The sequence below is a fragment of the Rathayibacter sp. PhB151 genome (assembly GCF_004366415.1).
GTDB lineage: Bacteria > Actinomycetota > Actinomycetes > Actinomycetales > Microbacteriaceae > Rathayibacter > Rathayibacter festucae.
The window spans coordinates 729,731-785,562 of sequence record NZ_SOEN01000006.1 but is presented as its reverse complement, the minus strand read 5'-3'; the positions used below and the strand labels follow the sequence as shown (position 1 = coordinate 785,562).

Sequence of the window (55,832 nt, the reverse complement as noted above, 5' to 3'; positions counted from 1 at the left end):
CGGGTAGCCCACGCGCCAGTCGGCCCGGCGCTGCCAGACCTCGGTCCACGCGCGGCGCTTGCGGCGGGTCGCGGTCTCGAGCACCGTGCGCACGAGCGCCCCGGCCTGGAGCAGCGCGATGCCGATCCGCGCGGGCAGCGGCTTCCACGAAAGGCGGATCATCGTGGCCTTGCCGGCCATCACCATGCACATCTTGCGGCCGGAGTTCCCGGCGGTCGCCGCGTCGCGGGTGGAGGCGCCGACGTCGTGCACGATCACGGCGGTCGGCACGATCACCGGGCGCAGACCCGCGCGGCGGGCGCGGATCGAGAACTCGGCGTCCTCGCCGTAGAGGAAGAAGCGCTCGTCGAGCCGGCCGACCCGCTCGTACTCCTCGCGCGGCATCAGCAGCAGGCAGCCGGTGATGATCGGCACCTCGCGCACGCTGTCGCGCTGCCAGCCGCCGAGCGACTCCGGGTCGAGCAGCGGGTTGCCGCGGAAGGCGGTGGAGAGCATGGTCGCGTAGGTCAGCAGCGACCACAGGCTGGGCGCGCCCCAGCAGGACGAGGGGTCGACCGAGCCGTCGGGCCGGAGGGTGCGCCCGCCGTAGACGCCGTAGCGCGGGTTCGCGACGGCGAACTCGAGCAGCGCGCGGAAGGAGCCCTCGAGCACCAGGGTGTCGGGGTTCAGCAGCAGCACGAAGCGCTCGGTCGCCGCGGCGACGCCGCGGTTCACGCCGCGGGCGAAGCCGAGGTTGTCGCCCGCCTCGATGACGGTCGCCTCGGGGTGCGCGGCGCGGATCGCCTCCGCGCTGCCGTCCTCGGAGCCGTTGTCGACCACGATCACGTGCGGGGGAGTCGGCGCATCGCCGAGCGGGATCGACGCGAGGCAGGCCAGCGTCTTCTCGCGGGTGTTGTAGCTGACGACGACGATCGCCAGGCTGGTGTCCACGGCCTCAGGCACGGTCGGCCTCCGGTCGCTGCCCGATCACCTTGGCGGGCACGCCGCCGGCGATGCAGTTCGCGGGCAGGTCCTTGGTGACCACGGCCCCCGCACCGACGATCGCGCCGTCGCCGATGGTGACGCCGGCGACGACGACCACGTTCGCGCCGAGCCAGACGTCCCGGCCGATCACGATGTCCTTCTCGATCTTCGGCTGGTCCATCACCGGCGTGCCCTGGACGATGCCGTAGTTGGAGGCGGTGATCGTGACGTTCGGCGCCAGCAGGCACTTCGCGCCGAGGGTGATCCGGCCGGTGCTGTTGCCGGCCCAGAGCAGCGAGTTCTCGCCGATGTGGGTGCCGGCGCCGAGGGTGATCCGCTCGGCGTTCCGGAACGACACGTTCGGCGCGAACGAGACGTCGGCCCCGCGGGCGAGCCGCGGCACCTGGTCCGCGTGGCTGTACGCGTGGAAGTGCAGCAGGCGCACGGCCTGCAGGTAGGTGCGCACCTTCGTGAGGGTGCGCAGCGGTCCGCCGCCCTGGCTCATCGGCCGGCTCCGTTCGGTTCGTGGTCGTCCGGCGATCCGGCGGGGGTCTGCTCGGCGAGCGGGTCGATCACCGGCGCGCCGATCTCGGTCAGCGAGGCGGCGATGGAGCCGATGAAGCGGTCGGCGTCGAGGTCCGAGCGCACCGAGATCGCGATGTCGAGCCGCTTGGTGAAGGAGCTCGCGAAGACCGCGGCCTCGTCGTCCGGCTCGGTCACCGGCCAGAGGGTCATCGAGGCCAGCTCGGCCCCGCCGAACCAGCGCGGGCGAAGGAAGACGGGGAGGTAGGACGCGTAGCCCTGCCAGTCCTTCCGGCCGCGGGTGATCCCGCTCTCGCCGGTCTCGACGGCGAGCTGCACCTGCTCGCGGACGCTCGCCACCGTCTCCGCGAGGCCGAGCGACACCGGGACGGCGACGCGCACCATCGACACGTGGTTGCGCTTGACCTCGTTCTTGTCGCGGCGCGGCGACACGGGCACGAGCGTCGCGATCTCCGCGCGCTCGGGGTGCAGCGCGGCGAAGGCGTGCAGCGCGAGCGCGACGGTCAGGTCGGCGACCGAGCCGCCGGCCGCGCGGGCCGCCGCCTTCGCGGTCTTGAGGTCCACGGTGAGGATCGCGGCGTCGCGCGGCTTGATGCTGCGCTCGAGCAGTCCCGAGCGGCGGATCCACCAGTCGCGGGCGGAGCGGATGTTGCGGCCGCCGACGCGGGTGATCCGCTTCTTCAGCGGCTTGCGCTTCCACTCGGTCCACTCGTCCGCGAGCGACGCGTGGGTCGACGCGATCTGGCGGCGGGCGGCGAGGGTCAGCGAGAACGGTCCGCGGGGCGGCCGCGGGTCGTCCGGGAAACGCATCGGCGCGCGGCTGTACGCCGGGAACTCGACCGGCTCGCCCGAGGTGAACGCCTGGATCAGCACCAGCCCGAACATCCCGTCGCCGAGCGCGTGGTGGATGCGCACCGCGAAGCCGAGCTGCCCGGTCGAGAGCTCGATGACGAGGATGTCCCAGAGCGGGCCCTTCGGGTCCATCGGCCCGTTGAAGGCGCCGGTGAGCAGCTCGACGTGCCGCGGGTCCCACTCGACGACGCCCGGGTGGAAGCGCACGTGGTCGCGGACGTCGATCTCGTCGACCGACACCCAGGACGGCGTGAACAGCCCGAGCGGCGCGCGGGCGAGCCGCTGCCGCACCGAGGGGGAGGTGCGGATGAACGCCTCCCAGGCCGAGTAGACCAGGTCGCGGTCGAGCGAGCCGTCCGCGCGGCGGAACGGGGCGCCGTCGACGATCATCGAGCCGGTCGGCCGGGCGACCTCGTAGACGACGGCGTTCGAGACGAACTTCTCGTCGAGCGTGCGCAGCGGCTCGGCGTGCGGTCGCCCGGTGCGGCGAGGGGGTCGGGTCATGGCGGTGCTCCCTGGTCGGAGGCGGAGGAGGGGAGCGGTCAGCTCGGGGTGCCGGCGGGGGCCGGGTCCGCCTGCGCCGTGCCGGACGGCGCGGAGGTCGCAGGCAGGCGGATCGGCGTCGGCGGGTACTCGTCGACGAAGGTCGAGCCGGAGAGGCGGAGGTGGCGCGAGCGCAGGTAGCCGCGGAGGATCCCCTCGACCATCGCGAGCTCGTCCTTCGCGCCGCGGCCGCGTCGCTTGGCCGAGCGCACCAGGCGCCGGCCGCTGCGGACGGCGAGGGTCGCGGTGAGCCGCGCGCCGACCTTGGGCGACAGGCGCCACCACTTGCCGACGAGCGCGCCGAGCCCGAGCCCGTAGCCGCGCATCAGGCGGCGGTAGGCGACGGGGTTGCGGGTGTTGACGTGCAGCACGACGCTGTCGGGCACGAAGACGGCGGTACCGCCCGCGGCGAGGGCGCGGCAGAAGATGTCGAGGTCCTCGGCGCCGGCGAGGTAGCGGCCCGCCCCGAGGGTGTCGTCGAAGGCGCCGAGCGTCTGCAGCACGTCGCGGCGGAAGGCCATCACGGCGCCGTGGCCCGCGTCGAGGCCGCGGACGGCGCTGCGGTAGACGATGCGGTCGGTCGGCGGCACGTCGGTGTCGACGAGGGTGTGGTCGAGCATCCGCCCGGTCGCCACGGTGACCCGCTCCTCCTCGAACGCGCGCAGCAGCGCCTCGATCCAGCCGGGCGTCGGCGAGCAGTCGTCGTCCGTGTAGACCACGATCGGCCGGTCGCTCGAGTCGAGCCCGAGGTTCCGCGCGATCGAGAGGCCCTTGGTGTCGGTGCGCACGTAGCGCACGCCCGCGGCGAGGGCGACCTCGCGGGTGCGGGAGTCGGTCGACGCGGAGTCGACGACGATCACCTCGACCGCAGGGTCGGTCCCGGCGGCGATCGCCGCGAGGGCCTCCCGCAGCATGTCGGGCCGCTCGCGGGTGCACAGGATGATCGAGACGTCACCCGGGGTGAGGACGGAGGGATTCACGGCGTGTCTGTCCTCGGCTGGTCGGAGCGATCGTCGGAGTCGGCGGCGGAGCCCGTGCCCGCTGGGCCCGCGGCGGCTGAGCCCGCGGCGGCTGAGCCCGTGCCCGCGGAGCCCGTGCCGGCCAGGTCCTCGCGGACGAGCACCATCGCGGCGCGGTAGGCGGCGACGAGGTCGATGCTCGCGCGCTCCCAGGTCAGGTTGCCGCGGTTGTCGAGTGCGGCCCGGCGCATCCGCGCGAGCAGGGCGCGGTCGGAGGAGAGCAGGTCGATCTGCGCGGTGAGCGTCTCGACGTCGCGCGGCTCGTGCACGAGCCCCTGCACGCCGTCCTCGAGGTTGGCGCCGGCGGCGGAGGAGACCAGCGGCACGCAGCCGGCGGCCTGCGCCTCCGAGGTGACCAGGGCGCTGCCCTCCTCGATGGTCGGCAGGATCAGCACGTCGGCGCTCGCGAAGACCCCGGCGACGTCGCCCGTGAAGCCGCGCAGCTCGACGCTCGGCTGCTCGAGCAGTCCGGCGAGGCGCTCCTGGTAGCCCGGGGTGAAGTCGCCGTAGATCAGGAAGCGGCCGGTGCTGCTCGCCTTCGACTGCTGCCAGGCCTGCAGCGCGTAGAGCAGGCCCTTGCGCGGCTCGATCCGGCCGACGAAGACCGCGGTGAAGACGTGGTCCGGCTCGTCGCGCGGGTCGGGATCGAAGCTGCGGGTCGTGTCGACCAGGGCGCCGTAGCGGTGGCGGAGGAGCTTGCGCGGCGAGAAGCCCTTCTCGAGGAAGGTCTGCTCCACCGAGGCGGACGGCACGAGGATCGCGGTCGCGGATGCCCACTCGCGCTCCTCGCGGCGCAGGCGCACCGCGTTGTAGGTGTGCGGCGAGCCGACCGGGGGCGTGATGCCCAGGCGCTCGTACTCCTCGGCGACGACCTCGAAGGCGTGCGCGGTGTGCGTGTTCGGGGCCTCGCGGACCGCGGGCACGCCCTGGCGGGCGGCCTCGTCGAAGGTGCGGGCCGAGCCCCACGGCCAGCCGTGCACGACGTCGTAGTCGCCCTCGGCGAGGATCCGCGCGGTGACGCGGTCGTGGTGGGCGATCGAGCGGCTGCGGCCGAAGAGACGGTGCGGCAGGCGGACGCCGCCGACCGTGAGGGTCGTCACGGCGCGGGCGACCGGGCCGAGCGACTCGGTGATCGAGGCGGCGACGACGGTGACGCGGTGCCCCGCGGCGACGAGCGAGCGGACCTGCTGCAGCGCGGTCCAGCCGATTCCCGGCGAGCCGATGCCGTGCGGGAACGAGTACAGGATCGACAGCGGAGCCCCGGCGGGCACGCCGGAGGCGACGCTCGTCAGCGGACGGGCGTCGCGGTCGGTGCGGTCGTGCTCGGGGTCGTCTCGATGGTCGGGTGGGCCTGCGGCAGTGGTGGAGCACTGGTGCTCATCATCCATGCGTCTCCTGTCGTGAGGGCGGCGCGCTCAGGAATGAACGATAGCCACCATCCTCGACCACCTGAGAGGAACGCAAGTCCACTCCCGGCTCGGCGAGTCGTCGCTCCCGCAGACTTAACACAGCCGCAATACTTCCGGCATCCGCATGCCGTGGGTTATGGTCACAATGAGTGTGTCGGGGCACCGCACTCGTGGGGTCCCGGTTCTGTGCTCGTTCCGGCCCCATCGAGGCATGCCCGAAGGCCGGTGCGAAAGCAGCACCGCACCGCTCCGAAACCGCCCTTCGCACCAGGCTCCGTCGTCACCTCGACAGCCGCAAAACCCGTTCCGCCATCACCGCCGTGATGGACGGAGGCGTTGCTCCAACGATTGCAGCAGCAATGCGACCTCCGAGCACGCGGCGCGTCGCCCCGAGGTCCCACACCTCGCCGTCTGGAAGTCGAGACCGAGATGTCCGTCCCCCTTTACCTTCGAGTGCTCTGGAGCTACAAATGGCTCCTCGCGGTCGGCCTCGTGGTCGCCGTCCTGGCCGCCATGGTCGCCGGTTACACCGTGAAGGACGGTGAGATCGTCTCGCGCGCCGAGTCGGCCTACCGCTCCGACACCACGATCCTGCTCGGCGGTGGCTCGCGGAACCCGCTCCAGGCCGTCGAGCCCGGTCAGGCGCTGCAGGAGGGCACCTCCGAGGCCCAGCAGAACGACCTGACGAACACCGCGGTCATCTACGCGTACATCGTCAGCGGCTCCGAGATCCGCACCCAGGTCGAGCAGGCCATCGGCGGCTTCGCGCCGACCGAGGCCCTCAGCGCCGTGCGCCGCACCACGCAGCCGGCCGGCTCCGAGCAGAACCCGGGCCGCTTCAGCCTCCCGATCCTCTCGATCGTCGGCGAGTCGACGGACCCGGCCCGCGCCGTCCTCATCTCGCAGACCGCGACCCAGATCTTCCAGAACTACATCACCGCGCAGCAGGACGCCCAGGGCGTCGCCCCCGAGCTCCGCGTCACGCTGCAGACCACCGACCAGGGTGCGGCCGTCGAGCAGGAGGGGTCGAACCCGATCATCCCGATCGCGATCACCGGTCTCGGCGTCTTCCTCGCGTTCATCGCGCTCGCCTTCATCCTCTACAACATCCGCATCTCGCGGGAGCGGGTCACCGCCAACCGCGGCAACCAGCGCCGCGGCGAGTCCTTCCGGCGCGGCCCGGCCCTGACCGGCACCGCGTCCGAGAACGGCCAGCGCCCCGCCGCACTCGGCACCGCCCCCGAGAACACCGCCGGGCCGGGTGAGCTGGCCTCCTCCGGGAAGCGCAGCGCCACCTGAGGCGGTCGCAGCAGATGAGCACGCCGACGCTGAAGGGGACCCCGCTCGGGGTCCCCGGGAACGACGACCCCTACGCGGGTGAGATCCTCGTCCGCCGGACCTTCACGGTCCGCGCCGTCCTGTCGACCGTCCTGCTGGCGGCCGTGGCCGTCGCAGCGGTCTACTACCTCAATCCGCTGTACGCGGGGGCGATCCTCTTCGGGATCTCGTTCCTGTACCTGACGCGCAAGCTGGTCTTCAACTGGACCGGCGCGTTCATCGTCCTGCTCGGCGTGATCATGTTCATCCCGGTGCGCTACTACGCGCTGCCGATCCCGCTCGGCTTCGCTCTGGAGCCGTACCGGCTGGTCATCGTGCTGATGGTCGTCGCGGCGATCGTCGCGCTGATGATCGACCCGACCTTCGTCTGGCGCCCGGCCGCGTTCGGCTGGCCGCTGGGCATCTGGGTGGCCTCGAGCCTGCTCTCGATCGCCGCGAACGTGCAGTTCATCTCCGAGGGCGCCCTCGGCAGCGGTGTCGCCGGCGCGATCGTCAACGACCTGCTGATGCTCTCGGTCTACTTCGTCGCGCGGCTCGTGATGCGCAACGAGAAGCTCGTCGAGGCCTTCCTGACCTTCCTGGTCTGGTCGGCCGTCGTCGTCGCCTTCTTCGCGGTCATCGAGCGCGCGACGCAGCAGAACGTCTTCACCATGCTCGACAAGTTCCTGCCGCTCGAGCGCCTCGGCGCCGAGCAGGAGGCCTACCGGGCCGGCGGCTACCGCTCGTTCGGCTCGTCGCAGCACCCGATCGCGCTGGCCGTCATGTTCACCATGATGATCCCGATCGCGATCTACCTCTCGAAGTACGCCCGCTGGCCCTTCAACGAGATCAACCGCCGGATCATCTACTACGGCACGATCCTCGCCCTGCTGCTCGGCGTCGTCACCGCGGTCTCGCGCACGGCGATCGTCACGCTCGGCGTGATGTTCCTGCTCACGGTCATCCTGCGGCCGAAGGTCGGCGGCTACCTGCTCCTGGGCATGGTGCCGGTGCTCGGCCTCGGCTTCGTGCTGATCCCGAAGATCCTCACGGACATGATCGGCTCCTTCCTCGACCCGGACGCGCTCATCGCCTCGCAGTACACCTCCGCGGGCATGGCGGGCGCGGGCCGCCTGGCCGACCTCGAGCCGGCCATGGCGATCGTGCGCGAGCACCCCTTCTTCGGAACGGGAGTCGGCAGCCGCATCGTGGTGGGCGAGGACAAGAACGCGTTCATCCTCGACAACCAGTGGCTGGGCACGCTGCTCGACGGCGGCGCCGTGGGCGTCATCGGCCTGGCCGTGCTGTTCCTCGTCCCGATCGTGATGCTGCTGCGCTACTCGTTCAAGAGCACCACCACGCCGCAGTACGCGAGCCTCGCGTTCGCGATCGCGGTCCTGCTGCTCGGCTACACGATCGCCGCGTACTTCTACGACGCCTTCGGTTTCTTCCAGTCCTTCATGCTGTTCTGGATCCTGCTGGCCGTCGGGGCCTGGGTGCTCACGGAGGCACCACGGAAGTCGACCCGCCGGCGCCTGTCGCCGGAGGAGGCGGGGCACGTCTCCGCCTTCACCCGCGGGGGCCCCCACATCCCGGTCGGGCAGCCCGCCCTCGGCTCGCACGTCGGCGCTCACGTCGTGCGCAAGCCGACGCAGATCGAGTCGTGAGCGCACGCGTCAGCGTCGTCATCCCCGCGCACGACGAGGGGGCGGTGATCGCCCGGCTCCTCGGCGCCCTGGTGGCCGGGGACCCGGAGGGCCGGCTCGAGATCGTCGTCGGCGCGAACGGCTGCACCGACGACACCGCCGCGGTGGCGCGGGCCGTCGATCCGCGGATCCTGGTGGCGGAGACGCCCCGGGCCTCGAAGATCGCCGGCCTCAACGCGGCCGACGAGCTCGCCACGGTCCTTCCGAGGATCTACGTGGACGCGGACGTCTCGGTCTCGGCCGAGACGCTCCTGGCGCTCGGCGACGAGCTGGCCCGCCCCGGCGGACCGCTCGCCGCGGCGCCGGAGTTCCGCGTCGACACCCGCGGGGCCTCCTGGCCGGTGCGGGCGCACTACTCGATCTGGGAGCTCTCCGACTACCGGGCCCCCGGCCTGGTCGGCTCCGGGATCTACGGCCTCTCGGCCGAGGGACGCAGCCGCTTCGGCGCGTTCCCCGAGATCATCGCGGACGACCGCTTCGTCCAGCAGCTCTTCACCCCCGAGGAGCGGCTGACGCTCCCCGGCCGGTCCTTCACCGTGAAGGCGCCGCGCCGGATGCGCAACCAGATCAAGCGCACCGTCCGCATCGCGATCGGCAACGCCCAGCTGGCGGCCTCCGGGCTCGTGCCCGAGCAGACCGGCGCCGGCGGCGGCGGCCCGGTCGCGCTGCTGAAGCGCGTCCTGCGCCGGCCCGCCCTGTGGCCGGCCTTCCCGATCTACTGCTACGGCTATCTGCGACCCCGCCTCGAGGCGCGGTCGATCATCGCTCGAGGAGGCGTACCCGAATGGAACCGCGACGAGACGACGCGCGCGTGACGGGGTCGACCCCCGCGGGCGGCTCCTCCGCCCGCCACGGCACCACGGCGAGCGACGCCCAGATCGAGGCGGCGATCGACGACACCGCGCACACCACCGAGACGCTGGCGACCGACGCGATCGCGCAGTCGCCGACCGTGGGGGACGGGCCGAACCTGCCGCCCGCCTCGCCCAAGTCCGACCTCGGGCACAAGGCGAGCCGCGGAGTCATCCAGACCCTCGGCGGCCTGTGGGGCAAGACCGCGATCCAGCTGATCTCCACGATCGTGCTGGCGCGCCTGCTCTCGCCGAGCGACTTCGGTCTGCTCGCCGCCGTCACGGCCATCGTCGGTGTCGCCGACCTGGTCCGCGACTTCGGCCTGACCGGCGCGATCATCCAGGCCAAGAAGATGAGCGAGACCGTCTGGCGGTCGGTGCTCTGGCTGTCGGTCGCGCTCGGCGTGGTCGGCACGATCGTGATCGGCGCCTCCGCCTGGCTCATCGCCGGCATCTACAACGAGCAGGCGCTGGTCGTCCTGACGCTCGCCGTCGCGCCGACGCTCTTCATCAACAGCCTCTGCATGCCGCTCCAGGCGCGCGTGCAGAAGGAGATGAAGTTCGGCCTGATGGCGCAGATCGACGTGGTCTCGATGCTCGTCGGCGTGATCGGCTCGATCATCGCCGCGTTCCTCGGCTGGGGCGTCTGGTCGCTCGTCGTGCTGCAGGGCGGCGCGCTGATCTACCGGTTCATCGCGCTCTGGGTCGCGGCCCGGCCCACCTTCGGCCGCCCGCAGATCTCGCGCGAGGTCATCCCGCTGGTCACCACCGGCGGCAGCATCTTCGGCGTCCAGCTGCTCAACTACTTCGCCCGCAACGTCGACAACGTGCTGATCGGCGCGCAGCTCGGCACCGGAGTGCTCGGCCAGTACACCCGCGCCTACTCGCTCTTCCTGCTGCCGCTGCAGCAGCTGAACGGACCGCTCGGCCGCGTCGCCCTGCCGGTGCTCTCCTCGCTGCAGGACGACGGCGAGCGCTACCGCCGCTACGTCCGCGGCGCGCTGCTCGTCATCGGCTACCTCACGCTGCCGACGTTCGGCGTCCTCGCGGCGCTGGCCGGGCCGCTCGTCGAGCTGCTGCTCGGCCCGCAGTGGTCGTCCTCCGCGACGATCCTGTCGCTGCTGTCCATCGCGGGCATCGCCCAGGGCATCGGCAACGTGCAGGGCTGGATCTACATCTCGCTCGGCCGCGTGCACCGCCAGCTGGTCTACTACGTGGTCACCCGCCCGCTCGTCATCGGCTCGTTCTTCGTGGGCCTGTGGTGGAACGGCGTCGAGGGCCTCGCGCTGCTCTACGGCCTCACCACCCTGGCGCTGCTGGTGCCCGGCTTCTGGCTGGCGATCCGCGGCACCTTCGTGCGCGGCTCCGACGTGATCGTGCCCGTCCTGCGCCCGGCGCTCGTCGTGCCGTTCATGTTCGGCGCGGCCTGGGCCGTCGGCGCGTACACCGATCTGCCCGCGATCGTCCACCTGCTCGTCGGCGGACTCGCCTCGCTGGTGCCGCTGGCGCTCGCGATGGCGATCCCGGCCTACCGCCGCGACATGAACCAGATCCTCGCGTTCGTGAAGCAGGTCCGGAAGCCCAAGCCCAAGGGCCCGGCGACTCCTGCCGCGCCTGCCGCGCAGACCACCCCGGCCGATGGAGGCACTGCATGACCCGCTCCACCCGCTCCCGTCGCGCCGGTGTCCTCGCCGTCGTGGCCGTCGCCGCCGCGCTGCTGGCCGGCTGCACCTCCGCCCCGGCTCCCGCCGAGACGACCGAGCCCGCCGCCTCGGGCGAGCTGCCCTTCGCGGCCGGCTCGATCGCCGCGCTGGGCGACTCGATCTCGGTCGGCGTGGCCGCCTGCGGGCAGAACAAGCCCTGCCCCAGCGCGTCCTGGACCACCGGCGAGGACGAGACGGTCGACTCGGTCGCCCGCCGCGCCGGCGAGTCGGTCGGCGCCGTGCCGGAGATCGAGAACGTCGCCTCCAAGGGCGCGACCTCGGCCGAGCTGCCCGGCCAGGCCGAGAAGGCGGTCGCCGCCAGTCCCGACCTGGTCACCGTCCTGATCGGCGCGAACGACGTCTGCCGCAAGAACAGCGCCGACATCACCACGCCGGACGCCTTCCGCGCCAACGTGACGTCCGCGCTGACGACGCTCTCCACCGGCGCTCCCGAGGCGACGATCTTCGTCTCCTCGGTGCCGAACCTGCTCGACTTCTTCGAGACCGAGCGGACCGACGCCGAGGCCGTCTCGCGCTGGGCCGGCAGCTCCAACTGCAACTCGCTGCTCTACCAGCCCACGTCGGACGACGCGGACGCGCAGGCCCGTCGCGACAACGTCTCGACGACGATCGACGCCTACAACGACGTCCTCGCCGACGTCTGCGGCGCCACCGCGAACTGCGTCTACGACCAGGGCGCCCTGCACGACTTCGACGTCACCTCCGACGACATCTCCGACGTCGACCACTTCCACCCGTCGCTGGCGGGCCAGGCGAAGCTCGCGGACATCGCCTGGACGGCGCTGCTCGCGAACGCCTCCTGAGGCGCTGAGAGCGCCGCCTGCGCCCGCTGAGGGGGCAGGACGAGGGCGGGGGAGCTGCGGCTCCTCCGCCCTTCTGCGTGAGCGGGCGGCTTCTCGCGTGCGCCGGTGGTGATAGTGGTGGTGGTGACGGCGCGCTCGTCCGGCTCGCGATTCGTCCTCCGGCTCGCTGGAACCCCTGGATCGGGCGTGCCGGGCCGGTTCCCGCGTGCCGGAGATCTCGACGGAGCCGGTTCGGCTCGCGATCCGTCCTCCGGCTCGCTGGAACCCGTGGATCCGGCGTGCCGGGCCGCTTCCCGCCTGCCGGAGATCTCGACGGAGCCGGTTCGGTTCGCGATCCGGTGCCCGGCTCGCTGGATCCGGTGCTTCCGGCGTGCCGGAGGTCTTTCCGCGTGCCGGAGGTGCCGGGGGTGAGGTCCGGCACGTGATTCCGGCTCGGGCTCGCGGGGTCCTGCGGTTCCGGCGTGCCGGACCGGCTTCCGCGTGCCGGAGGTCCCGGCGGCCCCGGTTCGGCTCGCGATCTCGCGTCCGGCTCGCGCGAGCCGGTGCTTCTGACGTGCCGGTGGTCGTTCCGCGTGCCGGAGGTCTCTGCGGCGGCGTTCGGCTCGTGGAGACGGCTCCGACTCGCGGAATCCCGGGGATCCGGCGTGCCGGTGGTCGTTCCGCGTGCCGGAGGTCTCTGCGGCGGCGTTCGGCTCGTGGAGACGACTCCGGCTCGCGGAATCGTGGGGATTCGGCGAGCCGGAGGTGGTGCGGCGTGCCGGAGGTGATCCGGCGCGAGGTGGGCGCAGGGCCCCCGTGTCAGGCGGTCTCGAAGCGGGTGTCGCCGCGCTCGGGGCGCCAGGAGGGGACGCTCGCGGAGGCGCGGCGCCGCGAGCGCGCGCGGGACGGGCTGAAGCGGAACGGCGGCACGGTCGGGGCCAGCGCGGCGGTGCGGCTCGCGGCGCGCAGCAGCAGCTCCTCGGTCAGCTCCTCCGGCGCGGCGGCGATGGCCAGGCCGCGCTGGTCGAGCTCGCGGGCGATCTGGATCTGGTGGTCGTCGATGTGCTCGCCGCGCGCGACGAGGCGGGGGACGAGGATCGGGACCTTGCCGTTCTCGATGGCCGTGATGGCGGCGCCGGTGCCCGCGTGGGCGATGACGACGTCCGCCTCCTTCACGGCCTCCTGCAGCTCGTGGTGCGGGACGCTCGCGCGGCCCTCGATGCCGTAGGGGGAGACGTCGGCGAGGCCGGTCTGCCAGAGCACCTCGGCGTCCTTCAGCAGCGGCACCGACGCGGCGATCAGCCGGTCGAAGGGGTAGAGGTCCTGGGTGCCCACGGAGATCACCGCGCGGCGGATCGCGGAGACCGGCTCGTCGGGACCGGTCGTGTACGCGTCGAAGATCGAGCCGCCGAAGAGCCAGCGCTCGTCCGCCCACACCGGGTACTGCGTGTAAGTGTTCACGCCCGGCAGACGGGCCATGATCTTGCCGGTGATCGAGGGGCCGTCGGCGCGCGCGGCGCTCTCGATGTAGTGGCACTCGATGCCGCGCAGCGAGGCCTCGGGCATGAACGACACGGCGGGGCTCGAGCCGGTGCTGAAGACGGCGGAGTAGTCGCCCTTGGCCAGGATCCGGTGCGCGATCAGCGCGTTCTCGGCGATCGGGCGGGCGTCGCGCGGAGCGGCGAAGCGGCTGTAGGTCACGCGGCGGCCCTCGAGGAGGGAGCGGCTGAGGCCGTTGTCGAAGGTCACCCAGTGCTGGTCGGCGGGGTCGATCCCGAAGCGGGAGGACAGGGTGAAGAGCTGTTTGAGATGCCCTCCACCGGAGCAGACGAACAGGAACTGTGACATGGCGACCCTTCTTGCGTCCGGGGGAGCTCTCGGGCTCTCCTCCGGCGGAAGCTGACTGAGGCGGTAGTGCAGGGCTGGGTGTTGTGGGGGTGGGTGGTGCTGGTGGTGCTGGGGCGGCGCGGAGCCGGGCGGGAGCCCCGCTCTGCACGGGAGCGGCCCGGTGGGAGGGAGATCCGGCGGTGTCGTGACCGCGCTCTCCCCGGAGTGCGTCAGGACGTGGGGGCGTCCCGGGCATCGGCGGGTCGACGTCCAGGGGGATGCGCGCGGGGTGGGGCGGGGAGCCTGCGCTGCATCGTGGTCCTGGTCGGTCGGGTGGTTCTCGGGCGGGTGAGGATCGTGACGTCGGGTGCGACGCGGTGCCGGCACGGCGGGATCCGCTCCTGCGCCTGGGCGAGTGCTCGCCGTCCGAGGACGAGGGCACAGCGGAACGGGCCGCGGTGCCACCCCCACGATAGTGAGGCGCCCGTTCCCTGGCTACTTCGGAGTCGGACCCCTGGGTGGATTGACCTAGCCCGCCTGCAGTGCCGACCGGGTGGCTCCGCCCGCGCGGGCGCGGCCGTCGTTGCGGTCGAGCAGGATGTCGAGCACCGTCTCGTGCCGGGCGGCCCAGGAGTTCGCGTGGATCCAGCCGAGGCGCTCGTCCTCGGTGGCCGGGCCGTCGGCGAGCGCGTCGTCGACGACCGCGGCGAACTCCGCCATTGTCGGGACGATGCGGATCCGGTCGCTGATGCCGTGGATCGGCGGCAGATCGACGGAGATCACCGGGCAGCCGCTCGCCACGTACTCGTAGAGCTTGAGCGGGCTCATCGCCTCGGTCAGCGGGGTGCGGCGGTGCGCGAGGAGGCAGAGCTCGACGTTGCGCATCGTCGCCACCAGCTCGCGGCGGCCGACCGAGTGGTGCAGGTGCACGTTCGCGAACGGGGCGAGCGGGGCGAGGTAGCCGGGGTCGGGCTGCGGGCCCATCAGCACGATCTGCAGCTCGGGGTGCGCCGTCGCGACCGCGACGATCCCCTCGACGTCGAGCCGGTCGTCGAGCGTGCCGACGTGCAGGGCGCGCGGGCCGGGGATGCGGCTGAGCCACTCGGGGGCGTCGGGCACGGGGCCGGTCCACTCCTCCGGGCTGACGCCATTGGGGACGACGGCGTGCGGGCCGGTCGGCGCGATGCGGTCGATGATCTCCTGCGAGACGGCGGTGACGGAGCGGCCGCTGGTCGCTACGCGGCGGTAGGCCTCCTGGAAGGCGGGCCAGTGGCCCTTCCAGCGGGTCGAGGTCGTCCAGTCGTCGCGGGCGAAGAACATCACGTGCTCGGCCCACTCGAACGGCGAGAAGCCGGCCACGACGGGGCTGGTCGTGACGACGACGGGGCGCACGAGCTCCATCTCGTCGGCGAGCTTCGCGATCCCCTGGTCGTAGGCGCGGTACTCCTTCTCCAGGCCGGCGATGTCGGTCGGGTCGGAGCGGCGCAGGCGCAGCGGGGTGTGCAGGATCCGCTGCGGCGTCGACGGGAACTCGACCTCGCGGCCCAGAGCCCCGCGCACGAGCGTCGTCGGCAGGAAGCGGAAGGGGTTCGCCACGATCAGGCGACCGACCTGCGGGCTCTCCATCAGCGAGTGCAGGATCCGGTCCGGCGGGCGCATCATCCCGCGGCGGGCCGCATCCGTGTAGGTCTCGTAGGAGAAGGTGAAGACGACGTCGCGGACGATGCCGTCCGCGGTCGGCTCGGGCGCCGTCCGGTCGGGCGCTGGCTGCTGGGGCACGGCGTTCCTCACGCGAAGGTCCGGATGACGCGCGCGGGCACGCCGACGGCGACGGAGTAGTCGGGAACGTCCTCGCGGACGACGGCGTTCGCGCCGATCACGGCGCCGCGGCCGACCGTCACGCCGGGCATGATGACGGCGTTCTCGCCGAGCCACGCTCCGCGGCCGATGCGGACCGGGGCGATCCGGTCGACGCCCTGGTCGCGGATGAAGCGCGTCGGGTCCTTGAAGCCGTGCGAGTGGTCCGAGATGTAGACGCCGCGGGCGATGCCGACGCCCTCCTCGATGATCACGCTCTGCACGGCGCTGATCGCGGTCATGTTCATCCGCACGCGGTCGCCGATGATCAGGGCGGGCGTGGGCGCGTCGTCGGTCGGGACCATCAGCATGCAGTTCGCGCTGATCAGCACGTTCTCGCCGATGGAGATCCGCTTGCCCTGCCCGGGTCCGATCCGGAAGGGCAGGCAGATGCGGGAACCCTTGCCGAAGCGGTGGAAACCGCCGGCGACCAGCTTGCTGAAGGCCAGATCGCGTGCTCGCTGCGCGAGGATCGCGAGATCCAGTCCGTTCAAGGCATCAACTCCAGGGAATAGCGGCGGGCCGGACGGCGGGGGTGGACGTCCTGGGCCTGGTGGGGGTGGTGATCGCGCCCGGGGGTGAGGCGCGCGGGTGGGACCCACGATAGCGAGCGCCTCCTGTGCGCCACGAGTCCGTGCGGATCGGCACCGCGGTGTTTACGCCGCGGAAACACGCTGTGCTCTCCGCGGCGGGCTCGGTGCGTGCTCAGAACGGGGGTGCTCACCTGCACGGTGGCCGAGCATCCCGGCGCTCGGGAGGCTCCCGGCGCCGGGAGCGCCCCGGGGAGCGTAAAATCGCAGGGTCCGCGGAGGCGGCCGCCCGCTCCGGGCCGGCGCGTCCTCCGGATCGTGCGGGACACCGCACCGACGGACCCGGCGACGCCGCTCGGTCCCCGCCCTCGCGCGACCCCGACCCGCCCGCACCACCAGAGAGGCTTGACCGTGGCCGAAGCCGACACCGCCAGCCGACTGTGGACCCTCCACCTCGCGCGAGCCGCCGTCGCGGCCGTCGCCGGTGTGGTGATCACCTTCTCGCCCGACCACGGCCCCGCCTTCGGCCTCGCCGTCTTCGCCGGTTTCGCGATCCTCAGCGGCGCCGTCGCCCTCGTGATCGGCCTGCGCACCCTCGCCGGGCGCGGCCGCACGCTCGCCCTCGCCTCCGCCGGGGTCACCCTCGCCGCCGGCGTGCTCGCGCTCGTCGCGCTGCCGGTCGCCGCGCTGCTGCCCTTCATCGCGCTGATCGCCGGCTGGGCGCTCGTCTCCGGCTCCCTCGAGTTCTCCAGCGGCCGCCGCGGCACCGGCCTCGCCGCCCGCGACGCGGTGATCGTCGGCCTCGGCACGGCCCTGCTCGGAGCGGTCTTCGCCCTCCTCCCGCCGCACCCCGTCGTCTCGGTCGGACTCCTCGGCGCGTACGCCGTGATGCTCGCCGTGTTCCTCGCGATCGCCGCGTTCTCGCTCAAGTGGGCCGCCGGCGCCGATGCCGCCGCACCCTCCACCCCCACCACCGGAGGAGACCGATGACCGCCCCCGACCCCGCCTCCGAGCCGTCGCCCTCCGACGACGACTTCGCGCCGCGCACCTTCCGACCCACCCGCAAGGACCGCCTGCGTCCGCTCGAGCTCGTCGGCCTCTCCGCCGTGATGGCGGCCTTCGTCGGCCTCGTCGTGCTGATGTCGACCCGCGAGTTCGTCGTCGCCCTGATCGGCTTCGGCGTCGCCTTCATCGTCGTCCTCGTCGCCATCGCCATGTTCTCGCTGACCTTCAAGCCCGACGAGGCCGAGATCGCCGACCTCGACGAGCAGGACGGTGCTCACTAGGTCGGAGTGACGCGCGCGCCGGTGCGTGGGCGACGGAGTCGCCCGCACCGACGCGCGCGTCACTCCTCCCCGCGGTCGGCTTCCTGAGGGGGCCGGGTTCCGCAGGGCGTCCTGTGTTCGCTGCGCCGATTCGCCTGGGCTGTGCTTCTGGGGTCGGTGCGACTGCGTCGCCCCTCCCCGCGGTCGGCTCAGCGAAGTGGCCGGGTTCCGCAGAGCGGGTCGCGTCCGCTGCGCGTAATCGCTTGGCACGCGATTCTGCGGTTCGCTCGCGCCTGCGGTGGAGCCCTGCTGGCATCCGCGTGGTCGGCCCCTTCGTGCGCTCAGGGGGCATGGATCGTCGGCTGAGGGCGTCATCCGCCACGTTCTGGGTGAGGAGCGCGTTGCCTGCCTCGGGATAGCGAACGGAGACCGCGCGGGGCTGGTTACTTTTATGGCGAACGCTGCGCTGTCAGTCCGAGTCCATGCCGACCCGGCGGAGACGCTCGACCCACTCGCGGAAGCGGGGCGTGAATGCGAGTGCTGGGCCGAGATCGTCCTCCAGTACCGCGACGCCGTCTCGGACCTTGCTGTAGTCGGGAAGCGCGAGCAGAACTCGTTTCGACGGCGCCGTAGCCGGTCCGTCATTGATCAGTTCGGCGTTGTCGGACACTTCAGCGACGAGGCTGCGGAAAGTGTCAGCCACATCGGAGCGACCTAGCACGTCGCCTGACGCCGCTCCGGCCGCGATCACCAGGGTTTTGAACTCGTGCAGCGCGAGGAAAGGCTCAAATCGAGAATCGTAGGCGAATGTGCGCGCGATGGCTCGCTCGCGGGAGGTGGCGCAACCCGGCTGAGCATGGACGCTCGTGCAGTCACACTGAGGCGCGTCGGAGGGGTAGCCGTAGAAGTCGATCATCGTCGTGATCAGTGACCAGTGCGGCTGATGCAGCAGACGACGGAGCTGAGCCTCGTAATGGGCCCACTTCCCACCACCACGGAACGTCGTGCCGTCCGCGGTCCGCGAGGTGTGCACGACGATCGGCTGAAGGTAGGCGACCGACGTGCCGATGAACGGCTGAAGGACCTGGTTGACGAAAGCCTCCTCCGTCTGGCCCTCGACGAGGATGACGATGAGAGCGGTCACGCCGCGGAAGTCCTTGCCACCGTCACCTTGGAGCCCGGCCGCCCGCCGAGCAGATTCATCTCCCACAGCTCGCCGACGGAGTAGTCGGCGAGCCAGACCTCCAGAATCTCCCGATCGGGCCGGTGGACGACCGTTGAACCGTTGTCCCGCTCGACGACGGCGATGTCAGCCAAGGTGAATTGGCCGAGCAAGGTGACGGACTGCGTGGCGGCGACGATCCTCCGGCCGGTTTCGGTTCGCCGCATCAGATCTGCAAGCTGATGGATCGCAGCGGGATGAAGTCCGAGTTCCGGCTCGTCAAGCACGATCGTCGCCGGAGGTCTCGGCTGCTGAAGCAGTGCGGCGAGACAAGCGAAGCGCAGTGTGCCCGAACTGAGAGCGGCCCCCGAGAAGACGCCGTCCAGGCCCCGTTCGCTCCATCGAAGGAGGACTCGTCCTCCTTCGGGCTTCAGTACGAAGTCGTCGAAGAAAGGTGCGACATTGCGCACTGATCGGCGGACTTGCTCGTACCTCGCGAGATGGTTGAGCTTCATGTCGAGGAGTACTGCCGCGAGATTCCTGGCATCGCTGTGCAGCGATTCGGAATCAGCCACGTCCACGAAGCGAAGAGGCGCCGCGGAGGGGCTCGTGTCATCGAAGTGGAAGACGCGGCAGCCGGACAGGATGTCGAGAAGGTACTGGTTGGCGGAGTGGTCATGAGCGCGAGCAGTCAGTCGGCTTTCGCGACTGAGACCGAGCCGATTGTCGTACGGCTGCTCGTAGTCGTGGCGATGGGTGAAAGTCGTCTCCTCGAGCAGAGCCGAGTCGTCGGGCCCGGACGTGAGTCGCATCCGGTAGCCGTTCCGGTACGGCCCGTTCCAGCTGCCCCATGCGTCGATGACGATTGCGTCGGCCGATGCCGGCCCGGTGGATCGGTGCAGCATCTGCGCGAAGCCGCCGCTGCGCAGCACATGGTCGCCGAGTTTTCCGTCCACCGTGTAGCCGAGCAACTCGAAGGCGTCGACGATGTTGCTCTTGCCCGCACCATTCGCCCCGATCAGAAGGGTGACGGACGATGACAGGTCCAAGGTGATCGATTCGATCGAGCGGAATCCGGCCACCGTGATGGACGCGAGAGGTGCACTCATCCGTATCCCCTCTCCGCGAGCCTTCCATCCAATCCTACGGACGGGATCGGCGGTGCGCATCGACGCGTTCGTTCTGCAGCGGTGAGCCGGCCGTTCTACGGCGCGACGTCGTCGCGGGCGGTCTCCCCGAGCGCGTACGCCAGGCTGCGCGCGTAGATCTCCTCGAGGCGGGACGCGACGATGCGGTACTGGACCGAGCGTCCGCGGCGCTGCTCGCGCGGGAGGTTGCCGAGGACCACTCCGGCGTCCTCCAGCTCGATGAGGTGCCGGTAGAGGCTCGTCGTCGTGGCGCGGCCGGTCGGCAGCTCCGGGCCGATCGCCTCCACCAGCTCGCCGAAGAGCAGGCCCTGCTCGGGACGCGCCGCGCGGGAGAGCGACCGCAGGATCCCCCGGTTGATCTCGCTGCCGACCACCCGGACGGCCAGGTCGGCCTCCTCCGGGGTCGCTCGACTCCTCGTGGACGACGTGGACGAAGGCATGACGCCCATCCTCCCGCACGGTGCCGTGACGAGATCCCACAGGCGCGTATTGCCACACCGTCTGGGTACCGGATGATTCGCGCCAGCGGGATCATGAACCCATCGAACGGTTACCTTGATGTCCGTCGGCGCGCCTCTCGCGTGCCGGTACGCGACCGCATCCGGCGCTCGCGTGGGGCGCGAGCCTCGACGCACACAGGGGAGAGAACGGCATGGATCGACGACGACGGGCGGGGGAGCCCGCGAGAGCCGCGGTGGGCGGGCAGTGTGTCCGGAGACGAGCGGCGGTGTGGCCGAGCGGCGTGCACCGCGGCCGGATGCGGGTGGGGCGCCGACTGGTTGCAGGCCTCCTGGCGGCGGGACTGGTCGGCGGGGCCGGCACGTCGCTGGCGGTGACCTCGTCGTTCCTCGCGCCGCTGTCGGCGTCGGCGGCGACGCACGGCGCGGGCTTCGACCTGGGGAAGGGCTTCCTCGGCGCCTACCGCCACCCGGACGGGACGCTGGCCTACTGCCTGCAGATCAGGGCGTCGATCCCGTACAGCCCGACGTCCGGTCCGTCGCTGAACAGCGACTGGAACTCCCTGTCGCCGGATCAGCTCGCACGTCTGAGCTACGTCATGGACGTCCACGGCGACACGGAGGACGCGAACACCGCGGCCGCCGTCGCGCTGTACGTGTGGGACGTGGCGGACAACGCCGCGTACAACGGCAACGGCATGCCGGGCGACGTCTACTACAGCGCCCGCGCCGGCGGCAACCGCGATGCCGTGCTCGAGCTGCTGAGGCAGTACCGGGCGGAGGCCGCCGGCGTGACGGCGGTGCAGCCGGGACGGACGTCCGGGTCGGCGTCGCTGAGTCTCGACATGCAGTCGAGCGCGGGCACCGGCAGAGTCACGGCTCGGACCGATCCGCCCGGGCAGGCGGGGACGGTGCATCTGACGAACGCGGTGTTCGACGACACCGGATCCGGGGAGTCGACGATGAAGGGCGGGGAGTCGCGGACGTTCCGCGTCGTCCCGAGCGCCGGCCCCTCCTTCGCCGTCGAGGCGCGGACCGACGAGATCCGGGTGGCGGGTGCCTCCGGCTACCTGGGCAACATCATGACCTGGGCCCCAGGGGTGACCTCCGAGCAGTGGACCGCGTCGAAGGGGCAGAAGATCGACGGCTCGTTCACGATCGCCGCCGCCACGGCGGCCTCCGCACCGATCCCGACCCTGTTCTCACCGATCGGATCGACGCAGGTCTCGACACGACGCGTGGAGGCCGGGACGCAGGCGACCGACACCGTCACGGCGGGCGTCGCACCCGGGTCGGGGGAGTGGCGCACCCTCGACGGCGCGCCCGTGCCGGTGGTCTACCGCGGCACGCTCCACGGTCCGTACGCCGAGGAGCCGGCGCAGGCGGACGCGGTGCCGCCGGGCGCGCCCGTCGCCGGAAGCGCCGAGCTGACCGCGACCGGCCCGGGAATGTACACCTCCCCGGGAGTCACGGTTCCCTCGGCCGGGTTCTACACCTGGGTCTGGCGCGTCGAGGAGGCGTCGCAGCCGGACCGGGTGAAGCCGTTCCTCCCCGACGGCTACACCTGGTCGGACGGGTTCGGGCTGGTCGCGGAGACGCATCTCTCGCCGACGACGGTCGCGGCGGAGACCCGGGTCACGGACGACGAGATCCCCGTCGCCACGACCTCCACCGACACCCTCACGGTGAAGGACACCGGAGCCTGGCTGAAGAAGGACGGGAGGAGCGTCCCCGTCACCTTCACGGGCACCGCCTACTGGGTCCCCGGCACCGGAGCGGTCCCGGCGACGCGACCGGAGAACGCCAGGGTCCTGACGACCTCGCGCATCGTCGTCGAGGGTCCCGGCACCTACACCTCGGAGGCGGCGACCGCGCCGGCGGACTCGGCCGGCCACATCGTCTGGGTCTGGTCCGCCCCCGAGACGCTCTTCACGACGGGCTGGGCGGACGGATGGAACACGAAGGGCGAGGTCGTGCGCGTGACGACCCCGGAGGTCCGCACGAAGGCGACGCCCTCCGTGCCGCTGTCGGACACCGCGAAGGACGAGGCGGTCGTCGACGGCGAGGTGCCGGCGGGCGCCGTGATCACCTTCGAGGCGTACCGGCAGACCGGCGACCGGGCCTCCTGCACCGTCGAGTCCCGCGTCTACGACGGCTCGACGTCGCCCGTCGCGGTCGCCGCGGGCCGGAACGAGAAGAGGTCCTACTGGTCGAGCGAGGTCCGCTTCACGGAGCCGGGTGTCCATCACTGGGTGGAGACGCTGCGGACGAAGGACGGCCGCGTCCTGCACCGCGGCGAGTGCGGAGTGCCGGGGGAGACCACGACGGTGACCGTGCCCGAGGTGACGTCGAAGGCGCAGACCGACAGCGCGGTCCACGACGGTGCGACCGACGACGCGATCGTCACCGGGGACACGCCGAAGGGCGCGTACCTGGTGTGGAAGGCCTACCTGGCTGTCGGCACGGTGTCCGCCGCTGACAGCGTGCCGCCGGTCTGCGACGAGGCGACGCTGGTGGCCGACACGACCGGCACCCCGGTCGTCGTCGAGAAGGCGGGCACCTACACCTCGCCCCCGGTCGTCTTCACCACCGCGGGCGCCGTGCACTGGGTGGAGGAGCTGCACTCCTACGACGGGAGGATCCTCGCCCAGGGTGCGTGCGGAGCGCCCGGCGAGACGACCACCGTGCACACTCCCGACGTCCGTACCCGGGCCACCCCGGCAGTGCAGGTGGGCGAACCGGTGCGGGACGAGGCCGTCGTGAACGGCTGGGTCCCGGTCGGCGCGGTGATCACGTTCGAGGCGTTCAGGAGGAGCGGCGACCAGGACACGTGCACGCCGGCGAACCGCGTCTTCGACGGATCGGGCAGCCCCGTCGCCACGACACCCGGCCTGAACGAGGACGTCTCCTACTGGTCCGGTGAGACCCGGTTCGACGAGCCCGGCGACTACTACTGGGTCGAGACGCTCGCCACGAAGGACGGGACGGTCCTCCATCGCGGGGAGTGCGGAGCACCGGGCGAGACGACCGTCGTCTCGCCGACGCCGGTCGTCCCGAAGGTGAGCACGACCCTGGCCGACTCCGGAGCCCATCCCGGCCCGTGGCTCGGCGGCGGCCTGGCCGCCCTCGTCCTCGGTCTCGCCGCCGCCCTCCTCGCCCGCAGGCGACGCCCCTCGCCGCAGGAGTAGCCCCACGGCGCCCTGCATGCTGGTCGTGCACGTCGGTCGAGCAGCCCCGCGGGGGCGTGCACGTTGGTCGAGTAGCCCCGCAGGGCCAGGCATATTGGTCGAGTAGCCCCGCAGGGCCCTGCATGCTGGTCGAGTAGCCCCGCAGGGGCGTGCATGTTGGTCGAGCAGCCCCGCAGGGGCGTATCGAGACCCACCGTCCTCAGCACAGCAGGTCCGCGGACTCGCGTGCTGGAGGCGCTGGATCTCGATACGCCCGCTCCGCGGGCTACTCGATCAGCATGAGGGCGCGAGCGGACCGGCAGTGGGCCTCGTGTCCCGAGCGGAGCCCCGCCCGCGTCCACTCGACAGCCCTGATCCGCGCGAGCGGACCCGGATCGAGCCCCACTGTTCAGTCGGACTCCGTCCCCGGCCGGCTGGTCGAGTAGCCCTGCAGCGCGTTGCGATGTTGCTTGAGTAGCCCGCAGGTCCCTGCATGCTGGTCGAGTAGCCCCGCAGGGGCGTATCGAGACCCACCGTCCTCAGCGCGGCGGGTCTGCAGACTCCTTTCTGCTGCCGATCCCCTTCGGAACGCCCGCCCCGCGGGCTCCTCGATCGGCGTGCACGCGGCGGCGTCGGTGGTCCGGGTTAGCGTGCGGGGGTGGCGGAGGCGATCGGGCGGTGGTGGGAGCGGCGGCGGTTCTCGCGAGGGGTCGACGTCCCGTATCCGGTGGGGACGTACCGGGAGGCGTGGGCGTCGTTCCCGGTGCTCGTGCTCCAGTACCGACCCGAGTACAACGGGGGGATCGTCCTCAGCCAGATTCCGCCGGCGGCCGACGTCTACCTGTGCTGGCTGTGCGACGCGGGACACGTGTTCGTCGCGACTCCCGAGGAGCAGCGGCACCGGCCGGGCCGGGAGCGGCGGCGCTCGTCCTGGTGCCCTGACTGCGCGGCGCTCGCGAAGCCCCGGACGCCGCGGCCGGCGGTGGAGCCGGTGGTCGAGCGTCCGTCGACCCCTGCTCCCGAGCCTGCTGGTGCGCGCCCGCCCCGTCCCGCCCGCACGCCGACGAGGTCGCGCTCGCCGCGGATCTGCTCGAAGACCCCGCAGCTCCCGCCGGGAGAGCCCTTCGTCAGCGCCTGCGCGCCTCCGCCCGCATCGGCGGTCGAGGCGCGGCTCCGTGCGCTGCTCGCCGAGCGGCTCGAGTTCGAGCCGGGGTTCACGGCGGTGCGGCTGAGCCGGCCGTTCTTCGAGCATCTGGAGGCGTGGCCGGACATCGTGCTGAGCGAGCTGCGGGTGGCGATCGAGTACGACTCCACGGGCCGCCACGGGCTCGAGCACGTGGGGCATCGCGAGGAGGCGGACCGGCGGAAGGACCGCGCGCTGCGGGCGGTCGGCTGGGAGGTGGTGCGGGTGCGGACCGGGCGCCTGCCTCCGCTCGGGCCGCACGACGTCCTCGCGTCGGGCGTCTCGGCGGGACTCGTCGACCGGCTGCTCGACGAGCTGCGCGAGATCCGCGGCCCGCTTCTCGTGGACGCCTGGACGCGCTGACCGGACGCCTACGGAGCGCTGACCGGACGCCTGGACGCGCTGATCCGGCGCCCGGACGCGCCTACCGGTCCCAGGGGCGTGCCGGTCGGCCGCGCGACCCCGCGGCGGGTCAGGTGCGCAGCGCGAGCGCCTCGCTGCACCAGCGGCGATACAGGGCCCACGGGTCGGGCTCGCCCGCCCGCACCACCTCGACGTGCCGGTCGAGCGCGGCGCTGCGGGTGAACCACTCCGTCCGCTCCAGCCGCTCGACGGCGAACTGCGCGTGGCGGTGCTGCTCCAGTGCCCGCCCGCCGCGCTCGAAGGCGAGCAGCTCCTCGTGCCGCAGCCGGTGCAGGCGCTGCCGTGGGTTGCCGCTGGTGCCGATCTTGATACGCCCGGCGAAGCGGATGTAGTAGACGACCTCGACGCGCGGCGGCGGCAGCTCGCCGTCGGGCGCGTCGCCGAGCCGCCACTCGCAGGCCGCGCAGAGCCAGCCGGAGGGGTGCCGGACGCCCAGCCGCGAGCCGCAGACGAGGCACGGCGAGGGGAGGGCGTCGACGACGCCGTCCTCGCGCGCCACCCAGTCGTGCGCGAGCCCGAGGTGCGCGCTGCAGAGAGCGACCGGCGCACCTGGCTCGGCGGCCGAACGGCAGCCGTCGAGGGCGCAGCCCCGGGCAGCGCAGTCGAGGGCAGCGCGGTCCGGGGCAGCGCAGTCCGGGGCGGGCACTGCATCGGGGGACATTCTCCGACACTAGGCAGGACCCCCGACATCCGCGCCGGGGGCCGTCGCCGTCGAGCTCCCTCGCAGGCGAGCTCGATGACGGCTCAGCTCAGGCGGTCGACCAGCTCCGAGGCCAGACCGGTGTAGCCGGCGGGCGTCAGCGCGAGCAGACGGGCCTTCGCGGCAGCGCCGATGTCGAGGCCGTCGACGAAGACCGCGAGGTCCTCGGCGCCGAGGCGCTTGCCGCGGGTGAGGTCCTTGAGCATCGCGTACGGGTCGGTGATCGAGGAGCGTCCCGCGACGACCTCGGCGCGGATGACGGTCTGGATCGCCTCCGCGAGCACCTCCCAGTTGGTGTCGAGGTCGGCGGCGAGGGCGCGCGGGTCGAGGTCGATCTCGAGCAGACCGCGGGCGATGTTGTCGAGCGCGAGCAGCGAGTGGCCGAACGCGACGCCGATGTTGCGCTGCGTCGTCGAGTCGGTCAGGTCGCGCTGCAGCCGCGAGGTGACCAGGGTCTGCGCGAGCGAGTCGAGCAGTGCGCTGGAGAGCTCGAGGTTCGCCTCGGCGTTCTCGAACCGGATCGGGTTGATCTTGTGCGGCATCGTCGACGAACCGGTCGCGCCGGCCTGCGGGATCTGCCGGAAGTAGCCGAGCGAGATGTAGGTCCAGACGTCGGTGCAGATGTTGTGCAGGATCCGGTTCGCGTGCGCGGCCTTGCCGTAGAGCTCGGCCTGCCAGTCGTGCGACTCGATCTGGGTGGTGAGCGGGTTGAAGACGAGGCCGAGGGAGCCGACGAACTCCGCCGCGAGGGCCGCCCAGTCGGTGTCCGGATCCGCCGCGAGGTGCGCCGCGAAGGTGCCGGTCGCTCCGCTGAACTTGCCGAGGTACTCCGTGGCCTCGAGCTGCACGACGACCCGCTCGAGGCGGAAGGCGTAGACGGCGAACTCCTTGCCCATCGTGGTGGGCGTCGCGGGCTGGCCGTGGGTGCGGCTGAGCATCGACTCGTCGCGGTAGCGCACGGCGAGCTCGCGCAGGGAGGCGACGACCGAGCGCAGCTTCGGCAGCCAGACGTCCTCGACGGCCCGGCGGACGACGAGCGCGTAGGAGAGGTTGTTGATGTCCTCGCTGGTCGCGGCGAAGTGGGTGAGCTCGGCGATGCGGTCCAGACCCAGCTCGGCCAGCCACTGGCGCACCAGGTACTCGACCGCCTTCACGTCGTGGCGGGTGACGGCCTCGAGCTCGGCCAGGCGGTCGATCTCGGGCTGGCCGAAGTCGCGGGCGCGGCGGCGGAGCTCCTCGGCGGCGGCGGCCTCGACCGGCTCGGAGCCGAAGAGGCGGCGGTCGGTGAGGGCGAGGAGCCACTCCACCTCCACGTGCACGCGCGCTCGGTTCAGACCGGCCTCCGACAGGTGCTCGCCGAGGGCGGAGACGGCGGCGCTGTAACGGCCGTCGAGCGGGCTGAGCGGCTGGGGAGGGAGCGAGGTCATGCGGTGGTGCCTTCCGGTTCTCGGGGGTCCCGCGCGCTCTGGAGGCTCGATCGCGGGTCGGTGCGGACCGTGCGGTTGCCGCGCAGTCCCGGTTCGATCTGGGCGAAGAGCGCCCGGCACGCGCGCTCGATCAGCGCGAGCACCGAGTCGAACGCCGCCGCATCGGAATAGTAGGGGTCGGGGACGTCGCCCTGCGCCGAGAGGCCCGGCTCGAAGGCGAGCAGGCGCCGGATCTTCTGCCGGTCGACGTCGGTGCGCGCCCAGGAGCGCAGCGCCCGCTCGTGGCCGTGATCGAGGGCGACGACGAGGTCGAACTCCTCGAAGAGCGCGGGGTCGAAGAGCCGCGCGCGGTGCGGGGCGCCGTCGAGTCCGCGGCGATCGAGCGCCTCGAGGGCGCGGTGGTCGGCGTGCTCGCCGAGGTGCCACTCGCCGGTGCCGGCGGAGGTGATCGTGATGACCGAGCCGAGCCCGGCCTGCTCGGCGAGGGAGCGCAGCACCACCTCCGCCATCGGCGACCGGCAGATGTTGCCGGTGCAGACGAAGCACACGGCGAACGCCGACGGCGCGGAAGAGGGGGTCACCCGCCCATCATGGCGCACCGGCGGTCCTCCACAGAGGGCGGATTCTCGACCTCTCCACCGTTCGGGGGAGCGCCCGCCCGCGGCCGACCGCGGTGCCCGAGGCTGGCCGCGGGCATCGAGAGAAGGGAGGTGGCGGATGGGCGTCGAGGCGGCTGCAGGGGGAGCGACGGGTGCGGCGGCGCCGTGGCCGAGCGCGGCGGTGGCGGCGCTCGCCGAGCGGATCGGGGTGCTGCGCGGGGAGGCGGGCGGACTCCTTCCCGACGCCGACTGGGAGGGGGCGGCGGCGCGGGAGTACGCCGAGCGGGCGGCCGAGCTGCTGGCCGGGCTCGCGACGGCGGAGGCGGCGGCCCTCGGGCTGGCGGTGGGGGCGGGCGGATGAGGGCGCCGTCCCCGGTGCGGGTGGAGACGGCCGAGCTCGACGAGCGCCGGCGCGTGCTCGAGGGGCTCGCGGCGGGGCTGGCCGAGTGCGCGGTGCTCGGCGACGGGCTCGTCCCGGCGGTGATGCTCGCGGCGCCGGCCCGGGTGGGCGAGCCGGCGGCGCTCGGTGATCGGCTCCGCCTGCTCGAGGCGGAGGCGGTGGCGCTCCGCGAGGCGCTCGCGGCGGCAGCGGCCGGGTACGAGCGGGCGGAGGAGGAGGCGGTACCGGGGATGCGGGAGATCCTCGGGCCTCAGACCGCCGTCGCGCTCTTCGAGCGGCGCGCGGGCGAGTCCCTCGCGCGGCGGCTTCCCGGTGCCGTCGAGGACGCCGCGGTGCTGGTCCGGGCGGTCGCCGACGCCGCGTTCGGGTCGGTCTCGGCGGCGGCGCGGGCCCTCGCGGGGGACGAGGGTGCCGAGGCCGACCTGGCGGAGGAGGGGGAGGACCTCGTCCGGGCGCTGCTGGGCGACCCGCTCCTGATCGAGGGCCTGCGCGGGGTGATCTCCTCGATCGGCCTCGGCACCGAGATCGGGGTGCTGCTGCTCCCGCCGCCGCTGGCCGACGTGGTCGGGCGGCCGTCGTCCGAGCAGGTGATCGGGAACGGAGTGCAGTCGGCGGCGGGGGTGCTCGTCATCCTGGGGACGGTGTTCGGCGTGCTGCCGGCACCGGGTGAGCGGGAGCTGCGGGTGGAGCGGGTGCCGCCGCCGGTCGACCCGCTCGCCGCGCCGGCGGGCTGGGGGGAGCTCGCGGCGCGGATCCCGCCGAGCGATCCCGACGGACCGCAGGTGGTGATCGAGCGCTACGGCGGGGAGTGGCTCGTCACGCTCTCCGGCACCACCGACTGGAGCGCCGACCCGGAGCAGGCCTTCGGGGCTCCGTCGAACCTGCAGGCGATGGCGGGCGGGCGCGCCGCCTCCGTCGAGGGAGCGCTCGCGGCGATGGCGGCGGCGGGGATCCCCGCCGGGGCTCCCGTCACGATCGCCGCGCACTCGCAGGGCGGGCTGGTCGCCCTCCGGGTGGCGCAGTCGGGGCGCTACGACGTGCACGACGTCGTCACCTTCGGCAGTCCGGTGCGCGGGCTGGATCTGCCGGAGGGGACGCGCTCGCTCTCGATCGAGCACTCCGACGACCTGGTGCCGGCGCTCGGCGGCTTCGGCCGGACGGCGGCGGAGGAGCCGGGGGCGGTGCTGGTCGAGCGCGACTCCCCGGCGGGGATCCCGCGAGACACCCCGGTGCCCGCGCACGCGCTGGACGCCTACGTCGAGACCGGGCACGCCCTCGATGCGGCGGCCGACCCCCGGCTCGCGGCGACGGGGGCCGCGCTGTTCCCGCTCTGGCGAGGAGCGCCGGACTCGCGCGTCGCCGCCCGGCTGACGACCGTGCCGGTCAGTCCCGGCGGCGGTCGCGAGCGAAGGGGCGCAGGAGCAGCCCGATGAACCAGTTGACGATCGCGAGCACCAGGGCGCCGAGGACGCCCCACCAGAAGCCGTCCACGACCAGGCCGAACCCGAAGAGGCCGCTGATCCAGGCCGTCAGCAGCAGGAGCAGGCCGTTCACCAGGAAGGAGACGAGACCGAGCGTCAGCACGTACAGCGGGAAGGCCACGACGCGGACCACCCCGCCGACCACGGAGTTGACGACGCCGAAGATCACCGCGACGAGAAGGTACGTGAGCACCGCGGCGGTCGGCCCCTGCTCGTACGGATCGACGCGGACGCCCGCGACGACGAGCGTGGTCAGCCAGAGGGCGACGGCGTTGGTGGCGAGGCCGAGGAGGAGTCTGCGCATGCCTCCACTCTGGCGCAGCCCGCCTCCACCCGGGCGATCCGGCGGTGCGGGAGGGTGCCTCGCGCGGCTCGCCCGGCCGCCGCCCGAATAGCATGGTCCGGGTGACCGACCAGCAGGAGCCACCCGTCCGCCTCCGCCCCGAGATCCTCGCTCTGCCGGCCTACCGCCAGGGCCGCGCCGCCTCCGCGGACGCGTTCAAGCTCTCCTCCAACGAGAACCCGTTCGATCCGCTGCCCTCGGTGCTCGAGCGGGTGCAGGCGATCACCGACTTCAACCGCTACCCGGACGCCGCGGCCACGGCGCTCCGGACGGCGCTCGCCGAGAGCTACGGCGTCGGGATCGACGAGGTCATCGTCGGAGCGGGCTCCGTCGCCGTCATCGCCCAGCTGATCACCGCCGCCGCGGGACCGGGCGACGAGGTCGTGCACGCCTGGCGCTCCTTCGAGGCCTACCCCTCCCTCATCACCACCGCCGGCGCCACCGGCGTGCGCATCCCCCTGCGCGCCGACGACACGCACGACCTCGACGCGATGGCGCAGGCGATCACCGAGCGCACCCGCCTGGTGATCGTCTGCAGCCCGAACAACCCCACCGGGACCGTCGCCACCGCGGACGACGTGGCGGCCTTCCTCGAGCAGGTGCCGGCCGACGTCCTCGTCCTGCTCGACGAGGCCTACGCCGAGTTCGTCGGCGACGAGCACGCGGTGGACGGCGCGACCCTCCTCGGCCGCCACCCCAACCTCGTCGTCGCCCGCACCTTCTCCAAGGCCTACGGACTGGCGGGGCTGCGCGTCGGCTACGCGATCGGGCACCCGCGGATCCTCGATGCCGCCCGCTCGACCGCCATCCCCCTCTCGGTCACCCGCTTCGCGGAGACCGCGGCGGTCGCCTCGCTCGAGCACCGCGAGGAGCTGCTCGAGCGCGTCGGCCGCATCGCCCAGCTGCGCGACCACCTCTGGCAGGCGCTGCTCGACCAGGGCTGGACCATCCCGAAGTCGGAGGCCAACTTCCTCTGGTTCGACACCCGCGAGCAGACGGAGGCGGCCGCGGCGGTCTTCGAGCGGGCCGGCGTGGTCGTCCGCGCCTTCCCGCCCGAGGGCATCCGGGTGTCGGTCGGCGAGGCGAGTTCTGTCGACAAGCTCCTCACGGCAGCGGCGGAGATTGTCGGGACCCTCCCGAAGGCGCATCCCGCGAGGCGGATAGGTTAGTCGGGTGGCAGCCACCAGCGAGACGCCGACGGTCCAGTTCCTCACCGCGGACGGCCGGTTCGCGCCGACCCCCGCGGCCGAGCAGTACGCCCCCCTTCTCGACGGGATCGACGAGGCGCAGCACCGCTCCTTCTACCGCGAGATGGCGGTCGTCCGCCGGTTCGACATCGAGGCGGCGAACCTGCAGCGTCAGGGTCAGCTCGGACTCTGGGTGCCGAGCCACGGGCAGGAGGCGGCGCAGGTCGGCTCCGCGTTCGCGCTGCGCCCGCAGGACCACGTCTTCCCCTCCTACCGCGAGCACGTCGTCGCCAAGGTCCGCGGCGTCGACCTGCTCCGCGTCCTCGCGCTGCTGCGCGGCGTGACGCACGGCGGCTGGGACCCGGCCGACCCCGCGCACGGCAACTTCCACCTCTACACGCTGGTCCTCGGCTCGCAGGCGCTGCACGCGACCGGCTACGCGATGGGCCTCACCTTCGACGGCGCGACCGGCACGGGCGACCCCGAGAAGGACGCGGCGGTCATCGTCTACTTCGGCGACGGCGCCTCCAGCCAGGGCGACGTCAGCGAGGCCATGGTCTTCGCCGCGAGCTACCAGACGCCCGAGGTGTTCTTCCTGCAGAACAACCACTACGCGATCTCGGTCCCCGTCGCCACGCAGTCGCGCAGCCCGCTCTACCTCCGCTCCTCCGGCTTCGGCATCCCGGGCGTGCAGATCGACGGCAACGACGTGCTCGCCAGCTACGCCGTCACCGCGAAGCACCTCGCCGACGCCCGCTCCGGCGGCGGCCCCCAGTTCATCGAGGCACTCACCTACCGCATCGGCGCGCACACCTCGAGTGACGACCCCACGAAGTACCGGACCGACGACGAGCTCGCCTCGTGGGTCGCGAAGGACCCGATCACCCGCTTCGCCGCGTACCTGCGCGGACTCGGCGCCTCGCAGTCGTTCTTCGACGAGGTGGACGAGGAGGCGAAGGACTTCGCCGCCGACATCCGGCAGCGCCTGCTCGCGCTCGAGGCGCCGCCCGTCGACGTGATGTTCGACCACGTGTACTCGGAGCCGCACCAGCAGGTGGCGGAGCAGAAGGCGTGGCTCCAGGGCTACGAGGACGCGCTGGGAGGCGACCCGCGATGACGATCGACACGAGCACCACCGTCCAGCCGCCGCTGAGCGACACGCAGCTGGAGTCCATGTCGATGGCGAAGGCGCTGAACGCCGGGCTCCGCCGCGCCATGACCGAGAACGACCGCGTCCTGCTGATGGGCGAGGACATCGGCCCCCTCGGCGGCGTCTTCCGCATCACCGAGGGCCTGCACGCCGAGTTCGGGCCGCAACGCGTGCTCGACACCCCGCTCGCCGAGTCCGGCATCGTCGGCACCGCGATCGGCCTCGCGATGCGCGGCTTCCGCCCGGTCTGCGAGATCCAGTTCGACGGGTTCATCTACCCGGCCTTCGACCAGATCACCTCGCAGCTCGCGAAGATGACCAACCGGCACGAGGGCACGCTCACGATGCCCGTCGTCATCCGGGTGCCGTACGGCGGGCACATCGGAGCGGTCGAGCACCACCAGGAGAGCAACGAGGCGTACTTCGCGCACACCCCGGGTCTGCGCGCGGTCAGCCCGTCGACCCCGAACGACGCCTACTGGATGATCCAGGAGGCCATCGCCTCGGACGACCCGGTGATGTTCTTCGAGCCCAAGAGCCGCTACTGGCCCAAGGGCGACGTCGACCTCCGCGCCTCCGCCGCCCCGCTGCACGCGACCCGCGTCGTGCGCCAGGGCGACGAGGTCACGGTCGTGGGCTGGGGGCCGATGGTCTCCGTGCTGCTCCAGGCCGCCGAGCTCGCCGGCGAGGAGGGGACCAGCGTCGAGGTCGTCGACCTGCGCTCGATCTCGCCGATCGACTGGGAGCCGCTGCTCGCCTCGGTCCGCAAGACCGGTCGGCTCGTGGTCGCCCAGGAGGCGTCCGCGAACGTGAGCCTCGGCTCCGAGATCGCCGCGACCGTCACCGAGAAGGCGTTCTACTCGCTCGAGGCGCCGGTGCTCCGCGTCGCGGGCTTCGACACGCCCTTCCCGCCCGCCAAGGTCGAGAAGCTCTTCCTCCCCGACGTCGACCGCGTGCTCGAGGCCGTCGACCGCTCGCTCGCGTACTGACGCACCGGACGACGCCCCCGCGTTCCGACGCGCCCCCTTCCCTCATGCAGAACCGGCACAGCCAGGAGTCCCGACGATGACAGAGCACTTCCTCCTCCCCGACGTCGGCGAGGGCCTCACCGAGGCCGAGATCGTCTCCTGGCGGGTCAAGGTCGGCGACGAGGTGAGCGTCAACCAGGTCCTCGTCGAGATCGAGACCGCCAAGTCGCTCGTCGAGCTGCCCTCGCCGTTCAGTGGCACCGTGGTCGACGTGCTCGTCGACGAGGGCCAGACGGTCGACGTCGGCACGCCGATCATCACCGTGCAGGGCGCGGGGTCGGTCGGCTCCGAGATCCCGGCGATGCCCGCGCAGGCCGCGCCGCCCGCCGCCCCGCCCGCCCCCTCGACCACCGAGCCCGGCGAGGGCTCCGGCGCCGCGCTGGTCGGCTACGGCACCGCCGGCGGCCACGTCGCCACCCGCCGCCGCCGTCCGGCCGCGGGCGCCGCTCCGGAGAAGCCGGCCCGCCCGGCGGCGGCGCCGCGACCGACCTCGGTCCCCGCCTCCTCGGCGCTGCCCGTCATCGCGAAGCCGCCCATCCGCAAGCTCGCCAAGGACCTCGACGTCGACCTGCTCGAGGTGCAGGCCACCGGCCTCGCCGGCGAGGTCACCCGCGACGACGTCATCCGCCACGCCTCGCAGGCCAGCGTCTTCCGCAACATCCAGACCCCCGCCTGGGGCGACTCCCGCGAGGACCGCATCCCCGTCCGCGGCGTCCGCAAGGCCATCGCCTCGGCGATGTCGCGCAGCGCCTTCACCGCGCCGCACGTCAGCGTCTTCGTGGACGTCGACGCGACCCGCACGATGGAGTTCGTCAAGCGCCTGAAGAACTCGCCCGACTTCGCCGGCGTCAAGGTCTCGCCGCTGCTGATCATGGCCAAGGCCATCATCTGGGCGGTCCGTCGGAACCCCACCGTCAACTCCGCCTGGACCGACACGGACATCCTCGTCCGCCACTACGTCAACCTCGGCATCGCCGCGGCGACCCCGCGCGGCCTGCTCGTGCCGAACGTCAAGGACGCCCAGTCGATGAGCCTCCTCGAGCTCGCCCAGGCCCTCGAGAAGCTCACCCTCGACGCCCGCGACGGCAAGACCTCCGCCGCCGACATGCAGAACGGCACCATCACCATCACCAACATCGGCGTGTTCGGCATGGACACCGGCACCCCGATCCTCAACCCCGGCGAGGTCGCGATCATCGCCCTCGGCACCATCAAGCAGAAGCCCTGGGTCGTCGACGGCGAGGTCCGCCCCCGCTTCGTCACCACCGTCGGCGGCTCCTTCGACCACCGCGTCGTCGACGGCGACGTCGTCAGCCGCTTCGTCGCCGACGTCGCGAGCGTGCTGGAGGAGCCGGCGCTGTTGCTCGATTAGAGCGGATTCCTCCTTCGTCGTCATCCGCTCCGCGGTCGGCTCGGGTGGGTGGTCGCGTTCCGCAGAGCGTCCCGCGTACCGGTACGACGAATCGCTGTCACGCGATTCGCCGGTGACCTCGGCCTTGCGCCGGGAGTGACGTGCTCGGACTCGTGGGCTCCGCTTCGCGGTCGCGGCTCTCGCGGAGCGGCCCACTCATGCTGGTCGAGTAGCCGCGGAGCGGCGTATCGAGACCCACGTGCTCCGTGTGGGCGGATCTCGATACGCGCCCTGCGGGCGCTACTCGATCAGCATGCAGGGCGTGCTTGTTCGGAGGGGCTCCGCTTCGCGGTCGCGGGTCTCGCGCGGCGGCCCCTCCACGCTGGTCAGGTAGCCGCGGAGCGGCCCACCCATGCTGGTCGAGTAGCCGCGGAGCGGCCCACCCATGCTGGTCGAGTAGCCGCGGAGCGGCCCACCATGCTGGTCGAGTAGCCGCAGAGCGGCGTATCGAGACCCACGTGCTCCGTGCGGGCGGATCTCGATACGCGCCCTGCGGGCGCTACTCGATCAGCATCAGCATCAGCGCGGGGTCGGGTCGAAGGAGTGCAGGGCGAGCTCGGCCGACAGGAGGGTGCTCGCCGTGGCGCCGCGGACGCTGGTGCCCTGGGAGTCGAGCGGCGGGCTGACGACGGCGGCACCGAGGCGGCCGGGGGCGGAGAGGACGATCGCGCCGGAGACACTCGACTTGGCGGGGACTCCGACGGCGCGCATCCAGCGGCCGGAGCCGTCGTAGACGCCGCAGGTCGCCATCACCGAGACGACGTCGCGGGCGACCTCCGCCGGCACGACGCGCTCGCCGGTCACGGGATTCACGCCGCCGAGGGCGAGGGTCGCGCCCATTACTGCGAGGGCCTCCGCGTCGACGAGGACGGCGCAGGCGCGGGCGTAGGCGGCGACGGCGTCGTCCGCACTGCGCCGCAGGGTGCCCTCGGCGCGCATGAGGTGCGCGAGGGCGTGGTTGCGGTCGCCGAGCAGGTGCTCGTTCGAGGCGACGCTCTCGTCGACCTCCAGCGAGCGGCCGGCGAAGGCGGAGAGGCCGCGGAGGATGCGCTCGCCGCGGCCGTCCGCGTCGCCGCCGTCGACGAGGGCGGCGGTCAGCAGGGCGCCCGCGTTGACCATCGGGTTCGGCGGGCGGCCGGTGCCGCTCTCGAGCTTCAGGGCGTCGAAGGCCTCGCCGGTCGGCTCGATGCCGACGCGGTCGAGCGCGTCGCCGTCGGTGTCGAGCAGGGCGAGTGCGAAGAGGAACGGCTTCACCGCCGACTGGATGCTGAACGCGACGTCCGCCTGCGCGCTCGAGCGCACGGTGCCGTCCGGCAGCGCCAGCGCGATCCCGCACAGCGCCGGATCGGCCGCGGCCAGCTCGGGGATGCTGTCGTCCACCTCTCCGCCGTCCTCCTCGAGGACGCGCGCCCGCAGCTCGTCGAGGTCGAAGCCCTGGGGAGAAGCCATCCCTCCACCCTGCCACCCCCGCCTGACCCCTCCGCGAGATGCCACTTGTGAGCGCGACACGCCGGGGATGGCGTGCACAAGTGGCATCTCGCGGAGGGGGAGGGGAGAGGGGCGGGTCAGCCGAGGATGCGGCGGACGGCCTCGCGGACGACGGCGTCGTCGGCGGGCTCCTCGTCGAGGGCGCGGTGGATGGTGAGGCCCTCCATCAGGGCGTCGAGCATGCGGGCGGTCATCGGGTCGACGTGCCGTTCGAGGGCGGCCCGGGAGCGGGCCATCCAGCTGTGCGTGATGCTGCGGTACTCCGGACGCCGGGCCGCGAGGGTGTAGAGCTCGTGGGTGATCACGAGCTCGCGGCGGCTGCCGAAGATGTCGTGCAGGACGACGTCGACCACGGCCTCCCGCGCCTCGTCGGGTGTGCGGGCGTCGGTCATCCGCCGCAGGGTCTGCTCGGCGACGGAGTCGGCGAAGCGGGTGAAGGCCTCGTGCAGCAGCTCGTCCATCCCGGCGAAGTGGTAGCTCATCGAGCCCAGCGGCACGTCGGCGGCGGCGGCCACGCGGCGGTGCGAGGTGCCGGCGACCCCCTCCTCCGCGATCACGTCGAGGCAGGCGTCGATGATGCGGTCGCGCCGGTGCGGATCGGTGCGGCGAGGTGTGCGCGGGGCGGGCTCGCTCTCAGCGGTCTCGGTCACTCCGTGACGCTCCGGATCACGCGCGCCGGATTGCCGACGGCGACGACGCCGGCCGGGATGTCGCGGGTGACCACGGCGCCCGCTCCGATCACGCTGTCGTCGCCGATGCTCACCCCGGGACAGACGATCACCCCGCCGCCGAGCCAGACGTTGTCGCCGATCGTGATCGGCCGCGCGGCCTCGAGCTTGTCGCGGCGCGGACCGGGCTCCACCGGGTGCGTGGGGGTGAGCAGCTGGACGTTCGGGCCGATCTGGCAGTCCGCGCCGATGGTGATCGCCGCGACGTCGAGCGCGGTGAGGTGGTAGTTGACGAAGGTGCGCGGGCCGATCGTGATGTTCTCGCCGTAGTCGACGAACAGCGGCGGCTTCACGAACGCGCCCTCGCCGAGGGAGCCGAGCAGCTCGACGAGCAGCGGGCGGGCGGCGTCCTCGTCGGCGAGGGCGGCGCGGTGGTAGGCGTCGGCGAGTCGCGCGGCGCGCTGCGCGAGGCGCGTGCTCTCCGGGTCGTCGGCGATGTAGAGGTCGCCGGCGAGCATCCGCTCGCGGTTGCTGCGGTCGTCCCCGGCGAAGTGGTCGGCGACGTGGTCGGTGCTGTCCATGTGCACGATCGTACACACTGCGTGTACGGTCGTACGCATGTCCACCGCCCTCGCGCCGCCGTCCACCGAGTCGCGCCGCGCCCGCACCGCCGTCGCCGCGCTCTTCCTCACCAACGGCGCGCTCTTCGCCAACCTCGTCCCGCGCTTCCCCGAGATCAAGGCCGACCGGGCGCTCGACAACGCGGCCTACGGAGTCGCGATCGCCGCGTTCCCGGCCGGCGCGGTCGTCGCCGGGCTCGCCGCGGCCGTCGTGATCCGGCGGCTCGGCAGTGGCCGGGCCGCGGTGCTCGGCACGATCCTCACCGCGATCGGGACGGTGCTGGCCGGCTTCTCGCCGTCGCTGCTGGTCTTCGCCGGGGCGCTCGCCTTCGCCGGCGCGACCGATGCGATCACCGACGTCGCGCAGAACAGTCACGGTCTGCGGGTCCAGCGCCGCTACGGGCGCTCGATCATCAACTCCTTCCACGCGATCTGGTCGATCGGCGCGGTCCTCGGCGGCTCGATGGCGGCCGGGGCGATCAGGCTCGGCCTGCCCCGCGCCGTGCACCTGAGCATCTCGGGGGTGCTCTTCGCGGCCGTCGCGCTGACCGCGCTGCGCTTCCTCCTGCGGGGCCGGGACGACGAGACGGCCGCCGAGTCGGGGGCCGCGCCGGTCGGGCGGGCTCGGATCCGCCCGCGGGTGGTGCTGCTGCTCGCGGCCCTGGTCGCGGTGGCGATCGCGGGCACCCTCATCGAGGACGCGGCCTCGACCTGGGCCGCCGTCTACCTGGGCGGCTCGCTCGGGGCGACCGCGGCGGTGGCGGCGTACGGCTTCGTCGCGCTGGTCGGCGCGCAGTTCGTCGGCCGGATCCTCGGCGACCGGCTGGTCGACCGCTTCGGCCAGCGCACCGTGCTCCGGGTCGGCGGGGCGATCGCGGCGCTCGGGATGGGCGCGGCGCTGGCGTTCCCCTCCGTTCCCGGCACGATCGCCGGATTCGCGGCCGCCGGCTTCGGGCTCGCGACCACCGTGCCCGCGGCGATGCACGAGGCCGACGAGATCCGGGGGCTGCGCGCGGGCACCGGAGTGGCGATCGTCTCCTGGCTGATGCGGCTCGGCTTCCTGCTCTCGCCGCCGATCGTCGGTCTGGTCGCCGACGGCGCGGGGCTGCGGGTGGGGCTCCTGGTGGTGCCGATCGCGGGGGTCGTGGCGGTGCTGCTCGCGGGGGTCCTCGGTCGGCGCCGCACGACGGGAGTCGCGTCGTGACCGGGCTCGAGGCAGTGCCCGGCCCGGAGAGTGCGACCGGTCTGGAGGCGGTGCTCTGGGACATGGACGGCACGATCGTCGACTCGGAGCCCGCATGGGTGCGGGCGCAGGAGGTGCTCGCCGGCCGCTTCGGCCGCGAGTGGACGCGTGCCGACGCGCTCGCGCTGATCGGCAGCACGATGGAGCAGACGGTGCGGGCGCTGCAGGCCGCGGGGGTCGAGCTGCCGGACGCCGAGGTGGAGGCGGCGCTCGAGCGCGACGTGCTCGCGGAGATGCACCGCGGGCTGGTGTGGCGGCCGGGCGCGCGCGAGCTGCTGCGCGATGTGCACCGGGCGGGAGTGCGGCAGGCGATCGTGACCACGTCCTCGCGCGTGATGGCGCAGGTCGTCGTCGACGCACTGGCGGCGGAGGTGCCGCTCGCCGCGCTCGTCACCGGCGACGACGTGTCGCGGGGCAAGCCGGATCCGGAGCCGTACCTGCTGGCCGCCGCGACGCTCGGCGTCGACATCGCGCGCTGCGTCGCGATCGAGGACTCGCCGACCGGGCTCGCGGCGGCCGTGGCGTCCGGGGCGTGCGCGGTCGGGGTGCCGCACGACGCGGAGCTCGCGCCGGGCGCGGACCGCACGCTCTGGCCGACGCTCGCCGGCCGCGGCGTCGCGGACCTCGCGGTGCTGCTGCGCTGACGTGTCGGCGGTGGGGGATCTCGATACGCCCGCTGCACGGGCTACTCGATCAGCATGAAAGCGCCCGGACCCGCGTGCGCGCATGCGCGTGCCGGAGAGGGCGGGGAGCGCAGGTCGCCTCTCCTGCTGGTCGAGGAGCGGGCCGCAGGTCCGCGTATCGAGACCCGGCGGCCGAGGTGCCTGCGGTGGGGGATCTCGATACGCCCGCGGTGCGGGCTGCTCGATCAGCAGGAAGCGCCCGCGTCCTCGGAGAACAGGGAGCGCAGGGCGCCTCTCATGCTGGTCGAGCAGCGGGTCGCAGGCCCGCGTATCGAGACCCACCCGGTCCGGGCGCTACGCCGTCAGGGAGACCGCCGTCCAGGAGACCGGGGGCAGTGTGAGCGTCAGCACGCCGTCCGCCAGCTCGGCGTCGACGGGCTTGAGCCCCACACGGTTCTGGTCGTCCTTGGTGTTCTTCGCGTAGACGTCCTCGTCGAAGATGCCGACGGCCTCCGCGACGGTCGTGACGCCGAGGCCGCTGACGTCGACGGTCACCTCGAGGGCGTCGGTCGTCGAGCGGTTCACGAGGAAGACCGCGGCGCGGCCGTCGTCGAGGGTGGCGACGGAGTCGACCAGCGGTGCATCGCCGTGGCGCGAGGTGGAGTAGGACCCGACCTCGATGCGCGGCCGCAGCACCGAGCCCGACGCGAGGCGCGCGGTGGTGGAGAACGGGAAGAACGTGGTCTGCCGCCAGGCGGCTCCTCCGGGCTCGGTCATGATCGGCGCGATGACGTTGACGAGCTGCGCGAGCGACGCCGAGGTGACCCGGTCGGAGTTCTTCAGCAGCGTGATCATCAGGTTGCCGAGCACGACGGCGTCGGCGACGGAGTAGACGTCCTCGAGCAGGCGCGGCGCGTAGGCCCACTCGCGGGTGCTCTGGTCGCCCGCGGCGTCCGCCTTCTCCTTCTCGGTCCACTCCTGGAGGTACCAGACGTTCCACTCGTCGAAGGAGAGCTTGATGTCCTTGGTCTTGCGGAGCTTGTGCTTGACGTGGTCGACGGTGGCCGCGACGGTCGCGATGAAGTACTCCATCTCGACGGAGGAGGCGAGGAAGGACCCGAGGTCGCCGTCGTACTCCTGGTAGTAGGCGTGGCAGGAGACGTACTCGACGTCGTCGTAGGCGTGCTCGAGGACGACCCGCTCCCATTCGCCGAAGGTGGGCATCGAGGAGCCGGAGGAGCCGCAGATCACGAGCTCGAGCGAGGGGTCGGCGATCTTGAGGGCCTTGGCGGTGCGGGAGGCGAGCTTGCCGTAGTCGTCGGCGTTCATGTGGCCGACCTGCCAGGGGCCGTCCATCTCGTTGCCCAGGCACCACATGCGGATGTCGTGCGGCTCCGGCGACCCGTTCGCGATCCGCTGGTCGGCGAGGGCGGTGCCGGCCTTCCCGTTGGCGTACTCGAGGACGTCGAGGGCCTCGAGGACCCCGCGGGTGCCGAGGTTGACGGCGTACATGATCTCGCTGCCGGTCAGCTTCGCCCACTTCGCGAAATCGTCCAGGCCCACCTCGTTGGTCTCGAGCGAGTGCCAGGCGAGGTCGCGGCGGCGCGGGCGGTACTCGCGCGGTCCGACGCCGTCCTCCCAGCGGTAGCCGGAGACGAAGTTGCCGCCGGGGTAGCGGACGGTGGTCGAGCCGAGCTCCTTGACCAGCTCGACGACGTCCAGGCGGAAGCCGTCCTCGTTCGCGGTCGGGTGCCCGGGCTCGTAGATCCCGTCGTAGACGCAGCGGCCGAGGTGCTCGACGAACGAGCCGAACAGCCGCGGGTTCACGGGAGCGACGACAGCGGCCGGGTCGAGGAAGACGCGCGCGGCGGCGGCGGAGGAGGAGGTGGCGGAGGAGTCGGTCATTCGGGGCCCTTCCGAGGCGTCGGCGGGCTCCGGCCGGGCCGGACGGGGTGATCGTCGGCGATCGCCGCCCGCTGTTTCTAACGTTGTACTGTCGATGGTGCTGGCGCGAGCCGCGGGTGTCAAGGCCGCTGCTCCCCGCCACCGCCCAGTCGTCCTGTGCTCCACTGGGCGGGTGCCTGCCTCCGACGCCTGCTCCGCCCTCGCCGACCGCGTCGACGCCCTCGCCGCCGCCTCGCCCCGCCCCCGCGCCCTGATCGCCGCGGTCGCGCGCGAGGTCGCTGGGATCCGTCCCTGGCCGCGCGGGCTGATCGACCTCGCCTCCGGTGGCAGCAACCGGATCCGCGGCCGCGGCTTCGCGCCGCCCTACGACGACGACACCCGCGGCCAGGCCCGGCACTTCGCCGGGGTGGCCGGCGCGACGCTGCGCATCGGCGGCCCGATCGCGCATCTCCTGATGCGCACGGCCGGCGGTGACCACCGCGGCACCGCCGACGACCGGCTCACCGGGCGCGCGGTCGAGTGGAGCCGGCTGCTGCGGCGAGGCGAGCTGCCGGTCGCCGAGGCCGGCGACTGGATCCGCCGGGAGATCTGCGCCTGCTGATGCCACGCGGCGACCTCGCGCCGCGTGAGCGCCCCGTCCCTCCCTGTGTTCCCCGTCCCTCCTCCCCTCGCCGCGCACCCGGGGCCCTCGCCGCCTCCGTGCCAGGCTGGTGAGGACGAGAGGGGACGCGATGGACGCGCGCGAGCACGAGGTCCGCCGGCGGATGGACGCCCACGAGCTGTACGTCGACGCCGGTGAGGGCCTCGAGGCGCTCGAGGAGGAGCGGATCCGCGGCAAGGAGCTCGCCCACGCCTACAACGCGACCGGCCCCCGCGAGGTCGACGAGCGCCGGCGCCTGCTGCACGAGCTGTTCGAGGCGGTCGGCGAGGGCGCCTGGGTCGAGCCGCCGCTGCACGTCGCCTACGGCCGCCGGGTCCGCCTGGGCGCGAACGTGTACGTGAACTTCGGGCTGACGCTGGTCGACGACGTCGAGGTCGTCATCGGCGACCGGGTGATGATCGCGCCGAACGTCACGATCAGCACCACCGGGCACCCCGTGCACCCGGAGCTGCGCCGCGACGGCACGCAGTTCTCGGCGCCGGTCGTGATCGAGGACGACGTCTGGATCGGTGCGGGCGCGATCCTGCTGCCCGGCGTGGTGATCGGCGCGGGCTCCGTGGTGGCGGCGGGCGCGGTCGTCACGGCGAGCGTGCCGCCGATGGTGGTCGCGGGCGGCGTGCCGGCGCGGGTGCTGCGGCCGATCGGCGACGAGGACCGCTCCTGGGAGTGGCGGGCGCCGCGCACGCTCGGCTGATCCCGGGACGCGGGCCGGCCGGCGAGGGCGTCGGACCCGGCCGGTAGGCTCCGCGGGTGACACGCACCCGACTGGTCCTGCTCGACGTCGACGGCACGCTCCTGGACGAGGGGGTCGTCGCGCCGTCGGTGCGCGAGGCGATCACCGGCGCCCGGAGCAACGGCCATCTCGTCCTCGTCGCGACCGGCCGTTCGCGCCCGGAGATCCCGCAGCAGGTCCTCGACCTCGGCTTCGACGGGGTCGTCTCGGCGGCCGGCGGCTTCGTCGAGCTCGACGGCGTCCTGCTCGAGTCGCGGACGATGGCGCCCGAGGACGTCGAGGCGATCGCCGGCTTCTTCGAGGCGCACCGGATCGCCTACTCGCTGCAGTCCTACGACGACGTCTTCACGAGCGGCGGGGTGGGCGGCGGCTACGGCACCGTCCCGACCGAGGGCATCGCCAAGGCGACCTTCTTCGGCGAGGACGGCACCGCCTTCGCCCTCGTCCGCGAGGGCCTCGGCGACCGCTTCCACGTGATCACCGGGACGATCCCGTCCCTCGGCGACGCCGGCGGCGAGGTCAGCGTCCGCGGCGTCGACAAGGGCAGTGCGCTGGTGCGACTGGCCGAGCGTCTCGGCCACCCGCTGGTGGACACGATGGCGATCGGCGACAGCTTGAACGACGTCGAGATGCTGGCCGCGGCGGGCCTGGGCATCGCGATGGGGAACGCCTCCGCCGCGGCCCTCGCCGCCGCCGACGAGGTCACCGCCTCCGTGCGCGAGGACGGCGTCCTGGCGGCGTTCCGGCGGCACGGCCTGCTCTGACGCCGTCCGCGCCGCCGCCGCGGATCAGGTGTACCAGCTCGGCTCCGGCACCTCGTTGAGCAGCGTGTAGACGCCGACCTCGCGGCGCTTGTAGGGCAGCGGGTCGTGCAGCGAGTGGGTCCGCAGGTTGCGCCAGTAGAGGTCGAGGCCGACCGAGCTCGAGGAGGCCCGGGCGCCGGTCAGCTCGAAGACGCGGGTGGCGGCGGCCAGGCCGTCCTCGACGATGCGCGCCTTCGCGGCCGCGATCCGCACGGCGATCTCGCCGCGGCGGCGCGGGGTCAGCTCCTCGCGCGGCGCGTGCAGCGCGGCCGAGAGGGCGGCGCCGGTCGCGTCGATCAGCGCCTCGTCGGCCCAGAGGCGCGACTGCAGGTCGCCGTAGCCCTCGAGGATGTACCACTCCTCGCTCGCGCGGGCCTTGTCGTCGCCGCCGTACGGCCACGCCCGCGTCGACTCGCGGGTGTACTGCGTAGCCCGCTCGAGTGCGCCCTGCGCGATGCCGAGGTAGAACTCGGCGAACACCTGCTGGATCGTCGGCACGTTGAGGGTGTTGTAGACCAGCGGCTGGAACACCCGGTCGACGAAGCCCGCCGCCGCGGCCCACGGCACCCGCACGCCGCGGATCTCGACCGAGCCCGACTCGGTGAGGCGCTGCCCGAGGCTGTTCCAGTCGCGGCCGAAGACGATGCCGTCCTGCGCGGTCGGCACGATCGCGAAGACGTGGGTGTCCGTCCCCTCGAGGACGCCCTCGAGCACGGTCAGGTCGCTGACTACTCCGCCGGTCGAGAACGACTTCCGGCCGGTGAAGACCAGCTCGTCGCCCTCCTCGCGGACCGTGAGATCGGAGTCGCGCGGGTTCACCGCGCCGCCGTAGAGGAGGTTCCCCTCGGTCGCCTGCTGCTCGACGGCTGCGATCTGCTCGGGCGTGCCGACCAGCCGGGCCGCCCAGGCCCAGAGGTAGTGGTAGCCGAGCAGCTGGCCGATCGAGCCGTCGGCGCGAGCGATCGTGCGGATCACGCGGAGGGCGACGCTCCACTCCTGGCCGCCGCCGCCGTGCTCGAGCGGGCCGAGCAGGGTGACCAGGCCCGCGCTCTTCAGCAGGGCGACCTCGGCGACGGGCGCGGCGCCGGCGCGGTCGCGCTCGAGCGCGTCGACGGCGAGGACCGCGGCGGTCTCCTCGGCGCGGGCGAGCCACTCACCAGGAGTGGCGGGGCGCGGGGAGCGGGCCCAGCGATCGGTCGGGGGTGGGCTGTCGAGCGGGAGTCGGCTGTCGAGCGTCGGGGTCGAGACGGTGCTGCTCACGGTGGTTCCTTCCGGTGCGGGCGATCGCGGCGGAGGCGGCGATCGCGGGGTGCTGCGGCGACTGTGGCAGCCGCAGCGGGTGCCCTGCCGGAATGCGACGACCCGTGACCGCGTGTGACTCCGCGCGACGCGACCCGGGCGACTCCTCGCGACGCGGGTACTGCGCAGTGACTTTGACAATCGTTATCAATAGTCGCTACCGTGTCAGCATCCCGACCGCCCCGCTCCAGACCCAGATCGGCTCACCCGTGAAGACCCGCTCACTCGCCCTCGTCGCGCTGCTCGGCAGCACCGCGCTCGCCCTCTCGGCGTGCTCCGGCACGGCCTCCTCGACCGGCGCTTCCGCCGACAGCGGGAAGGTCGCCGTCGTCGCGTCGACCGACGTCTACGGCGACCTGGTCCGCAGCATCGGCGGCGACCTGGTCGACGTCACGAGCATCATCGACAGCCCGGACAAGGACCCGCACGAGTACGAGGCGACGGCTCGCGACCAGCTCGCCCTCTCGAACGCGGCGCTCGTGATCGAGAACGGCGGCGGCTACGACTCCTTCGTCGACATCATGATCGACGCGTCCGGCTCCACCGCCCCCGTGATCACCGCCACCGTCGTCGCCGGGCTCGAGGAGGAGCACGACCACGAGGACGAGGCCGCCGACGCCGGTCACGACGAGGCCGGGCACGAGCACGCCGAGTACAACGAGCACGTCTGGTACGACCTGTCCGCGGTCCGGGAGACGGTCACGTCGATCGCCGACGAGCTGTCCACGATCGACGCGGACAACGCCGCGACCTACGCCGCGAACGCCGAGACCCTCGGCGGCTCCCTCGACGCCCTGATCGACCGCGAGGCGGAGCTGAAGGGCACGCTCGGCGGCCGCTCGATCGCCATCACCGAGCCCGTCCCGCTCTACCTGACCGACGCGCTCGGGCTCGTCAACGCGACTCCGGAGGCGTTCAGCGAGGCGGTCGAGGAGGGCACCGACGTCCCCGCGACCACGCTGCAGGAGACGCTCGCCCTCTTCTCCGACGGCACCGTCGACGCGCTCGTCTTCAACGAGCAGACCGAGAGCTCGCAGACCCAGGCCGTGCTCGACGCGGCGGAGGCGGCCGGCGTCCCGACCGTCGGGGTCACCGAGACGCTGCCCGAGGGCGACGATTACGTCGGCTGGATGACCGCCAACCTCGACGCCCTCGAGAGAGCCCTCTCGTCGTGACGCCACCCTCCTCGACCCCATCCGGTCCGTCGTCAGCGCCCGCCTCCTCGGAGGCGGGCCTTTCGGCGTCCGTGCTGCAGCTGCGCGGCGCCGGTCTGCGCTTCGGCGACCGCGAGCTCTGGGGCGGCGTCGACCTCGATGTGCGGGCCGGCGAGTTCGTCGCGGTGCTCGGCGCCAACGGCTCCGGCAAGACCAGCCTGCTCCGCGCGGTCCTCGGCCAGCAGCCGCTCAGCAGCGGCGAGCTGCGCGTCCTCGGCGAGCCGGTGCACCGCGGCAACCGCCGCATCGGCTACATCCCGCAGCAGAAGCTCGCCGACGAGGGCACCCCGCTGCGCGCCCGCGACCTGATCGGCCTGGGCATCGACGGCCACCGCTTCGGCCTGCCGCTGCCCTCGCGCTCCCGCCGCGCGCAGGTCGACGCCCTGCTCGCCGCCGTCGGCGCCACCGACTACGCCGACGCGCCGATCGGCAGCCTCTCCGGCGGCGAGCAGCAGCGCGTCCGCGTCGGCCAGGCGCTCGCCGGCGACCCGGCCCTGCTGCTCTGCGACGAGCCGCTGATCGCCCTCGACCTCGCGCACCAGCGCGCGGTCAGCGAGCTGATCGACCGGCACCGGCGCGAGCGGAACCTCGGCGTCCTCTTCGTCACCCACGACGTGAATCCGGTGCTCGGGATGGTCGACCGGGTGCTCTACCTGGCCGGCGGCCGCTTCCGGATCGGCACCCCCGACGAGGTGCTGCGCTCCGAGGTGCTCAGCGAGCTCTACGACGCGCCGGTCGACGTGATCCGCGCGCGCGGCCGCGTCATCGTGGTCGGCGCCCCCGACCACTCGCACGTGCACGAGCACGAGGAGGAGCGCGCATGACCGACGACGTCTGGTCGCAGATCTTCGACTTCTCCGACTACGGCGCGCTGCTCGCGCTGCTGTTGAACTCCGTGATCGCGGGCGCCGTCCTCGGCGTCGTCGGCGGGCTGATCGGCGTCTTCGTGATGTCCCGCGACATGGCCTTCGCCGTGCACGGGATCAGCGAGCTGTCGTTCGCGGGCGCCTCGGCCGGCCTGCTGCTCGGCGTCGGCGTGGTGCAGGGCTCGATCGTCGGCTCGCTGGTCGCGGCGCTGCTGATCGGGCTGCTCGGCTCGCGCGCCCGCGACCGCAACTCGATCATCGCCGTGCTGATGCCGTTCGGCCTGGGCCTCGGGATCCTCTGCCTCGCGCTGTACCCGGGGCGGAGCGCGAACAAGTTCGGCCTGCTCACCGGGCAGATCGTCGCGGTCGACGACCCGCAGCTGGGCTGGCTGATCGCCATCTCGATCGTCGTCGTGATCGGGCTCGCGCTGATCTGGCGCCCGCTGACCTTCGCGAGCGTCGACGCCGACGTGGCGGCCGCGCGCGGCATCCCGACCCGGGCGCTCTCGATCGTGTTCATGCTGCTGCTCGGCCTCGCCGTCGCGGTGTCGGTGCAGATCGTCGGCTCGCTGCTGGTGCTCGCGATCCTCGTGACTCCGGCGGCGGCGGCGCTGCGGATCTCCGCGTCGCCGGTGCTCGTGCCGCTGCTCAGCGTGCTGTTCGCGGTCGGTGCGCTGGTAGGCGGGATCCTGCTCGCGCTCGGCGGATCGGTGCCGATCAGCCCGTATGTGACCACGATCTCGTTCACGATCTACGTCGTCTGCCGGATCATCGGCCGCAAGGGCGTGCGGCGGCCCTCGCGCCGGCGCTCACCGGCCGCGGTCGGGGCGGGGGTATAGCGTGGCGCGGGTCGTGAAACGGGAAGGCGGACCGGTGGTCAAGCGGAACACGTGGCAGCGCGAGGCCGTGCGCGAGGCGCTCACCCGGCGCGAGGACTTCGTCAGCGCCCAGGGGCTGCACAGCGCCCTGCACGCCTCGGGCTCGCCGATCGGCCTGGCGACGGTCTACCGCGCCCTGTCCGACCTCGCGGTCGAGGGCGAGGCCGACTCGCTGCAGTCGCCGGACGGCGAGAGCCTCTACCGCGCCTGCACGCCGGGCACGCACCACCACCACCTGATCTGCCGGCGCTGCGGGCTGACCGTCGAGATCGCCGCTGACGCGGTGGAGACCTGGGCGCACAGCGTCGCGGCGCAGAACGGCTTCACCGACGCGCACCACGTCGTGGACGTCTTCGGGCTGTGCGCGGAGTGCACGCGGGCGGTCGCCGCGGCGGAGTGACGCCGCCGCGTCGCGGTTCGCGGGCTCGGACTCGCGGTCTCCGGTCGCAAGGGCTCAGGCCCGTGCGGCTCAGGCCGGTGCGGCTCAGGCCGGTGCGGCTCAGGCCGGCAGGAAGATCCAGGCCGCCCGGTCCTTGACGACGGCGCCGGCCGGCAGCACCCGCCCGCTCATCGCGAGGTAGACGCCCGGCGGCAGCAGCTGCACCGCCGCGACGGCCGCGCCGAGGTTGAAGGCGGCGTCGCTGTCCCCCATCCGCGCGGGCTGCATCGCGCCGGTCAGCACGACGACCCGGTCGCGGACCGCGCCGAGCGCCTCGGCCGTCAGTGTCATCGTGTCGGTGCCGTGGGTGAGGACGATGCGGTCCTCCTCGGCCGAGAGCACGCGCTCGCGGATCAGCGCGCGGTCGGCGTCGTCGAGGTCGAGGCTGTCCTTCCGCAGGACCTCCTCGACGCGGAACTCGAGCGTCGACAGCACGGGCTCGAGCAGGCGCGGGATCGTCGGCGCCCCGATCTCGAGCTCGCCCGCGAGCGAGTACTCCTTGTCGATGGTTCCGCCGGTGGTGAGGACGAGGATGCGGTCTGACACCCGAACAGACTAGGCCGGGCCTCCGACACGGCACATCCGTGCGGTTCGGACGCTGCCGGGCACTCCAGCCCGTTCGATCGGGAACGATGGGGGGATGGCCTCCTCCACTCCGTCCCTGATCCGCACCGGCGCCAAGGTCCTCCTCGGCTCCGCCCTCGTCTTCGCCGGCGTCAGTCACCTGACCCGGGCGCGCGAGGAGTTCCAGGCCCAGGTGCCGGAGTGGGTGCCGCTGGACAAGGACACGGTCGTGCTCGCGTCCGGCCTCGTCGAGATCGGCCTCGGGGCCTCGCTCGTGCTCGCGCGCCGCCGGGCGCCGCTGGTCGGCGCGGCGGCGGCGGCCTTCTTCACCGCGATCTTCCCCGGCAACGTCTCGCAGTACCTCACGAAGACCAGTGCGTTCGGCCTCGACACCGACCGCAAGCGCGCGGTCCGGCTGGTCTTCCAGCCGCTGCTGGTGGCCTGGGCGCTCTGGTCGACGCGCCGGCCGCAGCGCTGACCACCACTGCTCCTGCAGAACATCGGCTGAGAGCACCTCTCATCGCCGATGGCCGATGACGCGGCCTCTCAGCTGATGTTCTGCTCGCCGTCCTGCTCCAGCAGCGGCGCCAGCAGCTCTTCGATCGCCCGCCGGGCCCCGTCCGCGTCGCCCGCGGCGATCGACTCGACCAGCAGCGCGTGCTCGCGGGCGTGCCGGTCCTCCTCGCCGACGACGTCGTCCTGCAGCACCGTCTCGAAGAGGCCCGTCAGCCCGTCGTAGAGCTCGAGGAAGAGCGCGTTGTGCGTGGCGGCGACGACCGCCCGGTGCAGCGCGGTGTCGGTCGCGGTCCGCTCGGCGAGGTCGCCGCCCGTCCAGGAGCGGGTGCGGGCGGCGAGCAGCGCCCGCAGCGCCTCGACGTCCTCCGCGGTCCGCCGCTCGGCCGCGAGGGCCGCGGTCGCCCCGTCGATCGCGAAGCGCAGCTCCAGGCCGTCCCGCCGGTCCGCGCTCGGCAGCCGCCTCCGGAGCGACGTGGTGAGCTGCGAGCGCGCGATCACGAAGGTGCCGCGCCCCTGCTCCCGCCGCACCAGCCCCGACTGCACGAGCGTCTGCACGGCCTCGCGCACGGAGTTCCGCCCCGCGCCGCTCCAGCGCACCAGCTCCGGCTCCGTCGGGATCCGCGCGCCGACGGCCCAGCGGCCGGAGCGGATCTCCTCGTGGAAGAGCGCCGTGACGTGGTCGATGACGCTTTCGCGGCGGAACGGCTCCGGAGGCCTGAGGTCGACCGAGCTGGACTCCGGCGCGCTAGGCTCGGCAAGATTCATCCCATCATCCTACCCAGGGCAGGCCGCTATGACGTCCACCGTCGTCACCCCGCAGAGGACCGCGCTCCTCGCTCTCGCCGCGATCGTGATGACGGCGCTGAATCTCCGGACGGCCGTCACCGGCTTCAGCCCGCTGCTCGAGACGATCGGCGCCGACCTCGACTTCGGCCCCTCGCTCTACGGCGTGTTCGGCACCGTCGTCACCGCCTCCTTCGCCGTCTTCGGCGTGGTCGCCGCCGCGGCTGCGCGCCGCTTCGGCCTCGAGCGCACCCTCGCCGTCGCCACGCTGGTGACCACCGCGGGCGTCGTGCTCCGCGCGCTCAGCCCGAGCCCGCTCGCGCTGGTGCTCTCCTCCGTCGTCGCCTTCGCCGGAGTGGGCACCTCGAACGTCCTGATCGTGCCGATCGTGAAGCGCTACTTCGCCGACCGGCTGAAGACCATCAGCTCGCTCTACCTCGCGCTGCTCCAGACCGGCCAGTTCATCGCCCCGCTGGTCGCCGTCCCGCTCGCCTCGGCCCTCGACTGGCGCTTCGCCGTCGGCGTCTGGGCGGCGCTGACCGCCGTCGCCTGCCTGCTCTGGGCGGCGCTCGCCCGGCGCGGCGAGGCCGGCGCCGCCGCGGCCGCCGCGCCCACCCGGCTCGCCGGTGCCTGGCGCACCCGCCTGCTCTGGGCGATGGTGCTGATGCTCGGGATGACCGCGCTGAACACCTATGCGATCATCACCTGGCTGCCGACGATCCTCGTCGACGCCGGCGCGGACCCGGCCCAGGGCGGGGCGCTGCTCGCCCTCTTCTCGATCTTCGGCCTCGGCGCGGCCTTCGTCGTCCCGCCGCTGACCCTCGGGATGCGGAACCCCTCGATCGTGGTCGTCGTCTGCGTCGCGCTGCTCGCCGTCGGCTACGTCGGCCTGCTGGTCGCGCCGCTGGCCGGCGCCGTGGCCTGGGTGGTCTGCCTCGGCCTGGGTGTCAGCACCTTCCCGATGACGCTCACCCTCGTCAACGCCAGAACCCGCAGCACGGCCGGCTCCTCGGTGCTCTCCGGGGCGACGCAGGGCCTCGGCTACGCGCTCGCCTGCGCCGGGCCGCTGCTGATCGGCCTGCTCTACGAGGCGCAGGGGAGCTGGACCGGCTCGTACGTCCTCCTGCTGGCGAGCCTCGTGGTGCTGCTGCTCAGCGGTCTCGCGGCGAGCCGGCCGCGCTTCCTCGAGGACGAGGCCGCGGCGCGCTGACCTCCGCCGGCTCCACCTCCGCGAGATCCACCTCCGCGAGCTCCACCTTCGCCAGCTCCAGGGCCGCGATCACCCGGCTCAGCCCGAAGCGCCAGGCGCTCTCGACATCCCCGCCGAGGGTGAACGCCCCGTTGATCTCCATGCCGATGAAGCCGGTGCTCCAGGCGGTGAGGGTGCGCGCGGCCTCGAGCGCGTGCTCTTCGCCCGCGAGCCCGGCGGCGACGCGGAGGACGGAGGCGCTCGCCGCGTCGCGGAACTCCTGCCGGGCCACCGGGGTGCCGGGTGCCGGCGCCATCACCAGGAGGAAGGCGGCGGGCCGCTCGCGGCCGAACGCGCGGAAGGCGCCGGCGAGCTCGGCCGCGTCCTCGATCGGCTCCACGCGCGCGGCGAGCTCGCCCAGCGTCGCCTCGGCGACCAGGCGCAGCAGGGTGTCACGGCCCTCGACCCGCTTGTAGAGGGAGGGGGCGCGCACGCCGACGCGCTGCGCGACGGCCTGCATCGTCACGCCGGCGAGCCCCTCCTCCTCGAGGATCTCGGCGGCGGCGCGGACGATCGCGTCGAGGGAGGTGCGCTCGGGGGTGGGCATGCCTCCACTATAGCTATTGACAGTAGCCATGATGGCTAGCTACCGTAGCCATCATGGAACTCGCCCCCCACCTCCGCCGCATCGGCTCGGACATCGTCGCCGCCTACCTCGTCCACACGCCCGAGGGCGTGACCCTCATCGACGCCGGCCTGCCCCGGCTCTGGCCCGAGCTGCTCGCCGAGCTGAAGGCGATCGGCCGCTCCGTCGACGACATCAAGGGGGTCGTGCTCACCCATGGCGACTCCGACCACATCGGCTTCGCCGAGCGGCTCCGGCGCGAGCACGGCGTGCCCGTCTTCGTGCACGAGGCCGACGCCGAGCGCGCGAAGGGCGGGAAGAAGCCCGCGAACGGGAAGCAGTCGATGAAGCTCGGCGCACTCGTCGGCTTCCTCGGCTACTTCCTGCGCAAGGGCGGCGCGCGCGTGCCCCCGCTGACCGAGGTCGTGACGGTGCGGGACGGCGAGACGCTCGACCTCCCGGGTGCTCCGCGGATCATCGGGCTGCCCGGCCATTCCGCCGGCAGCATCGCGGTGCACGTGCCGATCGCCGACGCCGTGTTCGTCGGCGACGGCCTCACCACGCGCCACGTGCTGACCGGCGCGACCGGGCCGGCCCCCGCGCCGTTCACCGACGAGCCGGAGCAGGCGCTCGCCTCGCTGCAGCACCTGCTGCCCACCGGCGCCACCTGGGTGCTGCCCGGCCACGGCGCGCCGTGGGGCGGGGGAGTGGCGGCCGCGGTCGCGGCGGCGACCCGCGTCTAGCGAGAAGTCACGACGCGGGGACCAGGTTCCAGCGCGCCGTCAGCAGCTCGACGCCCTTGTCGAACGTCGTCGACCACGCCGTCGCGTCGTGCGCGCTGTCCGGCACCTCGAGGTAGGCGGTGTCCATCCCGGCGGCCTGCGCGGCGGCGTGCAGGGTCTGCACTCCGGCGAGGAACGAGGTGTCGTTCGCGCCGACGCCGAAGACCGCGAACGAGTCCTTGTAGGGCGCGTTCTTCGCGAGGATCGCCGCGGGCTTGGCCGCCTCGTACGCCGCCGCGTCGCCGCCGAAGCCCTGCTGGATCGTGGTCGCGTCGTCGCCGAGCGTCGGGGCGAGCTCGCCGGAGGCGTCGACGATGTTGCCGAAGAGCTGCGGGTAGCCGGCGCCGAGCTGGATCGCGCAGGTGCCGCCCTGCGAGAGGCCGCCGATCGCCCAGTGCTGCGCGTCGCCGAGGACGGGCAGGTTGGCGCGGATCCAGTTCGGCACGTCGACGGTGAGGTAGGTCGCGGAGTTCCCGAGTGGCGAGTCGATGCACATGGGGTTCGCCGTCGGGTCGCCGAGCTGGTCGGGCGAGACCACGATCGGGGCGAGGCCGGCGTGCGCGGCCGCGTAGGTGTCCAGGGTCTGCTGCAGGTGCTCGACGGCGAGCGGGTCGGACGGCGATCCGGGCTGGCCGGAGAGCATCATCATCACCGGCAGCAGCGGCGGGTCGTCGGTCAGGGCGGCCGGCGGGAGGTACACGACGGCGTCCCGGGCGGGGAAGCCGGACTTCGTGGCGGGGATCGCCACGTTGGTGACGCTGCCCGCGGTCGGCATCCCGGCGGGGGCGGTCCAGCTGTCGAGCGAGGCGTGCTCGCCGGCGGGCGTCGGGATCGGATCGGCCACGGTCGGGTAGGCGCTGATGCCCAGGAGGCTGCGGACGGTCGGGTACTGGCCGAAGTCGATGTTGACGGTCATCGCCGCGGTCGCGACGACGAGGACGCCGACGAGCGCCGAGGCCAGCACCCGCCGGCCGCGCCGGCGGACGAGGGCGTGCACCAGGACGATCAGCGCCACGGCGAGTCCGCCCAGACCGAGCCCGATCCACACCCGCGTGACGGGGGTGAAGTCGACGCCGAAGAGTCCGCCGGTGCCGCCGAGCAGCCCGCCGAGCGCCCAGCCGCCGAGCAGGCCCAGGAGCAGGACGGCCGCGGCCAGCGCCAGTCGGCGGCGGCGACCACCGCGGGCGGAGCGCGCGAAGGCGAGGACGAGCAGGAGCAGGGCGAGACCCGACACCGCGTAGACCGCGACCACCACCGGACCGGAGACGAGGCTGAGCCCGAGGAGTGCGTTCATGGGTCGGTCCGGTCGTCGAGGGGCGGGGTCGCGCGGGGCGCGGCGGCGGTCAGTCTGGCGCCGACGTCTGGGTGCGGTCTGGATGATCGCTGGACGGATCGGGAGGTGGCCGAGGCTCCTCCCCAGGCGGTGGTCCTGCGATGCTCCCACCGATCGTGCGCAACCCCGCGCGGCGCGCCTCCGGTGCCGCCTACCGTGGAGGAGCAGCAAGCCGCCTCCGGCGCCCTCACGAAGGAGCTCGACCATGACGCAGAACCCCCGCACCCCCGCCCCCGGAGCCCGCGCATGAGCCGCGGCGTCGCCGTCGTCACCGGTGGCACCGCCGGTCTCGGCCGCGCCACCGTCCGCGAGCTGGCCTCCCGCGGCTGGGACGTCGCCGTGCTCGCCCGCGGCGAGGACGGTCTCGCCGCCACGCTGGCCGAGATCGAGCAGGCCGGCCGCCGCGGTCTGACGATCCCGACCGACGTCGCCGACCGCGAGGCGGTCGAGTCGGCCGCCGACCGCATCGAGGCCGAGCTCGGGCCGATCGAGCTCTGGGTCAACGACGCGATGGTCGGCGTCTTCGGCGAGTTCCTCTCGACCGAGCCGGCCGACTTCGAGCGCGCCGTCGCGGTCAACTTCTTCGGCTTCGTCAACGGCACCCGCGCGGCGCTCTCGCGGATGACCCCGCGCGGCCGCGGCCACGTCATCCAGGTCGGCTCGGCGCTCGCGCACCGGGGCATCCCGCTCCAGGCCGCCTACTGCGCCTCGAAGTTCGGCGCCCGCGGCTTCACCGAGGCGGTCACCGCCGAGCTGCTGCACTCCAAGAGCAGGATCAAGCTCTCCGAGGTCGACATGCCGGCGCTCAACACCATCCAGTTCAACTGGGTGAAGTCGCAGCTGCCGCACCACCCGCAGCCGGTGCCGCCGATCTACGAGCCCGAGGTCGGCGCGATCGCCATCGCCGACGTCGCCGACAAGCCGCGCCGGCGCACCTGGGTCGGCGAGCCGACCGCGGGCACCATCCTGGGCGACCGCTTCGCCGGCGCCTTCATGGACTGGTACCTGGCCCGCAGCGCCTTCGACGGACAGCAGGCGCCGGACAAGAAGGAGCCGATGCTCCCGAACAACGTCTACGAGCCGGTCCCCGGCGACCACGGCGCCCGCGGCCTCTTCAGTGACCGCGCGCACACGATGACGCCGCAGATCTGGATGATCCGCCACCGCGCGGCGAGCTACGCCGGTGCGGCCGTGCTCGGCGCGGCCGGCCTGGTCGGCGCGGTCGCGGCCCTGCGGAGGAAGTGACGTGGTCGACGCCGTCGTCGTCGGCTCCGGCCCCAACGGGCTCTCCGCCGCGGTCACCCTCGCCCGCGCCGGGCTCTCGGTCGCGGTCTACGAGCGCAACGAGACCCTCGGCGGCGGCGCCCGGACCGCCGAGCTGACGCTGCCCGGCTTCCACCACGACATCGGCTCGGCGGTGCACCCGATGGCGCTCGCCTCCGGCTTCTTCCGCCGGTTCCAGCTCGACCGGCGGATCGACCTGCGGCTGCCCGAGATCTCCTACGCGCACCCGCTCGACGGCGGCAGCTCGGGCATCGCCTACCGCGACCTCGAGCGGACCGCCGCGGCACTGGGGCGCGACGGTGCGGCGTGGCGCTCGCTGATGGGTCCGCTCGCGGAGCGCGCCGACCGCGTCGCGGGCTTCACGAACGACGCGCTGCTCAAGATCCCGACCGACCCCTCGGTGCTGCTCCGCTTCGGCCTGCGCGTGCTCGAGCAGGGCTCGCCGCTCTGGAACGCGCGGTTCCGCGAGGAGGTCGCGCCCGCCATGTTCGCGGGCGTCGCGGCGCACGCGATCCGGCCGATGCCGAGCCTGTCCACGGCCGCCGCGGCGCTCGCGCTCGGCTCCTACGCGCACGCGCGCGGCTGGCCGGTGCCGGTCGGCGGCAGTCAGGCGATCGTCGACGCCATGGCGGACGACCTCCGCGCCCACGGCGGCACCATCGAGACCGGGGTGGAGATCACCTCGCTCTCGCAGCTGCCGAGCGCGCGCGCCGTGCTGCTCGATCTCACGCCGAGGGCCCTCCTCGCGCTCGCCGGCGACCGCCTGCCCGGCCCCTACGCCTCCGCGCTGCGGATGTTCCGCTACGGCAACGGCGTCGCCAAGGTCGACTTCGCGCTCGACGGGCCCGTCCCCTGGACCGA

General features: G+C 73.0%; 53 protein-coding genes (2 of these 53 running past the window's edge). 29 read left to right on the top strand and 24 right to left on the bottom strand.

Going from position 1 to position 55,832, the window contains the following annotated elements; translation table 11 throughout:
- The 5 genes in view from EDF35_RS04400 to EDF35_RS04380 are tightly spaced (at most 38 nt apart) and all read right to left on the bottom strand, a layout consistent with a single transcriptional unit that may run on beyond the window.
- Positions 1-930 carry the 5' portion of a glycosyltransferase family 2 protein gene (locus tag EDF35_RS04400; protein WP_165908977.1) on the bottom strand. Its footprint begins 63 nt before the window's first position, so only the first 930 of its 993 coding nucleotides appear in the window; the start codon lies at positions 928-930; the stop codon falls past the left edge of the window.
- Positions 931-934: 4 nt separating this feature from the next.
- Entirely contained in the window at positions 935-1,468 is a 534-nt protein-coding gene (locus tag EDF35_RS04395) for an acyltransferase (RefSeq protein ID WP_133960852.1), read from the bottom strand.
- Complete coding sequence (locus EDF35_RS04390) at positions 1,465-2,862, bottom strand: wax ester/triacylglycerol synthase domain-containing protein (protein WP_133960851.1); 1,398 nt, start codon at positions 2,860-2,862, stop codon at positions 1,465-1,467. The genes EDF35_RS04395 and EDF35_RS04390 overlap by 4 nt, the downstream gene beginning before the upstream one ends.
- Positions 2,863-2,900: 38 nt before the next feature.
- The gene (locus EDF35_RS04385) at positions 2,901-3,881 is read right to left on the bottom strand and encodes a glycosyltransferase family A protein (RefSeq protein WP_133960850.1); all 981 of its coding nucleotides are present in this window, start codon (positions 3,879-3,881) and stop codon (positions 2,901-2,903) included.
- Entirely contained in the window at positions 3,878-5,308 is a 1,431-nt protein-coding gene (locus EDF35_RS04380) for a glycosyltransferase family 4 protein (RefSeq protein WP_133960849.1), read from the bottom strand. The genes EDF35_RS04385 and EDF35_RS04380 overlap by 4 nt, the downstream gene beginning before the upstream one ends.
- Before the next feature lie 450 nt (positions 5,309-5,758).
- On the opposite strand from EDF35_RS04380, the gene EDF35_RS04375 reads away from it, so the two are divergent.
- From EDF35_RS04375 to EDF35_RS04355, 5 genes are read left to right on the top strand one after another with little or no spacing between them, the layout of a single operon-like run.
- Positions 5,759-6,628, top strand: a complete 870-nt coding sequence (locus tag EDF35_RS04375; protein ID WP_133960848.1) for a hypothetical protein — start codon at positions 5,759-5,761, stop codon at positions 6,626-6,628.
- Between the two features lie 14 nt (positions 6,629-6,642).
- Positions 6,643-8,313, top strand: a complete 1,671-nt coding sequence (locus EDF35_RS04370) for an O-antigen ligase family protein (protein WP_123444655.1) — start codon at positions 6,643-6,645, stop codon at positions 8,311-8,313.
- Positions 8,310-9,167: a glycosyltransferase gene (locus EDF35_RS04365; RefSeq protein WP_148059205.1), complete on the top strand. Its 858-nt coding sequence runs from the start codon at positions 8,310-8,312 to the stop codon at positions 9,165-9,167. Before EDF35_RS04370 ends, EDF35_RS04365 begins: the two co-directional genes overlap by 4 nt.
- Positions 9,164-10,858, top strand: a complete 1,695-nt coding sequence (locus EDF35_RS04360) for a lipopolysaccharide biosynthesis protein (protein ID WP_166674001.1) — start codon at positions 9,164-9,166, stop codon at positions 10,856-10,858. The genes EDF35_RS04365 and EDF35_RS04360 overlap by 4 nt, the downstream gene beginning before the upstream one ends.
- Positions 10,855-11,730 (top strand): GDSL-type esterase/lipase family protein, encoded by an 876-nt coding sequence (locus EDF35_RS04355; RefSeq protein WP_123731823.1) that lies wholly within the window; start codon positions 10,855-10,857, stop codon positions 11,728-11,730. The genes EDF35_RS04360 and EDF35_RS04355 overlap by 4 nt, the downstream gene beginning before the upstream one ends.
- A 798-nt stretch (positions 11,731-12,528) precedes the next feature.
- Here EDF35_RS04355 and EDF35_RS04350 read toward each other — a convergent pair.
- The 3 genes from EDF35_RS04350 to EDF35_RS21365 form a co-directional block, all read right to left on the bottom strand.
- Entirely contained in the window at positions 12,529-13,557 is a 1,029-nt protein-coding gene (locus EDF35_RS04350) for a glycosyltransferase (RefSeq protein WP_123731824.1), read from the bottom strand.
- Between the two features lie 507 nt (positions 13,558-14,064).
- On the bottom strand, positions 14,065-15,315 hold the full coding sequence (locus tag EDF35_RS04345; RefSeq protein WP_123731825.1) for a hypothetical protein: 1,251 nt from the start codon (positions 15,313-15,315) through the stop codon (positions 14,065-14,067).
- Positions 15,316-15,323: 8 nt separating this feature from the next.
- Positions 15,324-15,887, bottom strand: coding sequence for an acyltransferase (locus EDF35_RS21365; protein WP_123444661.1), 564 nt, complete (start codon positions 15,885-15,887; stop codon positions 15,324-15,326).
- Between the two features lie 447 nt (positions 15,888-16,334).
- Here EDF35_RS21365 and EDF35_RS04335 point away from each other — a divergent pair, with 447 nt between their 5' ends.
- Positions 16,335-16,913, top strand: a complete 579-nt coding sequence (locus tag EDF35_RS04335; protein WP_133960846.1) for a hypothetical protein — start codon at positions 16,335-16,337, stop codon at positions 16,911-16,913.
- Positions 16,910-17,209 (top strand): hypothetical protein, encoded by a 300-nt coding sequence (locus EDF35_RS04330; protein ID WP_243586020.1) that lies wholly within the window; start codon positions 16,910-16,912, stop codon positions 17,207-17,209. Before EDF35_RS04335 ends, EDF35_RS04330 begins: the two co-directional genes overlap by 4 nt.
- A gap of 448 nt (positions 17,210-17,657) precedes the next feature.
- Here EDF35_RS04330 and EDF35_RS04325 read toward each other — a convergent pair whose 3' ends face one another.
- From EDF35_RS04325 to EDF35_RS04315, 3 genes are all read right to left on the bottom strand, one after another.
- Positions 17,658-18,332, bottom strand: a complete 675-nt coding sequence (locus EDF35_RS04325; RefSeq protein WP_166674000.1) for a DUF4276 family protein — start codon at positions 18,330-18,332, stop codon at positions 17,658-17,660.
- Positions 18,329-19,459 carry an AAA family ATPase gene (locus EDF35_RS04320; RefSeq protein ID WP_133960844.1) on the bottom strand — a complete coding sequence of 377 codons (1,131 nt, stop codon included), beginning with the start codon at positions 19,457-19,459 and terminating at the stop codon, positions 18,329-18,331. Before EDF35_RS04320 ends, EDF35_RS04325 begins: the two co-directional genes overlap by 4 nt.
- Before the next feature lie 95 nt (positions 19,460-19,554).
- Complete coding sequence (locus EDF35_RS04315) at positions 19,555-19,938, bottom strand: hypothetical protein (RefSeq protein ID WP_133960843.1); 384 nt, start codon at positions 19,936-19,938, stop codon at positions 19,555-19,557.
- Between the two features lie 323 nt (positions 19,939-20,261).
- Between EDF35_RS04315 and EDF35_RS04310 the strand changes: the two genes are divergently transcribed.
- Positions 20,262-23,144 carry a hypothetical protein gene (locus EDF35_RS04310; protein ID WP_133960842.1) on the top strand — a complete coding sequence of 961 codons (2,883 nt, stop codon included), beginning with the start codon at positions 20,262-20,264 and terminating at the stop codon, positions 23,142-23,144.
- A 637-nt stretch (positions 23,145-23,781) separates the two neighbouring features.
- Positions 23,782-24,669, top strand: a complete 888-nt coding sequence (locus tag EDF35_RS04305) for a hypothetical protein (protein ID WP_243839839.1) — start codon at positions 23,782-23,784, stop codon at positions 24,667-24,669.
- A gap of 109 nt (positions 24,670-24,778) precedes the next feature.
- Here the strand turns inward: EDF35_RS04305 and EDF35_RS04300 are convergent, their stop codons facing one another.
- From EDF35_RS04300 to EDF35_RS04290, 3 genes are all read right to left on the bottom strand, one after another.
- Positions 24,779-25,390, bottom strand: a complete 612-nt coding sequence (locus EDF35_RS04300; RefSeq protein WP_243839838.1) for a GIY-YIG nuclease family protein — start codon at positions 25,388-25,390, stop codon at positions 24,779-24,781.
- A gap of 83 nt (positions 25,391-25,473) precedes the next feature.
- Positions 25,474-26,856 carry an adenylosuccinate lyase gene (gene purB / locus EDF35_RS04295; protein ID WP_123444666.1) on the bottom strand — a complete coding sequence of 461 codons (1,383 nt, stop codon included), beginning with the start codon at positions 26,854-26,856 and terminating at the stop codon, positions 25,474-25,476.
- A complete protein-coding gene (locus EDF35_RS04290) occupies positions 26,853-27,437 on the bottom strand; it encodes a low molecular weight protein-tyrosine-phosphatase (protein ID WP_243625706.1) in 585 nt (194 codons plus the stop codon). The genes purB and EDF35_RS04290 overlap by 4 nt, the downstream gene beginning before the upstream one ends.
- Before the next feature lie 136 nt (positions 27,438-27,573).
- Between EDF35_RS04290 and EDF35_RS20645 the strand changes: the two genes are divergently transcribed.
- The gene (locus EDF35_RS20645) at positions 27,574-27,816 is read left to right on the top strand and encodes a hypothetical protein (protein WP_166673999.1); all 243 of its coding nucleotides are present in this window, start codon (positions 27,574-27,576) and stop codon (positions 27,814-27,816) included.
- Positions 27,813-29,288, top strand: a complete 1,476-nt coding sequence (locus tag EDF35_RS20640; RefSeq protein ID WP_166673998.1) for a hypothetical protein — start codon at positions 27,813-27,815, stop codon at positions 29,286-29,288. Before EDF35_RS20645 ends, EDF35_RS20640 begins: the two co-directional genes overlap by 4 nt.
- Here the strand turns inward: EDF35_RS20640 and EDF35_RS04280 are convergent.
- A complete protein-coding gene (locus EDF35_RS04280; protein WP_123705656.1) occupies positions 29,239-29,640 on the bottom strand; it encodes a phage holin family protein in 402 nt (133 codons plus the stop codon). The genes EDF35_RS20640 and EDF35_RS04280 overlap by 50 nt on opposite strands.
- Positions 29,641-29,741: 101 nt before the next feature.
- On the opposite strand from EDF35_RS04280, the gene hisC reads away from it, so the two are divergent.
- From hisC to EDF35_RS04260, 4 genes are all read left to right on the top strand, one after another.
- Positions 29,742-30,848, top strand: coding sequence for a histidinol-phosphate transaminase (hisC, locus tag EDF35_RS04275; protein ID WP_243839837.1), 1,107 nt, complete (start codon positions 29,742-29,744; stop codon positions 30,846-30,848).
- Positions 30,849-30,852: 4 nt separating this feature from the next.
- The gene (locus EDF35_RS04270) at positions 30,853-31,983 is read left to right on the top strand and encodes a thiamine pyrophosphate-dependent dehydrogenase E1 component subunit alpha (RefSeq protein WP_123705654.1); all 1,131 of its coding nucleotides are present in this window, start codon (positions 30,853-30,855) and stop codon (positions 31,981-31,983) included.
- Positions 31,980-33,005, top strand: coding sequence for an alpha-ketoacid dehydrogenase subunit beta (locus EDF35_RS04265; protein ID WP_123705653.1), 1,026 nt, complete (start codon positions 31,980-31,982; stop codon positions 33,003-33,005). The genes EDF35_RS04270 and EDF35_RS04265 overlap by 4 nt, the downstream gene beginning before the upstream one ends.
- Before the next feature lie 76 nt (positions 33,006-33,081).
- Positions 33,082-34,416 carry a dihydrolipoamide acetyltransferase family protein gene (locus EDF35_RS04260; protein WP_127888256.1) on the top strand — a complete coding sequence of 445 codons (1,335 nt, stop codon included), beginning with the start codon at positions 33,082-33,084 and terminating at the stop codon, positions 34,414-34,416.
- A 558-nt stretch (positions 34,417-34,974) separates the two neighbouring features.
- Here EDF35_RS04260 and glsA read toward each other — a convergent pair.
- From glsA to EDF35_RS04245, 3 genes are all read right to left on the bottom strand, one after another.
- Positions 34,975-35,904: a glutaminase A gene (gene glsA, locus EDF35_RS04255; protein ID WP_133960840.1), complete on the bottom strand. Its 930-nt coding sequence runs from the start codon at positions 35,902-35,904 to the stop codon at positions 34,975-34,977.
- 116 nt (positions 35,905-36,020) lie between these two features.
- Positions 36,021-36,593 (bottom strand): TetR family transcriptional regulator, encoded by a 573-nt coding sequence (locus EDF35_RS04250; RefSeq protein ID WP_133960839.1) that lies wholly within the window; start codon positions 36,591-36,593, stop codon positions 36,021-36,023.
- Complete coding sequence (locus tag EDF35_RS04245) at positions 36,590-37,192, bottom strand: sugar O-acetyltransferase (protein ID WP_133960838.1); 603 nt, start codon at positions 37,190-37,192, stop codon at positions 36,590-36,592. Before EDF35_RS04245 ends, EDF35_RS04250 begins: the two co-directional genes overlap by 4 nt.
- A gap of 37 nt (positions 37,193-37,229) precedes the next feature.
- On the opposite strand from EDF35_RS04245, the gene EDF35_RS04240 reads away from it, so the two are divergent.
- Together EDF35_RS04240 and EDF35_RS04235 are read left to right on the top strand one after the other, a co-directional pair.
- The gene (locus tag EDF35_RS04240; RefSeq protein ID WP_133960837.1) at positions 37,230-38,435 is read left to right on the top strand and encodes an MFS transporter; all 1,206 of its coding nucleotides are present in this window, start codon (positions 37,230-37,232) and stop codon (positions 38,433-38,435) included.
- Complete coding sequence (locus tag EDF35_RS04235) at positions 38,432-39,118, top strand: HAD family phosphatase (RefSeq protein WP_243839836.1); 687 nt, start codon at positions 38,432-38,434, stop codon at positions 39,116-39,118. The genes EDF35_RS04240 and EDF35_RS04235 overlap by 4 nt, the downstream gene beginning before the upstream one ends.
- 333 nt (positions 39,119-39,451) lie before the next feature.
- Here the strand turns inward: EDF35_RS04235 and EDF35_RS04230 are convergent, their stop codons facing one another.
- The gene (locus EDF35_RS04230; RefSeq protein ID WP_133960836.1) at positions 39,452-41,002 is read right to left on the bottom strand and encodes an alpha-L-arabinofuranosidase C-terminal domain-containing protein; all 1,551 of its coding nucleotides are present in this window, start codon (positions 41,000-41,002) and stop codon (positions 39,452-39,454) included.
- 172 nt (positions 41,003-41,174) lie between these two features.
- Here EDF35_RS04230 and EDF35_RS04225 point away from each other — a divergent pair, with 172 nt between their 5' ends.
- The 3 genes from EDF35_RS04225 to EDF35_RS04215 all read left to right on the top strand — a co-directional run bounded on the left by EDF35_RS04225 (position 41,175) and on the right by EDF35_RS04215 (position 43,160).
- On the top strand, positions 41,175-41,603 hold the full coding sequence (locus EDF35_RS04225) for a hypothetical protein (RefSeq protein WP_133960835.1): 429 nt from the start codon (positions 41,175-41,177) through the stop codon (positions 41,601-41,603).
- 130 nt (positions 41,604-41,733) lie between these two features.
- The gene (locus tag EDF35_RS04220) at positions 41,734-42,357 is read left to right on the top strand and encodes a sugar O-acetyltransferase (protein WP_123701420.1); all 624 of its coding nucleotides are present in this window, start codon (positions 41,734-41,736) and stop codon (positions 42,355-42,357) included.
- A gap of 56 nt (positions 42,358-42,413) precedes the next feature.
- Positions 42,414-43,160 carry an HAD family hydrolase gene (locus EDF35_RS04215; protein ID WP_133960834.1) on the top strand — a complete coding sequence of 249 codons (747 nt, stop codon included), beginning with the start codon at positions 42,414-42,416 and terminating at the stop codon, positions 43,158-43,160.
- A gap of 24 nt (positions 43,161-43,184) precedes the next feature.
- Here EDF35_RS04215 and EDF35_RS04210 read toward each other — a convergent pair whose 3' ends face one another.
- Positions 43,185-44,459: an acyl-CoA dehydrogenase family protein gene (locus EDF35_RS04210; RefSeq protein WP_133960833.1), complete on the bottom strand. Its 1,275-nt coding sequence runs from the start codon at positions 44,457-44,459 to the stop codon at positions 43,185-43,187.
- Positions 44,460-44,707: 248 nt separating this feature from the next.
- Here EDF35_RS04210 and EDF35_RS04205 point away from each other — a divergent pair, with 248 nt between their 5' ends.
- The 4 genes from EDF35_RS04205 (at position 44,708) to EDF35_RS04190 (ending at position 47,856) form a co-directional block, all read left to right on the top strand.
- Positions 44,708-45,673: a zinc ABC transporter substrate-binding protein gene (locus EDF35_RS04205; protein ID WP_243839835.1), complete on the top strand. Its 966-nt coding sequence runs from the start codon at positions 44,708-44,710 to the stop codon at positions 45,671-45,673.
- Between the two features lie 71 nt (positions 45,674-45,744).
- Positions 45,745-46,536, top strand: a complete 792-nt coding sequence (locus tag EDF35_RS04200) for an ATP-binding cassette domain-containing protein (RefSeq protein WP_243581136.1) — start codon at positions 45,745-45,747, stop codon at positions 46,534-46,536.
- Positions 46,533-47,417 carry a metal ABC transporter permease gene (locus tag EDF35_RS04195; protein WP_123701428.1) on the top strand — a complete coding sequence of 295 codons (885 nt, stop codon included), beginning with the start codon at positions 46,533-46,535 and terminating at the stop codon, positions 47,415-47,417. The genes EDF35_RS04200 and EDF35_RS04195 overlap by 4 nt, the downstream gene beginning before the upstream one ends.
- A 34-nt stretch (positions 47,418-47,451) precedes the next feature.
- A complete protein-coding gene (locus EDF35_RS04190) occupies positions 47,452-47,856 on the top strand; it encodes a transcriptional repressor (RefSeq protein ID WP_123701430.1) in 405 nt (134 codons plus the stop codon).
- Positions 47,857-47,955: 99 nt separating this feature from the next.
- Here EDF35_RS04190 and EDF35_RS04185 read toward each other — a convergent pair whose 3' ends face one another.
- Positions 47,956-48,441, bottom strand: a complete 486-nt coding sequence (locus tag EDF35_RS04185) for an asparaginase domain-containing protein (RefSeq protein ID WP_133960831.1) — start codon at positions 48,439-48,441, stop codon at positions 47,956-47,958.
- Between the two features lie 94 nt (positions 48,442-48,535).
- Here EDF35_RS04185 and EDF35_RS04180 point away from each other — a divergent pair, with 94 nt between their 5' ends.
- On the top strand, positions 48,536-48,937 hold the full coding sequence (locus tag EDF35_RS04180) for a hypothetical protein (protein ID WP_133960830.1): 402 nt from the start codon (positions 48,536-48,538) through the stop codon (positions 48,935-48,937).
- Between the two features lie 68 nt (positions 48,938-49,005).
- On the opposite strand, the gene EDF35_RS04175 is transcribed toward EDF35_RS04180, so the two are convergent.
- Positions 49,006-49,740 (bottom strand): FCD domain-containing protein, encoded by a 735-nt coding sequence (locus EDF35_RS04175; protein ID WP_133960829.1) that lies wholly within the window; start codon positions 49,738-49,740, stop codon positions 49,006-49,008.
- A 28-nt stretch (positions 49,741-49,768) separates the two neighbouring features.
- Here EDF35_RS04175 and EDF35_RS04170 point away from each other — a divergent pair, with 28 nt between their 5' ends.
- Complete coding sequence (locus tag EDF35_RS04170; RefSeq protein WP_133960828.1) at positions 49,769-50,968, top strand: MFS transporter; 1,200 nt, start codon at positions 49,769-49,771, stop codon at positions 50,966-50,968.
- Here EDF35_RS04170 and EDF35_RS04165 read toward each other — a convergent pair.
- Positions 50,910-51,554, bottom strand: a complete 645-nt coding sequence (locus tag EDF35_RS04165) for a TetR/AcrR family transcriptional regulator (RefSeq protein WP_133960827.1) — start codon at positions 51,552-51,554, stop codon at positions 50,910-50,912. The two genes, EDF35_RS04170 and EDF35_RS04165, sit on opposite strands and share 59 nt — an antisense overlap.
- A gap of 53 nt (positions 51,555-51,607) precedes the next feature.
- Between EDF35_RS04165 and EDF35_RS04160 the strand changes: the two genes are divergently transcribed.
- Entirely contained in the window at positions 51,608-52,315 is a 708-nt protein-coding gene (locus tag EDF35_RS04160; RefSeq protein WP_133960826.1) for an MBL fold metallo-hydrolase, read from the top strand.
- Positions 52,316-52,322: 7 nt separating this feature from the next.
- Here the strand turns inward: EDF35_RS04160 and EDF35_RS04155 are convergent, their stop codons facing one another.
- Entirely contained in the window at positions 52,323-53,648 is a 1,326-nt protein-coding gene (locus tag EDF35_RS04155; RefSeq protein ID WP_133960825.1) for an alpha/beta hydrolase-fold protein, read from the bottom strand.
- 285 nt (positions 53,649-53,933) lie between these two features.
- Between EDF35_RS04155 and EDF35_RS04150 the strand changes: the two genes are divergently transcribed.
- Positions 53,934-54,932, top strand: coding sequence for an SDR family oxidoreductase (locus EDF35_RS04150; protein WP_123444693.1), 999 nt, complete (start codon positions 53,934-53,936; stop codon positions 54,930-54,932).
- Between the two features lies 1 nt (position 54,933).
- On the top strand, positions 54,934-55,832 hold the 5' portion of the coding sequence (locus EDF35_RS04145) for an NAD(P)/FAD-dependent oxidoreductase (RefSeq protein ID WP_133960824.1). It continues 580 nt past the right edge of the window; only the first 899 of its 1,479 coding nucleotides appear in the window; it begins with the start codon at positions 54,934-54,936; its stop codon lies beyond the right edge, outside the window.

Excerpts from the sequence above, each read along its gene's own strand:
- EDF35_RS04155 (WP_133960825.1), bottom strand. The coding sequence starts at position 53,648 with ATGAACGCACTCCTCGGGCTCAGCCTCGTCTCCGGTCCGGTGGTGGTC.
- EDF35_RS04160 (WP_133960826.1), top strand. The coding sequence starts at position 51,608 with ATGGAACTCGCCCCCCACCTCCGCCGCATCGGCTCGGACATCGTCGCC.
- EDF35_RS04220 (WP_123701420.1), top strand. The coding sequence starts at position 41,734 with ATGGACGCGCGCGAGCACGAGGTCCGCCGGCGGATGGACGCCCACGAG.
- EDF35_RS04175 (WP_133960829.1), bottom strand. The coding sequence starts at position 49,740 with ATGAATCTTGCCGAGCCTAGCGCGCCGGAGTCCAGCTCGGTCGACCTC.
- EDF35_RS04315 (WP_133960843.1), bottom strand. The coding sequence starts at position 19,938 with ATGCCTTCGTCCACGTCGTCCACGAGGAGTCGAGCGACCCCGGAGGAG.
- EDF35_RS04150 (WP_123444693.1), top strand. The coding sequence starts at position 53,934 with ATGAGCCGCGGCGTCGCCGTCGTCACCGGTGGCACCGCCGGTCTCGGC.
- EDF35_RS04300 (WP_243839838.1), bottom strand. The coding sequence starts at position 25,390 with ATGTCCCCCGATGCAGTGCCCGCCCCGGACTGCGCTGCCCCGGACCGC.
- EDF35_RS04280 (WP_123705656.1), bottom strand. The coding sequence starts at position 29,640 with ATGCGCAGACTCCTCCTCGGCCTCGCCACCAACGCCGTCGCCCTCTGG.
- EDF35_RS04245 (WP_133960838.1), bottom strand. The coding sequence starts at position 37,192 with ATGGACAGCACCGACCACGTCGCCGACCACTTCGCCGGGGACGACCGC.
- EDF35_RS04165 (WP_133960827.1), bottom strand. The coding sequence starts at position 51,554 with ATGCCCACCCCCGAGCGCACCTCCCTCGACGCGATCGTCCGCGCCGCC.
- EDF35_RS04180 (WP_133960830.1), top strand. The coding sequence starts at position 48,536 with ATGGCCTCCTCCACTCCGTCCCTGATCCGCACCGGCGCCAAGGTCCTC.
- EDF35_RS04375 (WP_133960848.1), top strand. The coding sequence starts at position 5,759 with ATGTCCGTCCCCCTTTACCTTCGAGTGCTCTGGAGCTACAAATGGCTC.
- EDF35_RS04265 (WP_123705653.1), top strand. The coding sequence starts at position 31,980 with ATGACGATCGACACGAGCACCACCGTCCAGCCGCCGCTGAGCGACACG.
- EDF35_RS04350 (WP_123731824.1), bottom strand. The coding sequence starts at position 13,557 with ATGTCACAGTTCCTGTTCGTCTGCTCCGGTGGAGGGCATCTCAAACAG.
- EDF35_RS04260 (WP_127888256.1), top strand. The coding sequence starts at position 33,082 with ATGACAGAGCACTTCCTCCTCCCCGACGTCGGCGAGGGCCTCACCGAG.
- EDF35_RS20640 (WP_166673998.1), top strand. The coding sequence starts at position 27,813 with ATGAGGGCGCCGTCCCCGGTGCGGGTGGAGACGGCCGAGCTCGACGAG.
- EDF35_RS04240 (WP_133960837.1), top strand. The coding sequence starts at position 37,230 with ATGTCCACCGCCCTCGCGCCGCCGTCCACCGAGTCGCGCCGCGCCCGC.
- EDF35_RS04395 (WP_133960852.1), bottom strand. The coding sequence starts at position 1,468 with ATGAGCCAGGGCGGCGGACCGCTGCGCACCCTCACGAAGGTGCGCACC.
- EDF35_RS20645 (WP_166673999.1), top strand. The coding sequence starts at position 27,574 with ATGGGCGTCGAGGCGGCTGCAGGGGGAGCGACGGGTGCGGCGGCGCCG.
- EDF35_RS04355 (WP_123731823.1), top strand. The coding sequence starts at position 10,855 with ATGACCCGCTCCACCCGCTCCCGTCGCGCCGGTGTCCTCGCCGTCGTG.
- EDF35_RS04170 (WP_133960828.1), top strand. The coding sequence starts at position 49,769 with ATGACGTCCACCGTCGTCACCCCGCAGAGGACCGCGCTCCTCGCTCTC.
- EDF35_RS04330 (WP_243586020.1), top strand. The coding sequence starts at position 16,910 with ATGACCGCCCCCGACCCCGCCTCCGAGCCGTCGCCCTCCGACGACGAC.
- purB (WP_123444666.1), bottom strand. The coding sequence starts at position 26,856 with ATGACCTCGCTCCCTCCCCAGCCGCTCAGCCCGCTCGACGGCCGTTAC.
- EDF35_RS04390 (WP_133960851.1), bottom strand. The coding sequence starts at position 2,862 with ATGACCCGACCCCCTCGCCGCACCGGGCGACCGCACGCCGAGCCGCTG.
- glsA (WP_133960840.1), bottom strand. The coding sequence starts at position 35,904 with ATGGCTTCTCCCCAGGGCTTCGACCTCGACGAGCTGCGGGCGCGCGTC.
- EDF35_RS04370 (WP_123444655.1), top strand. The coding sequence starts at position 6,643 with ATGAGCACGCCGACGCTGAAGGGGACCCCGCTCGGGGTCCCCGGGAAC.
- EDF35_RS04380 (WP_133960849.1), bottom strand. The coding sequence starts at position 5,308 with ATGGATGATGAGCACCAGTGCTCCACCACTGCCGCAGGCCCACCCGAC.
- EDF35_RS04230 (WP_133960836.1), bottom strand. The coding sequence starts at position 41,002 with ATGACCGACTCCTCCGCCACCTCCTCCTCCGCCGCCGCCGCGCGCGTC.
- EDF35_RS04195 (WP_123701428.1), top strand. The coding sequence starts at position 46,533 with ATGACCGACGACGTCTGGTCGCAGATCTTCGACTTCTCCGACTACGGC.
- EDF35_RS04320 (WP_133960844.1), bottom strand. The coding sequence starts at position 19,459 with ATGAGTGCACCTCTCGCGTCCATCACGGTGGCCGGATTCCGCTCGATC.